Below are 40792 nucleotides of genomic sequence, written 5' to 3' on the forward strand. Positions count from 1 at the left end.
GTTCGCCTGACCGCGAGGTCGCGCCACCCGGTCCGAAGGCGAATTCCCCCGTACGGAGCAGGTGCCAACCTGACCCCAACCGCTCGTAAGGGTGACGTTCCCGGCCAAGGCACGTCACCCAACGTGACTAGACGGTAACGTCCGGGCGCGATACCCGCGACCCTTACCCCGCCATAGCGAGGAGCGAAACCGTGTCACGTTTGCTGGACGTCAGCCCCGAGGTCCGCGCCGAGATCGGCGACGACGAGGCCATCCGTCTCGTGTCCGGGGAGACCGGACCGCAGACCTACGCGTGCGCTTCCTGCCGGGGCGGCGGCGACACCACCGTCGAGGAGACCAGCGCGCTGCTCTACCTCGCCCAGGAGACCGCGGTCCTGGCGTTCGCCCACGCGCGCTGCATCCCGTCGCAGGTCATCCCGGTCTCGGACGCCGCCGTCGAACCGCTCATCGCGGCCCAGCAGGGCGACCCGACCAACGTCCCGACGCCGACCGTGGTGCCGGGCGGACCGGTGCCCATCTCGATCACCGGCAGCATGATGGTCTGCGACGGCATCACGTACGCGGCCCTGGTCGTCGAGCCGGGTGCCGCGGTCGCGCGCCCGGGCACCCAGGGCGCGCGCGACGAGTTCCTCTCGCTGCTGACCGAGCGCGGCTTCAGCTCGGTCGCCGCCCCCGACATGACCCTGCCGCCGCTGCTGAGCGGCTGGTCGGTGGTCCTGGACGGCGGGTTCCTCACCTCGGTGCTGTTCCCAGGCGCCGGCGGCCGTACCGAGGCGTGGTGGCAGGCGCAGGTCCCGGCCGAGGTTCCGGAGGCCTGGCTCAGCGCCGCCCGGTCCAACGGCGTCGTGCTGCTGTACGCGGCGCCCGTCGGCACCATCGGCATCCACACCGGCAACGACGAACTCGGCGCCGCGCTGCGCGAGGCGGGCCGCCGCGGCCTCCTGGTGGCCGGCTCGGTGCCGCTGACCGGCCGCTGATCTACCGATCCAGCGCTGATCGGACGCTGATCGCGCGTCGCGATTTCGGGGCCGTACGCCGGGGTGGGCACCGGCGTACGGCCCCGCCCGCGGTCACCAGAGTGTGACAGCGGTCGCACTGCCGGTCGCCGCCTGCTGCTAGCGTCCGTGCGATGAACGGCGATCACCCTCCCGCGTCCGCAGGCCTCTCCGACCCCGGTTCGGCGTCCCGTTGGGTCGACGCGGAGGAGCTGGTGGCGTACGACCGCCGGCACATCTGGCACCCGTACGCGAGCGCGCTGGGCGACGCCCCGCTCTTCCCCGTCGTGTCCGCCGAGGGCGTGCGCCTGCGGCTGGCCGACGGCCGCGAACTGGTCGACGGCATGGCCTCGTGGTGGTCCGCGATCCACGGCTACAACCACCCCGCTCTGAACGCCGCCGCCCGCCGCCAGTTGGACGCGATGGCACACGTCATGTTCGGCGGGCTCACCCACCCGCCCGCCGTCGAACTGGCCCGCCGCCTCGTCGAGCTGACGCCCGAGCCTCTGCAACGGGTCTTCCTCGCCGACTCCGGCTCGGTGTCCGTCGAGGTCGCGCTCAAGATGGCGTTGCAGTACCAGCGTGCCCGCGGCCAGAACGGCCGCACACGGATGGTGACCGTGCGCGGCGGCTACCACGGCGACACCTTCGGCGCGATGGCCGTGTGCGACCCCGAGGGCGGCATGCACAGCCTGTGGTCGGGCGCGTTGCCGGAGCACTTGTTCGCCCCGATCCCGCCCGCCGGGTTCGCCCGGCCGCTCGTCGACGCGGACACCGCCGAACTCGCGGACCTGCTCGCGAAGCACGGGGACGAGGTCGCGGCGGTGGTGCTGGAGCCGATCGTGCAGGGCGCGGGCGGCATGCGGTTCCACTCCCCGGCGTACCTCGCGCGTGTACGCGAACTGTGCGACGAGCACGGCGTGCTGCTGATCGCCGACGAGATCGCCACCGGATTCGGCCGCACGGGCGCGATGTTCGCCTGCGACCACGCCGGGATCTCCCCCGACATCATGTGCGTCGGCAAGGCGATGACGGGCGGCTATCTCACCATGGCGGCCACCCTGTGCACCGACGAGGTGGCCGAGACGATCAGCCGGGCCCACGGCGCGTTCATGCACGGCCCGACGTACATGGCCAACCCCCTCGCGGCGGCGGTCGCCGTCGCCAGCATCGACCTTCTCACTTCCGGACCGTGGCGCGACCGGGTCGCCGCGCTGGAGGCCGGTCTGCGCACCGGCCTCGAACCGGCCCGCGCGCTCCCGCAGGTGGCCGACGTCCGGGTCCTGGGCGGCATCGGCGTCATCGAACTGCGGACCCCCGTCGACATGGCCCGCGTGCAGCCGGCCTTCGTCGAACGCGGTGTCTGGGTACGCCCGTTCGGCAAGCTCGTCTACGTCATGCCGCCGTACGTGATGACCGCCGACGACCTGGCCCTGGTCACCGCGGCCATGGTCGACGTGGTGGAGAACGTGCACACCGGCTGAGCGCCGACGCCCGCCGACGGCCCGGATCCGACGCGCCCCAGGCAAACCTGACGGTTTCTCAGGTTTGTGGGGTGGTTTGCCCGCATCGCAACGGGCTCTGGGTCGTTGGAGTTTACGTGTTCACCTTCGACGACTCCCCGCTCTCCGGTGCCGCCGGCCAGAACGAGTTCGCGCCTCCGGGTTCGCCCACACCGATCTTCGACCGGCTGTTCGAGGAGTGGCAGCGGATGTTCCGGGCGGTGCCCGGGGACCGCTACGGCGAGGGGTTCGGCGCGGCCGGCGGGATGCACACCGGGATGTCGTCGGGGATCCAGGGCATGCAGTCGGGGATGCAATCGGGGATGCAGTCCACGGTGCACTCCGGCGTTCACTCCGGGATGCAGGCCGCGGTTCAGGTGTACTCGTCAGGGGGCTACTCGACGCCCTCGCCCATGTCGGTTCCGGCCTTCCGGACGGAGCAGGGGCACGGTGCCGGGCAGAACCAGAGCTACTCGCAGTCGTACGGCAGTTCGGGCGGCTACGGCCTCTCGCAGAACCTGCAGTACGGCGGGTCGGGCGGCCAGCCGGGTTCTCCGACGGGCGGTTCCCCGATGGGCAACTCGTCGATGGGAAACTCTCCGATGGGCAACTCACCCATGGGCAACGCCTCGATGGCCAACGCGCCGATGGGCAACTCGTCGATGGGCAACTCGTCGATGAACACGCCGCCGCCGATGCACGCCCAGGGCGCGTACGAGTCGTACGGGCAGCCGAGCCGCCCCTCCCCCATGCCGAACCGGCAGCCGTCCGGGCTCGCGCTGATGCCCGTCGCCGGATATCAGACGCAGCACATGCCGCTGTAGCGGCAAGCGTGACAGCACGAGGCCCGGAACCCCACCTGGGGTTCCGGGCCTCGTCACGTGCTCGGCGGCGCCCGGTCACCGGCGTACGGTCACCGGCGCGGGGCCACGCCTACTTGCCCGGCTTGCGCGAGCGCTTCTCGCGGACCTTCATGCGGATCTCGATCGGGGTGCCCGGGAAGCCGAACTCCTCGCGCAGGCGCCGCTCCACGAAGCGGCGGTAGCCGGCCTCCAGGAAGCCCGAGGTGAACAGCACGAACCGGGGCGGCTTGGTGCCGGCCTGGGTGCCGAACAGGATGCGGGGCTGCTTGCCGCCGCGTACCGGGTGCGGATGGGCCGCGACGATCTGGCCGAGGAAGGCGTTGAGGCGCCCGGTCGGGATGCGCTTCTCCCAGCTGTCCAGGGCGGTTTCGATCGCCGGGACCAGCTTCTCCATGTGCCGGCCGGTCTTCGCCGAGACGTTGACGCGCGGCGCCCACTGGACCTGGACGAGGTCCTTCTCGATCTCGCGTTCGAGGTAGTAGCGGCGCTCCTCGTCGAGAAGGTCCCACTTGTTGTACGCGATGACGATCGCGCGGCCCGACTCGATCGCCAGCGAGATGATGCGGGTGTCCTGCTCGGCCAGGCGCTCGCTCGCGTCGACCAGGATGACCGCGACCTCGGCCTTCTCCAGCGCGGCCGTGGTGCGCAGCGACGCGTAGAAATCCGCGCCCTGGGTGAGGTGCACGCGCCGCCGGATGCCGGCGGTGTCGACGAACTTCCAGGTCTTGCCACCCAGTTCGATCAGCTCGTCGACCGGGTCGCGGGTCGTCCCGGCCAGCGGGTCGACGACGACGCGCGTCTCCCCGGCGAGCTTGTTGAGCATCGACGACTTGCCGACGTTGGGGCGGCCGAGCAGCGCGACGCGGCGCGGACCGCCGGGACCGGTGCCGAAGCGCTGCGCGGGCGCCTCGGGCAGGGCCTCCAGGACGGCATCCAGCAGGTCGCCGCTGCCGCGGCCGTGCACCGCGGAGACGGGGTACGGCATGCCGAGACCGAGCGACCACAGCGCCGCGGCGTCGGCCTCCAGCGCCAGGTTGTCGACCTTGTTGGCGGCCAGCACGACCGGCTTGCCGGCCCGGCGCAACAGCTTGACGACGGCCTCGTCGGTGTCGGTCGCGCCGACCGTGGCGTCCACGACGAAGAGGATGGCGTCGGCGTTGTCGATGGCGTACTCGGCCTGGAGCGCGACCGACAGGTCGATACCCGCGACGTCCTTCTCCCAGCCGCCGGTGTCGACGACGGTGAAGCGGCGGCCGTTCCAGTCGGCGTCGTACTTGACGCGGTCGCGGGTGACCCCGGGGGTGTCCTCGACCACCGCCTGGCGGCGGCCGATGATGCGGTTGACGAGCGTGGACTTGCCGACGTTGGGGCGGCCCACGACGGCGAGGACGGGCATCGCGGCGTGTGCCTCGGCCTCCTCCTCGCCGCCGCCGAGGAGGTCTCCCCCGGCGTCGACCCACTCGTCGGGGTCGAAATCGGCCTCCCACGCCTCGGGGTCGATGCCCCCGGAGAACTCGTCGGCGGATGCGCCGGATCCGGCGTCGTGCTGCATGGGTGGCGTCCTCGTGATCGGTGGTGTTCTCAGGCGCGCGCGTCGGCGGCGGGAAGGTCGGCGGCGGGTGCCGCGGACCGTCCGGTCAGACGCTCGGCCTCGTGCAAGTGTGCGGTCAGTCGCTCGACGATGCGGCGCGACGCGTCGGTGACGGCGCTGCGGGTCCGCGTGCCGGTGTCGGCGGCGGGGAGGAAGGGCTTGCCGTACACGACGTCGATCTTCGCGCGGAAGGCCGGCAGTGCCCCGATGGACGCGCCGCGTTCGCCCGTCCCCAGGCACGCGACGGGCACGATCGGCGCGCCCGAGCGCATCGCGAGGTACGCGAGCCCGTTGTGGACCTCGGAGAAGTCGCCGGAGCCGCGCGTACCCTCCGGGAACACGCCCAGGCAGTTCCCGGCGCGGAGCACGGTGAGCGAGTCCATGATCATGCCGCGGTCGGCGCTGCCCCGGTTGACCGGGATGTGGCCGATGCCGCGCAGGACGGGGTCGAGCACGCCGGTGAACATCTCCTGCTTGACCCAGAAGTGCACCGGGCGCGGGCAGAAGGCGTACAGCAGCGGTCCGTCGGCGAAGTTGGTGTGGTTGCCGGCCAGGATCACCGGCCCGCCGAGCGGGACGTTGTGGGTGCCGAGCGAGCGTACGCGCCAGAACGAGCGCAGCAGCGGGATGCCGATGCGGTGCGCGGCGGCGGACAGCGGCGGCTTGGTGATGTCGGTGGGTACGGGCCAGCGGGTCCGGCTGCCCCCGTTGCCGCGCTGCCCGGGCAGATCGCTCACCGCAGGGCTTCTCCGGCGGGCTCGGGCGCACCCGCGGCCACCGCGGAACCCCCGTCGACGGCCCGCGCGACGAGCCCGAGCAGGTGCTCCACGACCTGGTCGCGGTCCATCTCGGTGGTGTCGACCAAGAGGCCGTCGGCCGCCAGTGTGAGCGGTGCCGTGGCCCGGCCCGAGTCGAGCGCGTCGCGGCGGGCGAGATCCGCCTGCGTGGCGTTGACGTCGGTCGCGGGGTCGTCGCTCTCGGCGTTGCGCCTCGCGGCCCGCGCCGCCTCGGACGCGGTCAGGTACACCTTCAGCGCCGCGTCGGGGGCCACCACCGTGCCGATGTCGCGGCCCTCGACCACGATGCCGCCGGAGCCGATCACGGCCCGCTGCATCGCGACCAGGCGCGTCCGCACCTCCGGGACCGCGCTGACGGCGCTCACCGAGCCGGTGACCTCGGGCCCCCGGATCGGCCCGGCGACGTCGATGCCGTCCACCGTGATGGTCGGCCCGGACGGGTCCGTCCCCGACACCAGCTCGGGCTTGTCCGCCGCGGCGGCCACCGCGACCGCGTCCGTCACCTCGACGCCGTTGTGCAGCATCCACCAGGTCATCGCCCGGTACATCGCGCCCGTGTCGAGGTAGCGCAGCCCGAGCCGCCGGGCGACCTCGCGCGACACGCTGGACTTGCCGGAGCCGGACGGACCGTCGACCGCGACCACGATCGTCGCGAGCGGCGTGCGTGTATCCACGGTCGATGACCCTTCGATTCCTGGGGATGTCACCCCCGAGGGTACCGGGAACCGCCGCACCCGATCATCCCCGAATCCCACCCCATCCCGTCGCCGGCCCCGCCACGCGCCGCGGCCGCGGCGACCGGGGCCTCGCGGTGTCTCCGCAGCCCGCTGTCAAGTCGCCCATGAACCCGTCCTCCGTGCTGCCCGGCCAGGCACCTTCCGCGGTGATCGACGCGATACTGCCCGGGCGGATCTGCCGCTCCTGGACCTCCTCCCGGCCGGACATGAGCATCCCGACCCCGCGGTCCTGGCACAGGCGGTCGGGCACGACTCGGTCGGCGTGCGCCGCGCCGCGGCCGGAAATCCCACGGTCTCGCCGGAGCTGCTCGTGCGGATGACGAACCGCACCGCCGAGTCGGCCAAGACGACGGGCCCGGCGGCGCGGGAGCTGGCGGGTGTGGTCCTGGAACACCGGCGGGCCACGCGCTCGGTGCTGCCGGCGGTCACCCGTTTCGTGGATCGCGCGGGGTCCCCGATGACGTGTTCGACTCCCCCGCGTCCCGCCTCTCGCCGCAGGAGCCGTACGCGACCGCCAAGCCGGCCGACCCCCGCCCGATCGCGTTCGCGGTCTCCGGACTGCGCGACATGGCCGTCGCCGCGTCCCCCGACGGTGCGCACTTCCTTGACGACGACGACGCTCCGCGCGCCCACCCGGTCGGCGTCGTCGCCACCGCATGGCCGGTACATCCGTTTGCGGTCCCGGCACCGAGCGGGAATCCGGTGATCATCCGGGCTGTTGCAGCGACGCGTCAGCAGCAGCCGTCGAAGGGCTCTCAGTGCGTGCCGTACAGATCGATCGCTTCGGTGCACCCGACGTGCTCCGCGTAGTCGACGCTCCCCAACCCGAACCGGGGCCCGGGGAAGTGCTGATCCGGAGCATCGCGACCGGCATCAACCCCGTCGACGACAAGACGCGCGCGGGGGCGATCGGCGAGGGGACACCGCCTTTGCCGATGACACTCGGCTGGGACTTGGCCGGCATCGTGGTGGACGGTGGCGACAGCGGGCTGCGTGTGGGGGAACGGGTCGTCGCGATGTCGCACCAGCTCGACTCCGGCCGGGGCACCTGGGCCGACCTGGTCGCTTTGCCGGCGCGGGCTGTCGCCGCCGCGCCGCAGTCGGTCAGTCTCGTCGAAGCAGCCATCTTGCCGCTCCCGGGACTCACTGCCTTGCAGACCCTGAACTGGCTGGCACTGTCCGCCGGGGAACGGCTGCTCATAGCGGGCGCCGCGGGAGCGGTCGGCGGGTTGGCCCTGCAGATCGCCCGGGCTCGGGGCGTCCGGGTGGACGCCCTCGTCTCTCGGAACGCGCATGCCGGATTCGCCCGCGACCACGGTGCCGACTTCGTCACCACCCACCCCGGCGCCCTCGAACAACGCGGCTACGACGCGGTCTTCGACACGGTCGGCGCCTTCGTGACCGAGGCCGTGGCCGACGGCGGCCGGTACGCGTCGATCGCCACCCAGGCCGGGCCCGTCCCCGACCAGTCCTCCCGCGGTGTGCGCACGGTCGTCAACCAGGTGCGCGAGGACGGCGCGGGACTCGCCGAGCTGGCCGATCTTGTCGACCGCGGTTCCTTGCGGCCGCGCGTGCACGCCGCGTTCGGACTGCACGAGATCCGGGCGGCACATGCACGTTTCCTGCAGGGCGGCTTGGCGGGGAAGGTCGCGATGACCTTCTGACCCTGTACGCCTTGTCCCGCGGCTTGTCCTTTGCGGCATGTCCTGTGCGACTTGCTTCTTGTGACCTGTCCTGTGCGACGACGTCCTGCACGACTCGTCGGCCGACGTGTCCGTGCTCAGGGCGGCGCGAAGCCAGGCGAGGTCAGGTGCTGCGACCTGCCTCGACGTCCATCTCTGCCTCTACCTCTGCCGATGCCTTGGACGATGTCCCTGCCGATGTCTCTGCTTCTGGGAGGTAGGGGCTGAAGTGCTCGGCGACGAGGTCGGTGATTGTGTCGGCGTCCCGCGAGCCGTCGATCTCGATGACGCGGATGCCGAGTCGGTGCGCGGAGCGGACGGCGTCCTCGGCGACGAGGCGGTCCCGGGCGAGCCGGTTGGCCTGCGCGCGGGCGGGGTCCGTGACGCGGTTCCCGAGCGAGGCCGCGCGGGGCAGTTCGCGTACCTGCTGCCGGCGGAACTCGGGTGTGGGCACCATCACGACCATCCGGCGCGGTGAATCGGCGAGGGGGGCGACGAGTTCGGGGCGGAGTCCCCAGCCTTCGGCGATGACCGGGCGGCCGGAGACGAGTGCGCGCAGGTCGTCGAGGGCCCATTGGAAGCGCTCGGGGAAGCCTTCCAGCGTCGTCGCGGCCATCTGTTCCGGGGTGGTGTCGACCCACACCGTGTCGGGGTCGGGCTCGGCGGCGGGCTCGCCTAGAGCGACGCGACGGGCGATCCGGCGGTCGTTGTGGCCGCGGGCGTCGTGGTAGTCGTACTGATAGACGGTGACGCCGTACCGAACGGCCAGCAGCCGGGCGACCGTCGACTTGCCGGCCCATTGACCGCCGCCGATCCACAGCGCGTTGCGCAGGGTGCCGAAGGGATCCGGGACTTCGCTGTCGTCACGAGGGCCAGGGCTGGTCATCTGCGGTCCTCCCGGTCCGGCGAGCGTCTCGACTGCGACAAGGCATCGTCCCGCATCTGCCCGGCTGCTGCCGTACGACGCCCGGGCGGCAGACGTCGGGCAGCACGCCGCGTCAGGTGCGGGCGGGGGCAGGAGCCTCCGTGGGTGCCACGTTGTGCGCCGCGACGGTTCGGGGCCGGTGGCGCGGGAGGCCGGCGAGGGCGACGAGGATCACCAGGCCGCCGGCCACCGCGCCGATGACGAAGGAGGCGGTGAAGGCGCTTTCGGTGGGGACGGCGACGGGGAGGCCGGCGATGAGGTGGCCGGTCAGGAGCGAGGTGACGACGGCGCTCGCCAGCGAGCTGCCGACGGAACGCGCGATGGCGTTGACGCTGTTGGCGATGCCGGTCTGTGCCAGGGGGACTTCGGCGATGATCAGTGCGGGCATGGCGGCGTACGCGATGGCGACGGACGACTGCACGGCGACCGCGACGACGATCAGGTGCCAGCTGCTGCTGTGCGCGAAGGCGACGAAGGCGTACGCGACGAGGCTGATGGCGCCGGCGACGGCGAGGGCGTGGCGGCCGCCGAAGCGGCGTACCAGCAGGCCGCCGACGGGTGCGGCGACGACGGCGCTGAGGGCACCGGGGAGCAGGTAGACGGTGGAGGCGGACAGGACCGACGCGGAGAAGCCGTAGCCGGCGACGCGCTCGGGCATTTGCACGAACTGCGACACGGCCAGGAAGCCGACGAACATGTTCACGCCGACCAGGACGCCCGCGATGTTGGTGAAGGCCACCGAGCGCTTCACGAAGACCTTCATGTCGATCATCGGGTCGGCGATGCGCCGCTCGGCGAGCGCCCAGGCGGCGAAGAGGGCGGCGGCGGCGGCGAACAGGCCGAGGGTGCGCGGCGACGTCCAGCCCCACGTGTTGCCCTGCGAGACGGGGAGCAGCAGCGCCACGAGGGCGAGGCCGAGCAGGCCCGCGCCGATCCAGTCGATGCGCCCGGTGGCGGTGGGCTTGCGTGCCGGTACGACGGCGGCGACCGCGAGCGCGGCCAGTGCGGTGAGGATGGTCGCGGCCCAGAAGACGCGGTGGTAGTCGCCGTGGTGGTTCGTGAGGAGGCCGGTGAGGACCAGGCCGATGCCGCCGCCGATGCCGATCATGCCGCTGACCATGGCCATCGCGCCGGTCAGCTTCTGGGGCGGCAGCTCGTCGCGCAGTGCGCCGAGGGCGACGGGGAACAGGCCGCCCCACGCGCCCTGGAGCACGCGGGCGACGATCAGCAGCGGCAGTGACGTAGTCAGGGCGGCGAGCAGCGACCCGGCCAGGATCATCCCGAGCGCGACCAGCAGCATGCGCTTCTTGCCGAACAGGTCGCCGGTCTTCCCGAACAGCGGCGTCATGACGGCGGCCGCCAGCAGGTTCGCGGTGAGTACCCAGCTGACCGAGCCGGCGTCGGCGTCGAGGCGGGCGCCGATGGTGCCGAGGACCGGGACGACCAGGGTCTGCAGCATCGCGCCGACCATGGCGGCGAACGACAGGGCGGCGATCAGCGCGCCGGGGCGCGGCGTACGGGTTGCGCTCGCTGGCGCGACGGCTGCGGTGGCGGACACGGGCCGGGTCCTCGTTTCCTCGGGGATGCGGGTGGTGCGTACGGGAGACTTAAACTCAACAGTGTGTCGAGTATTCCCGATGATGCGTCGATTGCACGACTCGGGACGCGGCGGGCGCCCCGCATCGGATGCCGTCGCGGAGGCGTGGGGCCCCGGTTGTGGGTAGGAGGACGGCCATGGGCTTCGAATCCGATGGGGTGCGGCCGTGAGTGCGGGTTCGGACTATGCCGAGGTGGCCGGGGCGGCGGGTGCCTGGACGTGCCCGATCGTGCTGCCGTCGGCGTCGTTCGCGCGGGTGCGGGCGGAGGTGACGGCGTTCGTGCTCGCGACGCGGAGACCGCTGGACGCGTTCGCATTCGCGGGCGGCGAAGGCGGCGGAGGCAGCGGGGGCGGAGACGCGGGCGTCGCGGAGTTGCTGGCGTACCGTGATCCGAGCCGGGTGTTCGGTGCGCCTCCGACTGCCGCGTGTGCCACGGCGGTTCGTGCGCTGGCGGCGGCGACGGGTTGGCGGCCGACGCCACAACGGGCCCCGGTGGGCGGTGTGTTGGTCGGTCTCGGGATGCGGGAAGGGTACGTGCGCGGCGCGCCGGGGCAGGATCCGCGCGAGGTGGCCCGGGCCCTCGGGGCGCACCGAGGGTGCTGGAGTGCCCGCGTGGCGCGGATCGTGTCGGCGCGGCGGATCGGGGACTCGGTGCGGTGGTACGACGAGGCCGGTGTCGTCGTGCACGCCCGCACCGGGATGCTGCCGCTCGTCGCCGCGGCGGCGCGCGCGTGCGGGCAGCACCGCTTCGTCGTCACCGACCTGGGCCTCGGCCGTACGTACGCGCTCGCCCGCGGCCCCGCTCGGGGGTAACCCTGAATCGGCGGTGACGGGCGTACCGCAGGTCGGCCGTCCTCCTACATTCGACGTGGAGGGTCGATATCGGGGGGGAAACCTATGTCCGGCAATCACCGCATCCCGCAATCAGGTGGCGGGCCGTATCCACCACCGCCGCCGGGGCCACCGCCGACGGGTCTGCCGCCAACTGGGCCGCCCCCGACGACGACGCCGACCGGGCCGCCGCCGTCCGTTCCGCGTCGGCCGCTGCTGCCGCCACGTGTCCCACCGCCCGTATCCCCCGGGCAGATGAAGGCGCTGAGGGCAGGGATGGTGGTCCTGACCGCGGTCTTCGCGGCGGTCATGCTCGGGAGTGTGCTGATGTTCCTGGTCGACGGAAACGACGACGACAAGCCACCCGCCCGCGCGACACCTGCGCCTACCACGTCGAAGCCGCCGATCACCGACGCGGCGTTCGCCCAGGGCGTGCGCACCTCGTACAAGGCGCTGGCCGGAAAGGAGCCCGTCGTGCTTGGCGCCATGTCGGACGCGGTGCTCGGCGGCGAGGCGCGGACTTCCTGCGGGCGGCTGTTCGACGGGACCGCCGAGCGGATGATCGTCGACGATCTGGTGGCCCGGCACGGCGGCGGCGCTCCGAGCGCGGGGGACGAGTTGTTCTGGCTCGTCCGGCAGTCCGCGTACCTGCTCTGTCCCGATGCGGCGCTCGTCCGCGGGAACTGAGCGGACGCGGCGGCCGGTTGGCGGTCGACCCGGCTCCGCCGGCCAGGGTCGACCCGGCTCGGCGCGTCGGGGGTGTTCAATCTCGACTCAGTGCGGCGCGTCCGGGCCGTCGGCTTCGCCGGGGGCGCCGCCCCGGGGATGGGCGCGGTCGATGCCCGCCAGGAGCAGGTCGATGCCGCGCAGTTCGGCCTCGTACTGGAGTTCGCCCCACTGCGAGACGAGTTCGGGGTACGCCCAGGTGGAGTGGACGGCGGCCAGTTCGCCGAGCTTGCGGACCTCGGGGATCAGCGCCTGGAGCCGGGCGCGGTGCTCCTCCAGGAGTTCGCGCAGGCGTTCGGGGTCGGCCATGTGGCCGAGCCAGATCCGCAGGACGACGGAGTCGCGGATGAGCGTCGGCTCGACCGGGGCCTCCTCGATCCAGCGGGTCAGCTCGGTACGGCCCTCCGCGGTGATCCGGTAGACGCGCTTGCTGCGCGCGGTCTGCCCGGGGACGACGCGCGAGCTGACCAGCCCGGCGTCCGCCAGGCGCTCGAGTTCCCGGTAGACCTGGCTGGTGGCCGGGCTCCAGTAGAAGAACCGCAGGCTGGTGTCGGCCCAGCGCTTGACCTCGAAACCGGACAGTTCGCGCTCGTACGAGAGCAGTCCGAGGATCGTGTAGGTGGTGGTCGGCAACCATTCGGCGGGAGGCACGGGCCCAGCGTACGGGCCCGGGGTACGCGCCCCCGCCGACGACCGGTCGCGCCGAACGGCACGGGCCCGCGCCCGGCAGTGACGTTCGCGACACACCGTTTACTTCGGCGGGCCGCGCCGCCACGATGGCCGAACTTCCCAGAGGGAAGTTATCGGGTCCTCCGAGACAAGCCGTCGCAGAAAGGCGTCACCCATGACGACCGTCGCCCACCTGGTCCGCGGGCAGTGGGGCGACGACCGCCCCGGGTTGTTCTTCGAGGACCGCGTGCTGACCCACCACGAACTGGCCGCGGGCGCGGCGGAACGCGCCGCGTTGTGGAAGGGCCTGCACCGCGAGGGCGAGCCGCACATCGGACTGCTGCTCGACAACGAACCCGAGTTCGTGCTGTGGATGCAGGCCGCGGCCCTTGCCGGTGCAACGGTGGTGGGCATCAACTCCACCCGTCGCGGCGCCGACCTCGCCCGCGACATCCGGCACTCCGAGTGCGCGGTCGTCGTCACCAACCGGACGCACGCCAAACTGCTCGACGGGCAGGCCGAACTCGCCGACACCCCCGTACTCGTCGTGGAGACCGCCGAGTACGCGGCCCTCCTGGCCGGCCAGCGCGGCGCTCCGCTGCCGCCCGACGACGGCACGGTCACCGAGGAAACCCGGTTCATGATCACCTTCACCTCGGGCTCGACCGGCGCGCCCAAGGCCGTGCCCAGCACCCAGGGCCGCATCGCGGCGTCGGCGGCCGGCATGGCCCGGCAGTTCGCGCTCTCCCCCGAATCGGTCTGCTACATCCCCATGCCGCTGTTCCACGGCAACGCGGTGATCGCGAACTGGGCGCCCGCGCTGCACGCGCGCGCGGCCACCGCCCTGCGCCGCAAGTTCTCCGCCTCCGGGTTCCTGCCCGACGTACGCCGTTACGGCGCCACCTATTTCACGTACGTCGGCCGCGCGATCTCCTACATCCTGGCCACCCCGCCGCACCCCGCCGACGCCGCGAACCCGCTCGTCGCCGCCTACGGCACCGAGGCGGGCGCCGTCGACCGCGCCCGCTTCGAGGCGCGCTTCGGCTGCCCGCTGCGCGAGGGGTACGGGAGTTCCGAAGGCGGGGTGTCGTTCCAGTGGGCACCCGGTACGCCCGACCGGGCCATCGGCCCCGCCGTCCCCGGCCTTGTCGTGCTCGACCCGGAGACCGAACGCGAGTGCGCACGCGCGGAGTTCGACGAGGCCGGACGCCTGCTGAACGGCGCCGAGGCGATCGGCGAGCTGGTCAGCACCGCGCCCAGCCGCAACTTCCAGGGCTACTGGCGCAACCCCGAGGCCAGCGAAGCGCGGCTCAGGCAGGGCAAGTTCTGGACCGGCGACCTCTTCTACCGCGACGCGGACGACTACCTCTACTTCGCCGGACGCGGCAACGACTGGCTGCGCGTGGACAGCGAGAACCTGGCCGTGCACACCATCGAGAACATCCTCGCCCGCCACGACGCCTTCGCCGCGGTCGCCGTGTACGCCACCCCCGACCCGGCGGTCGGCGACCTGGTCATGGCCGCGGCGGTACCGGCCCCGGAGACGGACTTCGACCCGGACCGCTTCGCGGAGTTCCTCACCGCACAGGCCGACCTCGGCACCAAGATGCCGCCGCGGTTCGTCCGCATGCTCGACGCGATGCCGGTGACCGCGACCAGCAAGACGGACAAGAACGGGCTGCGCCGCGAGGGCTGGCGGACGAGCGACACGGTGTGGTGGCGGCCGGAGCGCGACGCGGCGTACCGGATCATGACGGAGGACGACCGCGACGCGCTGGCAAAGGCGTTCGCCGAACACGACCGCTCACACCTGCTGGAGGACTGAGCCGGCGCGGCCGGGCGACTCGCCCGATTCGGGGCGGCCACGGCCCGCCCGCGACCACGTCCCGGACCGCGTCGCGGGCCGCCTCCCAGACCCGCGTCGCGGACCGCGACCCGGAACACCGACCTCCACGTCCCGACGCGCGACAGGCGTGGCCGGCACCCGACGTACGCTGCGGGTATGCGCATCGTGTCCCTGCTCCCCGCCGCCACCGACATCGTCGCCGAACTCGGTCTGGCCGACGCCCTGGTCGGCCGCACCCACGAATGCGACTGGCCGCGGGACGCCGTCGCGCACGTGCCCGTGGTGACCGCCGCCGAGTTCGACGCGGACCGGCTCACCAGCCGGGAGATCTCCGCCGCGGTCGGGGGCGCGGCGCACGGCGGTTCCTCGCTCTACACGCTGGACGTCGAGGCGATGGGCGCATCGGCCGCCGATTTCGTGCTGACGCAGGACCTGTGCGACGTGTGCGCCGTGTCGTACACCGCGGTGTCCGACGCCGTACGCGTGATGCCGAACGAGGCAACGGTGCTCAGCCTGGAGCCGAAGACCCTGCCGGACGTGCTGGACTGCATCGTGCAGGTCGGCTCGGTCCTCGGCGTCCCGGACGTGGCCGCCGAGCGCGTCGCGGCGCTGCGCGCCCGCCTTGCGGCCGTCGGCGAGGCGGTCGCGGCCGCTGCCGGGGGACGCCCGCGTCCCCGGGTCGCGGCGATCGAGTGGCTGGACCCGCTGTGGCCGGCCGGGCACTGGGTGCCCGAGCAGATCGACGCTGCGGGCGGCGAAGCGCTGCTGGCCGCGCGCGGCGAGCACACCGCGGCCATGGACTGGGCGACGCTGCGTGCGGCGGAACCCGACGTGATCCTGGTCCTGCCCTGCGGATTCCCGCCCGAACGCACGCTGGCGGAGGCGGAGGTGCTGACCGGGCTGCCGGGATGGCCGGAGCTTCGGGCGGTGCGCGACAACGCGGTGTGGGTACTCGACGGGCCTGCGTACTTCAACCGGCCCGGGCCGCGCGTGGTCCGCGGCGCGGAGGTGATCGCGAACGTGCTGCACGGCGTGCGGGTGGGCGAGCCGGTCACGCCCGAGGAGGCCCGCCGCCTGCCGCCCGGACGAGGCCCGGCTCCGCGTCCAGGACGCGGACGCCGCACGCCTTGAGGCGTACTGCGACCAGTTCGACGAACGCTTCGGTCCGCCGCGGTCGTTCGTCCTACCCGGTGGCATCCGGGCCCGGCGCGCGCCGGGGCGGTGTCAGCTGCCTCGGCCGAACTCCGCGCGGAACGGCCGGAAGAACGAACGCAGTTCCTTGGCGTAGATCTCCGGCTCCTCGAAGGCCGCGAAGTGTCCGCCGCGGGCGGGCTCGGTCACGCGTACGACGTTTGCCGTACGTTCGAGCCAGGCCCGCGGCGGGCGCAGGATGTCACCGGAGAACAGCGAGAAACCGGACGGCACTTCGACCCGACGGGCGAGCTGCGCGGGCGGGATCGCGGAGTTCGCCCGGTACATGCGCATCGACGAGCCGATCGTGCCGGTGAACCAGTAGATCGAGAGCAGCGTCAGGATCTCGTCCTTGGTGTACGCCCGTTCGATGTCACCCCCGCAGTCGCTCCACGCCCGCAGCTTCTCGACGATCCACGCGGCGAGACCCGTCGGCGAGTCGGTGAGCCCGAACGCGGCGGTTTGCGGCTTCGTGCGGTGCACGGCGGCGTACGCGCCCTCCGTCCCGCCCCAGGCCGCCACGTCCTGGATCCAGGCGCGCTCCTCGGGTGTCAGCTCCGCCGGGTCCCCGGTGAACAGCGGCACGCCCGCGTCCGTTCGGTGCACCGCCACGACCCGCTCGGGCCGGTCCAGCCCCAGGTAGCGGCTCACATGGCTGCCGATGTCGCCGCCCGCCGCCCCGAACCGCGGGTAGCCGAGCAGGTCCATGAGATGGGCCCACAGGCCGGCGACGGCGATGGAGTCGAGCGGCGCGCCGGTCGGGCGGTCCGAGTACCCGTACCCCGGCATGTCGGGTACGACCACGTCGAACGCGTCGGCGGGGTCCGCGCCGTGCGCGCCCGGGTCGGTGAGGAGCGAGACGACCTTCGTGTACCGCCAGAACGAGTCCGGCCAGCCGTGGCAGAGAACGAGCGGCAGCACGGGTCCGCGCGGCGCGACTGCCCGGGCGTGCACGAAGTGGATCCCGAGGCCGCCGACCCGGGTGCGGAAACGTGGCAGCCGGGCAAGCGCCGCCTCGTGCGCCGACCAGTCGAACTCGTCGGCCCAGTAGGCGACCAGCTCGCGCAGGTAGTCCAGGTCGGTCCCGATGGACCAGCCCGCGTCCTCAGGCGCGTCCGGCCACCGCGTCGCGCGCAACCGGGCCCGAAGGTCCTCGATCGCCGCGGCATCGGTCTTCGGAGTGAACGATTCAGGGCGGGGCTGTACGTCCGACATGTCCGGGATGCTAATCGCTCCTCTTCGGATCGGGCCAGGTCAGCGGCGGCGCCGGGCGAGTGCCATGACGGAAGCGCCCACGACGAGCAGCGCCGCGCCGGTGACCGCAAGGACCCTCGTGAGATCGGACGCGCCACTGTGGGCCAAGTGCCCCGATCCCCCGGTGGGCGTGGAATGCGTCGCCGCGGGCCACACGGGCGCGGGAACCGTGGTCGCGGGCTGCCGGGAGGGCTTGGCAGTACGCGAACTCGACCAGGTGGGTCGCGGCTTGGCCGTCGTCGGGCGTACCGAAGTGGTCGGCGGCGTGGTGGACGGCGCGGCGGTGGTTGGTGGGGCAGTGGTCGTGGGTGCGGCGGTCGTGGGCGCGGCGCTGGTCGGAGCGGCACTTGTCGGCGCGGTGGTGGTCGGTGTCGCGGTGGGGGTGACCGGCGTATCCATACAGCTGACCTTGGCCTCGAAGGGGAAGTAGTGCACCTCTCCGGCGCTGTGGGAGGTCTCGGCTCCAGCAATTCCCGCGGCCGTGCCCTCTTCGAGGGATCGGACGATGATGTCGCCCTCGGTGTTGGACGGATCGAGGTCGCGCAGATGGGCCCGAGGGGCGTAGATGGTTCCTTCCAAGGTGTCCCCGGACGCGATGGTGATGTCCGTGGCGTCGGGGAAGTCCCATAGAACCGATCCGATCGACGTCTTGTCGAGGGCCGGCATGTTCGGGGTGTTCCAGGTGAACACCCCGCGCGTAGCGGTGGTGTCGACCACGATCAGCAGCGGTGCGGTGGGCGTCGGCTGGGCAAGCACCTGCAGCTCCGCGATGTTGTTCAGCTGCGCGCCCGTCAGATGGAGGACGTTGGTCACCCCGGACCGCAGCGCGAGTTTCACGGCACTGCCCGGCGGCAGGTTCTGCTGGTCGGGATAGGCCGTACCGTTGCCGTCGAGCATCGTGACGTTGGTCGGGCACGTCGCCATGGCCTCGGCCCTCGTGCGGTAGGTCGCGAACAGCGAGGTGAAGTCGATCAGCCCGGGCGCGGGTCCGACCGAGTCGGCGGGCTGGTGCCTGGCGAGTTCGATCCTCGGCACGGCGTCGTAAGCGGCGCCAGCGGGCACGACGTGGGTGTTCACCCGGGCCCCGTTGCCGTCGACGGCCAAAGGCCGGCTGCCGGCGAGGTCGCCGATCTTCACATAGCCGTGGGACAGGACCTTGAGCACGCCGTTCGGAGAACTGCCGCCGAGGTCGATCTTGCCGCCCACCAGAAGCGCCGTCGGCTGTGCGTCGTCGGCCACCGTGAAGGAGCCGGCGTCGGAGAGGGAGACGTTGTAGCCGGGGCCGAACCGGAGGTCGCCGCCGATCGCCACCGGTCCCTCCGACTCGGTGCCGACGAGCACGGCGTCCTCTTCGACGACGACACCGAATCCGCGTGAACCCTCGACGGGGTTCCCGGTGAACGCGCGCGCCGACGCCGCCTGCGCGTCGAGGGCTCGCTGCACTCCGGTGGCGGTTCGCGAGTCGACGGTCGCCGCAACCATCAGACCTGCGGCGGCGGCCAGGGTCAGAGGGACCAACAATCTGGATGTGCTCGGCATGACGAAGACAGTTGCCGGGCCCGCCTGCGGTCGAAACGGGTTTCCGGGGGGTACGGCCGGACCCGCCCCGTAAATCACACGATCGGCTTAGCCGAACGCGTCGATCCGAGCTCCGGGACGATTCACGCGGCGGCGAGTACGTCCTCGATGAGGTCGGCGGCGCGCCGGGTGCCGCCTTCCTCGCGGGCGGCGGCCCGCAACTGCGCGGACCGGCGTACCCGTTCCGGATCCGCGACCAGGTCGCGCAGCGCCGTGCGAAGGGTCTCGGCGGTGGCATCGGCGGTGTCCACGCGACGGGCGACGCCGAGTTCCACGAGCCGGTCGGCGTTCATGAACTGCTCGGCCCCCTGCGGGACGGCGATCATGGGCACGCCGGCGAGGAGCCCTTCGGCGCAGCCGCCCATGCCGGCGTGGGTGACGAAGGCGTCGGCCTGTTCGAGGATCGCCCGCTGGGGGACCCAAGGGTGCACCTCGATGTTGGACGGCACGGGCCCCAGTTGCTCGCGGTCGGTGTACTTGCCGACCTGGAGCACGACGTGCCAGCCGGGCAGGCCGCCGAAGGCGGCGATGCACTGGCGGTAGAAGGCCGGTTGACGCGTGTACGCCGAACCGAGCGAGACCAGCAGCACATTGTCCGCCGCCTCGGGGCGGGCCCAGGCATCAGTGTCCGCCGGGCCGTCGAAGCAGGGACCGACGAAGGTCACAGTGCCGGTGTCGACTCGTTCGGCGTGTGGTTGCATCGCGCGCGGGATCAGGGCGAGCGCCCGGGCGGGCGGGCCCGAGAACGTGTCCACGTCAGTGGTGGTCGCGCCGCAGCCGGTGAGCCATTCCGCGAACCTGTCCCGGTACGCGTCCGCGCCCGGCAGCTTCCGCAGATGTGCACCGACCTCCTCCTGGAAGCCGTCCCAGGCGACGAACGTCGGGGACAGTTGCACGAGGGGGCGGTTCTGCGCTTCGGCGAGGGCGCGCGCGGCATAGGCGCCGATGTCGTAGAGGTAGAGGTCGGCCGGATCGTCGTCGTAGGCGGCACGCAGTTGCGGGAGCGCCTGGACGGCGTCGTCGAGGAACAGGCTTGCCGCGGCGATGGGATCGTCCGGCCAGGCGTTGTCCGCGACGGGCAACGTGGAGGTGCACGGCACCAGTTCCGCACCGACGGCCTCGATACGTTCGGCCATCAGCGGGTCGTTGGCATAGGTCACCCGGTGCCCTCGGGTCACCAGTTCGCGAACGAGCGCAAGGCTGGGCAGGACGTGGCTGACGATGGGGATTCCGACCATCGCAATATGGGCGCGGCGCGGGGCCATGGGCGATCACTCGTTTCAGGCACGGGTCGGGGGCGAGCCGGGTGACGGGACGCGGACGCGACGTGGGGCCGGCGGTCCTCCTGGTCTGCCGTCGGGGGAACGTGGTGTCAGGACGGGTTGAGCTGCGCGGCGGCCTCCTCCAGCTCGGCGACGGTGCCGGACATGATCGTCCGCACGTGTTCGGTGATGTGCCGCACGGGCCAGTCCCACCACGCCACGGCGAGGAGCCGGGCGACGTCCGCGGCGTCGTAGCGGGTACGGATGAGCCGGGCCGGGTTGCCGCCGACAATGCCGTAGTCGGGGACGTCGCCGGTGACCACGGCCCCGGCGGCGATGATCGCGCCGTGGCCGATGCGTACACCGGGCATCACGGTGGCACCGTGGCCGAACCACACGTCGTTGCCGACTACCGTGTCGCCCCGGCTCGGCAGACCGGTGATCAGGTCGAAGTGGTCGGCCCAGGAGCCGCCCATGGTCGGGAACGGGAAGGTGGACGGGCCGTCCATGCGGTGGTTGGCGCCGTTCATGACAAACCGCGTGCCGGTGGCCAGCGCGCAGTACTTGCCGATGACGAGCCGCTCGGGCCCGTAGTGGTAGAGGACGTTGCGCGTCTCGAACGCGGTCGGGTCGTCCGGGTCGTCGTAGTACGAGAAGTCACCGACCTCGATCAGCGGCGACTTCACCAGGGGCTTGAGCAGGACCACGCGCGGCTGCCCGGGCATCGGGTGGAGCACCGTGGGGTCAGCGGGAACGGGCGGCATGGTGGGCGAGTCCTCTCCGGTGGGCCTGGGTCGTGCCTTCGGGAACTCCCGCGGGCCAACCGCCGGGATCCTGAAGATCGCCCTATAGCGACAACCGTCGCGTTAAGATGGTCGCACAGCCCACCCGCCTCGATCAACCGGATAGTGGTTCGCCGATGACAAACCCGCCGCCCAACACGACGGACCGCCGCCCGGGCGGACGCACCGCCCGCGTCCGCACCCAGGTGCTCGACGCGGTCCGCGCCGAACTCGCCGAAAGCGGTCACGAGGGACTCACGATGGAAGGCGTCGCGACCCGGGCCGGGGTGCACCGCGCCACCGTCTACCGGCGCTGGCGCGACGTCGGCGGCCTGCTCGTCGACCTCATCGGCGCCGCCGGCGAGATTGCGTGGGAGCCGCCGGACACCGGCTCGCTGCGCGGCGACCTGACGGCGCTCAACCGGGAGATCCAGGCGTCCCTGACCGAACAGCCCTCGTTCGCCGTCGCCCTGATGGCCGCCTCGTTCCACTCCGAACAAGCCGCGCGGGCGCAGACGCAACTGTGGGACGACCGCTACGCCCAGTGCGAGGTCCTGGTCGAACGCGCCGTCCGGCGCGGCGAACTCCCCACCGCACAGCGTACGGACGCCCGAAACCTGCTGATCGCCGCAACTGCGCCCGTCTACCACCAACTGGTGCTCCTGCGCGCCGTTCCGGACCCGGACCTCCCGGAACGGGCGGCAGCAGCAGCGGTATTGGCAGCCAAGGCGGGCGCCTTCTCGGTCCCCGAGGACGGGGGAACATGACGAGCCCGCATCCGGCAGGCCGATTCGGGTCGTTCGTCACGGCCGGGAGGACCGAACGGTCAGGCCCGCACCCGGCACTCGGCGCAGTCGCAGTCCGGCCACACCGCGGGCATCGGCCGCAGGACCACGAAAAGGAGATCGACCCGGACGCGTCCCTGTGGCATCTGCTCGCCGCTGAAGTGCGGAAACGCCGCAAGGCGAAAGGCTGGTCGCAAAGCCGGCTCGCCTCGGAGGCGCACTCCTCCGAGACGACCGGGCCCTGGCCGCGGACGGATCACTGGTCAGTATCTACCTGGCCGCCCGCCGGGCGTCGGCGGGCAAACCGCTGTGGTGGGAGGGATACATCCACGCGGAGGAACGGGCTGCGCGCATGCGAATTTTCGAGCCGCAGACCATCCCAGGCGTCTTCCAAACCGAGGGATACATCCGCGAACTGTTTCGTCAGGTAGGCAAGTTGCCGCACGAGATCGACGCGCAGGTCACGGCGCGCCTGGCTCGCCGGGCAACTCTGGCGAAACTTAACCCGCCGAGCACTTGGACGGTCCTGGAAGAAGGCGCGTTGAGTCGCCTCTGCCAACTACCGAGCGAGATCGCCGCAGAGCAGGTGGAGCACCTGCTCGCGATGGCCGAATTGCCCAACGTCACAATCGAAGTTGTGCCGATCAGTTGCGGTCTTCACGCTTGCATGAACGGCCCTATCGTGCTGATCTCGATCCCAGGACGCGGAGAGGTTGCGTACTGCGAAGGCATGGGATCGGGACGCCTCGTCACTGACGACCAAGCCGTCTTGGACGTGGAGTGCCGCTACGATCTGATGCGCGCCGAGGCGCACTCTCCACGTCACTCGGTACAAGTTCTCAGTGACCTCTTGGAGATGCTGTGAGCAATGAGGACGCCGCTTGGCGCAAGTCCAGTTACAGCGGCAACAACGATGTCGGCAATTGCGTGGAGGTAGCCGCCTTGGCTGCGTCCTTCGGCGTGCGCGACAGCAAGGACGTTGGGCGGGGCCACCTCAGCGTCTCGGCGACCGCCTGGACGGAGCTTCTGGCGTCGCTCCGCGACCGGTAGGTCGGCTCGTGGCGCCGGGTCCGGTCGACCGGGGGCAGGCCGGATAATGGCGGCATGGACGAGCGCGGGTCGGGCGACCGCAGGAGCAGCCGCAGGCGCGGCCCGAGCAAGGGCGACCTGCGCGAGGAGGCGATCCTGCGTACCGCGAGCGCGCTGCTGGCGGACAAGCCGCCGGCCCGGATCACCATCGACGACCTCGTCGCCGGGGCCGGGATCTCCCGGCCCACCTTCTACTTCTACTTCGCCGGCAAGCAGGCCGTCTTCGAAGCGCTGCTCGCCCCCGTGGGCGACGCGATCCTGGCGGTGGCCGACAGCTGGCTGACCAGCCCCGGCGGCAGCCGCAAGGAGCTGCGGGACTCGCTCGCGGGCCTGGTCTCGCTGTGGGAGCGGCACGGCCCGCTGCTGAAGGTGGTCCTGCGGGACGACGCGACCGGCGCTCTGCTGGAGTGCCGGGACCGCATGCTCGGCCGCCTGACCGCCAACGCCACCGCCCGCATCGAGCGCGACCGGGAGAGCGGCCTCGCCCCCGACGGGCCCCCGGCCGCGACGCTCGCCGGACTGCTCGTGCAACTGCTGACGCACGCCCTCACCGAAGCCATCGGCCCGTCCGGCACCGACCCGGTGCCCGACGACCTGCTCGACGCACTCAGCGCGGTCGTGGCCCGCTCCATCTACGGCCGTACTTCCACCGAGACCGCCTGACATCCGCCTCCGCGCAGCGCATAGCCCGCTGACGCGGTGGTTTTGCCCCGGGACGCGGGCCACCGGCCGATTCGCGCGGTGCCGACCGCCGTGTGGGCCGCGCTTGCGATCATCGGCCTTCGTGACAGCACGGGGGACGGGGTTCGGTGTGGAGGCGCGTTCACCGCGTGAGCTGTTGGACGTGGTGCTGGGCACACAGCCGGCGCCGCCCCGGGAAGTGGTCGTCCTGGTCGCGTGTGCGGCCACGCTCGGGGTCGTGAAGCGGGAGTCCTGGGGCCTGCTGCGCATCTACGTCACGATGCTGCACGAGGGCGGGCACGCTCTGGTGGCGGTGCTCTCCCGCCGCAGGGTCACCAAGATCCTCCTCAACGCCAACACCTCGGGCGCGGTGCATTCGCTCGGCGAGCGCAAGGGAGCCAAGGCGGTGCTCGGGTCCCTGGCCGGCTACCCGGCCCCCGGCCTGGTCGCGCTGGGCGCGGCCGTGCTCATCGGCCGAGGGCGGGCGTCCCTCACACTGTGCGTCGTCGCGTGTCTGGCTCTGCTGATGCTCGTCAAGATCCGGACCGTCTACGGCGTCTTCGTGACCATCTTCTTCGTGGCCGGGCTCGTCGCGGTCATGGCGCTGGCCGATCCGCGCGCGCAGACGGGTGTCGCGCACCTGATGGCCTGGTTCCTGGCGGCCGGGGCCGTCCGCTCGGTGTTCGAAATGCTCAGGCGGCGCAGGCTCGGCCGGCACAAAACGGACGACGTCGACAACCTCGTCGCGGAGACCGGCCTGCCGGCCGCGTTCTGGATGGCGACCTTCGTCTGGATGGTGCTGGCAACGTACGCGGCATCCGCACTCCTGCTCGCGCCTTGGCCCACCGGATGACGGGTAGTGACGCCCACTAGGCAGGCATTCGTGATCAAAGAGGCAATTCGGGTATTGCCTCCGGGTGTCTCGGTCTACGGTGGAGAGAGCGGCGCGTTCGTGCGGCCCTTCCGGCTTGGCCGTTGTGGCCTGCCCGTCCTGCCAGGACGTCCTGCCCTCGGCGCGCCAGGGACTCCAGAGGCTCGGGGAGACCACGCGAAAGCGGGCACACCATGACCACCCTCGGCCCAGACGCCGCAAAACTCGGCAGCAGCCTGCGCGGCACATTCGGCGGCGACGTCCTGCTCCCCGGCTCCCCCGGGTACGACGAGGCCCGCGTCGTCTTCAACGGCGCCATCGACCGGCATCCCGGCGCCATCGCGCAGTGCACGAGTCCCGACGACGTCGCCCTCGCCCTCGAAGCGGCCCGCGACGCCGAGTTGGAGGTCTCCGTACGCTGCGGCGGGCACGGCGTCAGCGGCAAGGCGCTCACCGACGGCGGACTCACCATCGACCTTCGCCGCATGAACGACGTCACCGTCAACGCCGACGCGCGCACCGTCCGTGTGGGCGGCGGCGCGACGATCGGGGACATGGACAACGCCACCGCGCCGTACGGCCTGGCGACGACCGGCGGGCGGGCGTCCACCACCGGTATCGGCGGCTTCACTCTCGGCGGCGGATCCGGTTGGCTGGAGCGCCGGTTCGGGCTCGCGTGCGACAACTTGCTCGCCGTCGACATGGTCACCGCCGACGGCACCGCCCTGCGGGCGAGCGCCGATTCGCACCCGGACCTGTTCTGGGCCCTGCACGGCGGCGGCGGCAACTTCGGCGTCGCCACCTCCTTCACCTTCCGTCTGCACGAACTGCCCGCCTTCAGCGTCGCGTTGCTCATGTGGCCCGCCGCGTACGGACCCGACGTGCTGCGCACCTACCGCGACTTCTGCGACACCGCACCGGACGCCGTCGGCGGAGGCTTCCTCTACCTGGTCGGTCCGCCCGAGGAGTTCGTACCGGAGCACCTGGTGGGGCGGCTCGTGGCCGCGGCGCTGGTGACCTACACCGGCCCCGAAGCCGAGTGCCGCGACGTCGCCGGCCCCTTCCTCGGCCTCGCGCCGGAAGGCGCGATGATCGCCGAAGTCCCGTACCCCGCCTTCCAGTGCATGCTCGACGACCCGCCCGGAATGCGGAACTACTGGTCGGCCGAGTATCTGACGTCCTTCCCGGACGAAGCCGTCGACATCTTCTGTGCGCGGTCGCCGGAGATGATCATCCCGTCGGCGTCGCTGCACGTGTTCTTCCCGCAGGGCGGCGCACTGGCCCAGGACAACGGGCGGTTCCCGTTGCCGTGGCGCGAAGCTCCTTACGCCGTCCACCCGTTCGGCATGTGGGAGGACCCGGCCGACGACACGCGCGGTGTGCAGTGGGCGCACGACGTATGCGCCGACATGCGGCCGTGGGCAACCGGATCCGTCTACCTCAACTTCATCGGCGACGAAGGCCACACCCGCGTGGTGGACGGCTTCGGCCCCGACAACTACCGCAGGCTGGCCGAGATCAAGGCCGAGTACGACCCCGGCAACGTCTTCCACCTGAACCAGAACATCCGCCCCGCCTGACAGCACGACCCGACGTCCCCGCAGCATCGGTACCGCGGCATCAACGCGACATCAGCACCGCGGCATGGGTCGTCACCGCGGGACCGCTTGTCACCGCGGCATCAGTCGTCCGCGGGCAGGACCAGCCACAGGGTTTCCAGGCGGAACGGGAGCAGGGCCGGGCGGCCGTTGGGCGGCCGCATGTAGAGGCTGTCGCCGGCCATCGCCAGGTGCGCGACCGTGCTGGTCATCGGCTCGCCGTTGTACGCCGTCGCGGCCACCCGTACCGCGCTCCCCCGGTCCAGTGCCTGCGCCAGCACGAGGCAGTCCTCCGGGCCGAGCAGCGGTGCCGCCTCGTGCAGTCGGGCCGCCTTCGCGGTGAGCGGCGGGGGCGGGCGCAGCGCGCTTTCGAGCAGGTCCGCGGCCCAGGAGCGCCAGGCCTCCGACGTGTCCTCGGACATGGGCAGCGCCACGGTGCGGCCTCCGGTACGGCCCGGATCGGCGTTGTCGGGGCTCTCCGCCCGGAACTCGGCGGGGCGTTCGACGAGCGCGCTGCCGGTCTCGGTCTCGGCGGCGGGCGCGTACCCCGCTCGACGCAAGTGGTAGACCGCCTCGTCCAGCGGCTCCGCGCAGAGCAGGACGGTCGGCGCGATCCGCCGCAGGCGTAGCTCGGACAGGCCGCGGTGGTGCAGGAGTTCGGTGACCAGCGCCTCGTCGTCGGAGTAGACGACGCTGGCCGCCGAGGCGACTCGGACCCGGCCGTACCGGCGTCCGACCTCGTGGATCAAGTCCGCGACTTCTTTGGGAAGTTCGCCTATCGCGACTTCGGCCAGGTCGGCGAGCAGGCCCGCGGCGGTGCCCCCCGCGTCCAGGTGGCGGCGGACCGACGCCTCGGAGAACCGCCAGACACGGCCCGGCCCTTCGGGGTCCGCGCAGCCGCTCAGCAGGCGTACCAGCTCCACGGCGGGCGTGCCCACGACCGCGGCGGTCAGGTCGGGGCGGAACCGCGCGCGACGGGTCGCGGGCGGCACCAACTCCTCGGCCACCGCCAGGAGTGCGGCGGCGCTGTGCTGGACCGCCAGTCCGCCGCCGAGGGCGGTGAGCGCGCCGTGCGCCACGAGGCCGAGCGCCGCGGCTTCATGAAGTGCGGTGACGGTGAATGCGACCGCGTCGAAGCGTCCGCGGTACGCCGACTCGATCTCGTCCGCCACGTCCCGGCAGTCCGCACACCCGCAGGGTGCGACCAACGGGAACTCGGCCGGTCGTACGGGCCCCGGATCGGTCGCCACAAGGCAGTTCGCGTCGCCGAGGTCGCCCCCGACCCCGATTTCGGTGTCGGCCTCGGCGTCGACCTCGGTCCCGGCGTCGGTCCCGGCGTCGGTCTCGGGGTCGAGTGCCGAGTCGAAGACGGTGTCCAAGGCCGTCTCGACCGCGGACTCGCCCGCCGCGTCGACCACCGACCCGGCGGCGTACGCGTCCGCCGCCTGGCCGTGGCCGTGTCCCGGCGCGTACGCGGCCCCTTCCGCCGGCTCGAACCCCGCCACCATCTCGTCGATGCCCTGCCGGAACGGCGTCGGGCACACCCACGCCACGCAGCGGGCCAGCGATGCCGGATCGGCCACGGCCCGGTCCGGGCCCAGCGCCCCCAGCGTGCGCAGAAGCGTGCCACGCGCCACCAGGGCCAGCCCACCGCGCGCCGACGTGCCGGACAGCGGTGCCGGAGGCCGGGTGCCCGGGCGGGACGCGGCGTCGACCACGTCGAGCGTCGGTACGTCGGGCATCGTGACCCAGCCCCGGACGAGCACCAGCAGGCGCGCCGCGGGCTCGCCGTCGAGCCACGCGTCGTACGCCGCCGTCGGCAGCACCCGCCCCCGCTCCGCATCCGCGACCAGCAGCCCGGCCGACTCCGCGACATGCAGCCACAAGCGCACGGTGCCCTCGTCGCACACGAGTTCGCGCGCCAGGCGACGCATCTCGCGTACGCCGACACCGCCGCTCTTGAGCAGCCCCGGCGGCGCGACCGCGCAGGCGTGCAGCAGCCGCGCGGCGACGTCGAGGGCCGCGGACGCGGACGCCGCCGAGGTCCGCAGCACCGCCGCCCGATCCGCCGCCACGGTCGCCACCTGCGGCGGGCGCGACTCGAACGGCACCCGGTAGTCGTCCCCGCGCAGCGCGAGTGCCACCTCGCGCGGCATCATCTCCCAGCCGTCGCCGGTCGGCAGCAGCAGGCCGCGGCGGCGAAGCCGGGCGAACCCGTCGCTCCGCCCTCCGTTGGTACGCGGCCCGTAGTAGCCCCACGCGGCGGCCGGGTCACGGCGTATGCCCACCTCGGTGAGCTCGTCGAGGGCGGCCCGCGCGGAGGGGTCGAGGCGGGCGGCGATGCGGCGTACCACCTCGGGGTCGCCGAGCAGGCGCGCCGCGAGCACCGCGTTGTCGTCCTTGCGGCCCGCGGGCAGGCCGCCCAACTCCCGGACGATCGCGTGGAGATCCTCGGGCCGCTGCCCGAGCAGCAGGCCGTACGCGGGCGCGCCGAGGCCCAGCGGCAGCGGGAACACCGAGGCGGCGCCCGGGTGCAGGCGTATCCGCCCGTCTTCCGGCCACGCCAGCACGCGGCCGGTGAGGGCGTCGAGTGTGGGCCCGAGATCGCGCACCTCGCGGCGGTCGGGCCCGCACACCAGCCCGAGCAGCGCCTCGGGGTCCACGACCACGACCGGGTCGTCGTCGAGCCGCGGCCCGGCCTCCCGGCCCAGGCGCGCGGCGCCCCCCGGCGGCCGCTCCTCGGCGACCGCCCAGAGCACTTCGAGCAGTTGGAGTTCGCCCCGGCTGAGGAACGAGCAGCCCAGCAACGCCGTTTCCGGATCCGCGAGGCAAACCGCCACATGGCGCAGCGTCGTGGGCCTGGGCTCTTCGGGCACAGTCGGGGTCATGGTGACGATGCGCGCGAGGTCCGATGCGGAAAGCGAGGCGAGGTACACCGCGAGCGAGTCTGTGGTGGACAGCGTCACGCTTCCAGACTGCCAGATGGCCCGGACGGGAGGACAACTCCCCTGGGGTGGCGCGGGGGTGGCGATGCCCGGTCGGGACGCAACCCGCCCCTCGCGCGACCGTACGGCGACTACCTCTGTACGTTCCACCCCTTGCGGCGCAGTTCCACCACCAGTCCCTCGGCCGCCGCCGGATCCACCATGAGTTCGACGAGACCGGCCGGACGACCGGGCGAGTGGTCGATGGACATGTCCTCGATGTTGACGCCGGCGATCCCGACGTCCCCGAACAGCCGTGCCAGCTCACCGGGTTGGTCCCCGACCACGACGGGGACGGACTCGTACCGCGCGGCGGGCGCGCCGTGCTTGCCCGGAATGCGCGCGTGCCCGACGTTGCCGCGGCGCAGAATGCCGCCAATGCCTTCCTCGCCGCTGCGGCGTTTGGCGTCGTCCTCGGCGGCGAGTTCGCGCAGGGCGGTGACGGTCTCGTTGAGGTCGTCCGCGAACCCGGCCAACACGTCGGCGACCGCGGTGGCGTTCGCGCCGAGGATCTCGATCCACAGGCGCGGGTCGGATCCGGCGATGCGGGTGACGTCGCGTACGCCCTGCCCCGCGAGCCGCGTCGCGGTGTCGGCCGCGTCCTCGAAGCGGGCCGCCATCAGCGCGGACACCAGGTGCGGCGCATGCGACACGAGGGCCACCGCATGGTCGTGCGCCCGTGGCTCCATGACCACCGGAACGGCCCGGCACAGCGCGACCATCTCCAGGGCGCGGTTCAGCGTCTCGGTGTCGGTCTCCTTCGACGGCGTCAGCACCCACGGGCGCCCGTCGAACAGGTCCGCGCGCGCCGCGAACGGCCCGGAGCGCTCGCGCCCGGCCAGCGGATGCCCGCCGATGTAGCGGGACACGTCGCAGCGGAGGGCCTCGATGTCGAGCAGCGGCTGCTCCTTGACGCTCCCCACGTCGGTGTAGCTGTGCGCGAGGCCCTGGTCCTGGCAGTCCTTGAGCGCGGCCGCGATCCGCCCGGGCGGGACCGCGAGCACGGCCAGGTCCACCTCGGCGGGCGGCGCCTCGTCGAGCCCCGCACCGAGCGCGGCGGCGGTACGCACCGCGGTAGAGTCCGCGTCGTGCAGGTAGACGGTGATCCCGCGCGCGGTGAGCGCAAGTGCCACGGAGGTCCCGATAAGGCCGGTGCCGACCACGGCGGCGGTACGCATCAGGGACGCTCCGTTGCTGGTGGGGGTGCCCTGCGGAAACGGCAGGGCTGCCCCCAAGGTTATCCGTGTCCGTCGGTGCCCTCTCGCCGTGCCCACTCTGCGATCACCCGGCCGTCAGGCCGCACTCACCGGGCACTCACCAGGTGCTCACCGGACCCTCGCCAGGTGCTCAGGCACGAACCGGGGCCGTGCCGGCCTTGCCGGTGCCCTCGCGTCGCTACTCCGTCGGCGGCTCCGGCTCCGCGGGCGGGTTGAGCTCGGCCCAGCGGCGGCCCAGCTCCTGGTAGTACGCGGGCTCCCACGACGAACGCCGCAGCACGTCGTCCAGCACCGGGTAGGGCGCGAGGCGGCGGCGGTCGCTCATCAGGTCGAGGGCCAGCGCCCGCAGCGGCCTGGCCGGGTCCTTCTCCAGCGTGAGGACCACCCGGACCAGCCGTTCGAACATGCGCCGCACGACCTTCGCCTCGACACCCGCCTCCACAAGGCGGTCGCCGTACCGCGCCGGGTGCAGCAGCACGTCGCGTACCGCCTGGCGCTCGCGCTGCGTCCACTTGGGCGCGTCGTCCAGGCGGCGCGGGAAGTGCTCGGCGACGTACGGCAGCAGGCGCAGGTCGGCGAGCTCCAGCGCGACGGCCAGGGCGACGACGTCCTCGACGAACGCGACCGCGCGGTCCGCGCCGCCGTCGGCCACCTGGTCGGCGGCGAACTCCAGGGCGTCGATGTCCTCGTCGTAGACGCCACGCCGCTTCCAGCGCTCGCGCTCGGCGTTGCCCGCGCTGGGCGGCGGGTCCTCGGGGCGCAGCGGAACGGCCGCGGGCGGGCGTAGCGGGAACGCCTCGGGTTCCGCCAGGACGGGATCGAGACCGTGATCGGCACCGACCTCGGGGGCCAAACCGGGTTCGAGATCGGGATCGGGATGGAGATGGGGATCGCGGTCCGCTTCCGCCGCTCGCTTGCGCCCCTGGTCGGGCGCCTGAACCGGCACATGGTCGTCTGGCGCCGGTTCGGGTGCCGCTGCGGGCGCTTGGTGGATCGCCTGGCCGGGGGCCGGTTCCGGACCGCCGAGACCAGGCGCGGCGTCACGGTCGGGGTAGGCCTCGGCCCGTCCGGCGGCCGGGTGCGCCTCGGCCCGCTCCGCGGGTACGTCCGGCTCCGGCGCGGCACCGGGGCGCTTCGGCCGCGCGGACCGTACGCCGCGCAGCGGGCGCCGGGGCAGCACGGACCGAGCCGCGGGCGAGGCCGCCGAGGCGGTGTCCCCGGGCGGTGCCTCGGCCTGCGGGACCTCCTCGGCCCGGATGTCCTCGGGGCGGACGTCGTCGCGCCGGTCGTCGTCGGGTGTGGACCCGTCGGGCGGGACCGCCGCGTCGCCCGGGTGCGGCGGCGGCACCAAGGACGCGGTCTGCCGCCCGTCCCTGGTCGTGGGGATCGCCGGGTGGCCCGCGTTCGGGGTACGCCGGGGCAGCGGCGCCCCGGTGATGCGGGGTGCGGCTTCGGCGGCGGCGACCTCCGAACCGGCCGGCTCGGTGAACATCACCGCCGACGTGTCCGAGCGGGCGGGCGCCGCCGAACGTGCGGTCTCCGGAGGGTCGCCGCCGAGCAGTTGGTCCAGCGTCGCGTCGGGCTCGTCGGGCGGCACGTCGCGCACCGGCCGGACGGAGGGCTCGGCGACGCGTACCTCGGCCGCGCCTGCCGTTCCCGGGTCCGCCGCCGTCGGCGGTGCCGCTGTCGTTGTCGATGCGGCATGGGTTCCGTTGTCCGCTCGGGGGCCTGACCCCACGTCGGACCATGCCTCCCGTCCCGCCTCGGCCGTGGGACCGGTGCCTCCGGTGTCCGCGTCGTGACCGGCCTCGGCTGCCGCGGCCTCCTCCGCGAGCCGCGCCTCCTGCCAGGCGGCCGCTCTCGACAGCGCCTGCGTCGACTCGCCCGGGACGACCTCCTCGTTGGACAGCCGGAGCGGCGTGCCCCCGCCCGCGCCGAGGTCCGTGCCGGCCGCGAAGCGGTCACGGATCTCCACGGCCCGGTCGTACGGCTGGTGCCGCCGCAGTCCCTGGAGCCCGCGCAGCAGCGGGTACATCGTGTCCCAGTCGTCCTCGACGTAGCGCCGCACCATGAGTTCGGCCGCCTCGCGGAACACGTCGGTGCGTGCCTCCGAGTCCGGGTCGATGCGGTGGCGCCCGCTCCACGACTGCGAGGGCCAGCGCGGCACCACGACGAAGCGGGGCCTGGTGGTGCCGTCCGTCGTCTCGTACGTCGAGAACGTGAGCGGCCCCGGCAGCGGCACGGTGATGAGGTCGAACAGCCCCCACAGCAGCGCGACCGGATCGCCGACGTCGGCGAGCCGGACCGAGAAGCCCATCGTCGGGCGGCGGAGCACGGCGGCGAGCACCACGGTCAGCTCCTCCGCCCGGGTCCGCGCCGCGTCGCGGAGCGCGAACGCCCGTTCGGCCAGCGCGTCGTCCAGCACGGTGTCGGGTACGCGGGCCAGCCGCCGCCCGACGGGTATCTCGGCCAGTTGCGGCTGCCCGGTGCGCCAGGACCAGCCGTCCAGCGCCAGGACCGCGTGCGGGGTCAGCGCGGCCCGGGTGCCGAGCAGCACGTGTGCGTGGTTGCCGAGCCGCCCCTGTTCGAACTCCGAGGCGACGCGGTGCACAACGGCCGCGAACGAGTCGACGTGGATCAGCGACGTACTGTTCTGCGGTGCGCCGTCGCCGCCGAACTCGGCGGCCACCGCCTCCGACAGATCGGGCACGAGCCGCGCGAGATCGGCGACCGGCAGCGAAGTGGCCGCCGGGCCGAGGCCCTTGCGTCCGAACAGGTCCTGGCGCTGCCACCGGTACACGATCTGGTGCAGTGGCTGGCGACTTGTCGTCGGTTGGGTGGAGCCCTCCATGACTACCCCTCCAAGGGGTCCGCCGGGTCGGGGAGGAGGGACCGGCTGGCTGCCCACAGCCGGCCGATCTCCTCGAAGAAGCGCGCACCGAGGCCGTGCGCGACGGCGGCCCCGATGAGTTCCTGCTGATAGGGACGATAGGTGCCGGGGACGGTGTCGAGGTTGCGGACGACCACAGCAAGATTGTCCGCGGTGCTGTCAGTCTGGCAGCCGTCGAGGACATATGCCGCGAACTGTCCGATGATTGACGCTATCTGATGGCGTGGCACTCCGCAGCGGTCGAGTGCCCGCATCGGACCGTCGAGGCCCGCGAGCACACGTTCGAGGGCCGCCTGCTCGCGTGCCGACGGCAACCGCGGGGACGGCACGACCAGTTCGGCGAGCCGCTCGACGAGTGCGGGCAACAGCGCCTCGTCGGCGCGTTCCAGGCCGACCGCGACCGGTACGAGCCCGGCCCGCCCGACCAGTTCGCGGAACTCGCGGTCGCCGGTGGCGCCGCCGCCGTCGAGCCACCGCGACGCGTCCAGCAGCGGCTGGAGCGCCCATTCGGCGACGCCGTCCTCGGCCCAGCCGGCGAGGTCCCAGCCGCGCGCGGTGCGCTCGGACGGTGGGGCGGGGGCGACGACCGGAGGCGCGGGCGCAGCCGTCGGACCCGCCGGGACCGCGGACAGTGCGGCGGCGGCCCGGGCGGCCGCGGCGGCGGAACCGAGCGGTGGGCCGGGAGGCGTGGCCTCGGGCGGCGCGCTTCCCGGCGCGACCCCGGGCGGCGGGCCGGGCGGGTACGCCGCCACGCGTCCGGCCCCCGGGCCCCCGACCGGACGCCCGGGGCCCCGCGGCTGCTCGGGACGTTCCGGGCGCTCGGGCACCGGCAGTGCCACGGGCAGGTAGCGGGTCTCGGGCTGCGTGGGTGCCGGGCCGGAGGGACGCTCTATGTGCGGCGGCAGCACCGGCGTTCGCTCGGGCCGCGCGGCAGCCGACGGGGCGGGCGGCGCGGCGTGCTGCGCAGGCCGCGCAGCCACAGGCACCTCAGGCACGTCCGGCACGCCCGGCACCTCCGGCAAGTCCTCCTCCAGAGGGCCGGGATCCGCCGCGACGGGGACATCGGCGTACGGATCGTCGACATCACCCGCACGCGCCGACCGGGCGCGGGGCCCGCCGCCGCGCCCGCCGGACCAGGAGTCGTGGGACCGCTGCGGGGGCATGCCCGAGGCCGCGTCCACATCCGTGTTCGGTCTCGCGTGGCGCCCGCTGTGCGGTCCCTCCGGCAGGTACTCGCCCGGATACGTCCCCGTCACGTCCAACTCCGCGGGGACGCCAAGGTAATCGGCGAGACCGTGCCCGAACACAGCCGCCGCGGAAGCCGCCTCGGCGCCGGGGCCCGCCGCCCGCGCGATGGTGTCCCAGCCCCTCGGCGGTGCGGCCTGCCGTGCCTCGACCGCCGGCCGCGCCGGACCGCGTGCCTTCACCAGGGACACCCTTGACGGGAACAGCGTGTCGATGGCGTCCAGGATCGCGATCGCCTTGGGCTCGGGCTCCAGTTCGGCCACCGGCCGCAACTGGCGCAGCAGCGCCCGGGTCTGCTCCCACGGACGCTCCGCGTAGCACTCCACGAGCCTGCGCGCCGCTTCCGCGTACAACCCGGTGCCCGGGGGCGCCGTGACGTCCAGCCGCAGGCGCCCGGGAAAGTCCGCGCCGGGCCAGTCCGGCACGACGACGAAGCGGGGACGGCTCGCGTCGTCGCTCGACTCGTACGTCGAGAAGCTCCAACTCCCCCGCACGAGATGGCTCACCAGATCGAACACGCCCCACAGCAGCGGCGCCGGATCGGGTCCAGCGTCACGTTGCAGCAGCGACAACGCCGCGCGCGGACGGGCGAACAACGTCTCGGCAACGCGTTCGAGCGCGTCCCGCCGACCCCGCGCGGCGGCCCGCAGCCCGGCGGCCCGCTCGTGGGCGAGCGCCACAAGCCCCTCGGAGGCGATGCCCTCCAGGTGGTACCCCTGCGGCATGTCGTCCAGCGGCGGACCGCCCGCTGCCCAGTCGAACACCCCCAGCGCCAGCACCACATGCGGCCCGAGCACACGTCCGGGATCCACGACGACATGCGCCACATTGCCGGGGATGGCCTCGTGTCCGTGCAGCGCGAACTCCCGGTGCACAAGCGCCGGGCCGGCGGTCGTACGTGCCCAACAGACACTCGTGTACGGGCCCGTCTCGACGTCGACCTTCATACCGACGTACGCCTGCAACTCCCGCGCCCACCCGGGCAACCGGTCCGGCGCCAGCGACGTGGCGACCGGCCCCAGCCCGCGGGCGCCCAGCAAGTCCCTCTCCTGCCAGCGGTAGACGATCCTGTCGAGGACCGCACCGCCCGTCTTCGCCCCCACGCCACCCCCACACCCCGGTCGGCCTGCCGCGCCTCGTCGCGGGGCAACGCCCTGGGCAACGTTCTAGCAGCCCCCGCCCGGTGCCGCAGCCACGCAAGCCCCTCCCCGCACGAACCGACCCCCCGACATCAGCGCTCCGCTTCGCCCGGCAAACCCTTCGACGCCCCGCTCGAACCCCGGTTCGAAGCCGACTTCGACGCGGACTCCGCGGCCGAGTGCGCGCCCGGCCCCGGCGAGACGCCCTCCTCGCGGGTGCGGAAATCCCGGGGGTGGCCTTCGGCGTGTCGCGGGTTGGGGGCGGGGCGCAGTGTGCGGTCGCCGTAGCGGAAGGCGAATCCGAGGGCGACGACCAGTACGCCGACGAGCACGATGTTGCGGACGACGACGGCATATCCGTGGTCCACCACGTCGGTGAACGGGTAGGGGTACCAGTCGGTGATCGCGCCATGGACGAGGGTGTAGATCGCCCAAAGGAGCGGAAGGGCCAGGATCTGCACGGGAGTCGCCCGGCCGATGCGGGGGCGGGGGCCGAACAGGAGCCAGCCGAGCAGCGCGAGTACCGGCATCGCGTAGTGCAGCAGGTAGTCGGCGACCAGCCCGGCGCCATGGAGGTCCAGCAGGCCCGCGAGGACGGTCGCGTACACGATGCCGGTGGTGGTGATGCAGACCAGGGCGGTGAGCCGCAGCATCCGCCACAGCGGTCCGTCGCGGTCGGGGCGCAGGGCGAGTTGGGCGGCGGTCACAGTGACCAGGATGTTGCTCTGAATGGTGAAGTAGCTCAGATAGCGCAGGATCCGCACCCCGGCGTTGTCCGAGGTGAACTCCGGTCCCCCGCGCGCGCTCACCACGAACTGGATGACGAGCCCGGCCACTCCGACGAGCGCCGTGAGCCCGTGCCACCCCCGCGCCGACGTACGCCGGTCCCACGAGCCAAGCCTCTGGCGAATACCGCCCAAACCAGCCGAATTCATACCCATATCGTAGAAAGACGCCGCCGCGCATCCGCGCCGCGGCGCCTCCGACACCTTGCTTCGCTTGCGGCCTCACACAGCCGCGCAGATCAAGGGAGGACCAGCATGGCGGGGTCCAGGTCGACCGGGAACGGGCGCTCGACCCGCACCAACTCGCCCTTCTGGATCACCCTCCTGGTCATATAGCGGCCCTTCTCAAACTCGTCGATCGTGACGCAAGCGGTGGGCTGCAAGTCCACACGCCAATACGACGGGATGGCGGCTTCCGCATAGAGCTTGGGCTTGAGCACGAGATCCGAACGCCGGTTGAACGGCGAGATCACTTCGACCACCAGCAGGATGGCATCGGCATCGACGGTCAGCTCAGCCTGTGCCGCGGCCTCCGCATCCAAGACGACCACGTCCGGAATGAGCAGGCCGCAGGGCAACAAGATGTTGACGTCCGAGAACACCTCAACGTCGGCACCCGCGTCCTCGGCAGCGCGATCGAGCAGGTTGCGAAGCTTGTAGACAGCTCGCTGATGGGGGATTCCAGGACTCGGAGACACAGTCAGCGCACCGTCCACCAGTTCGATGCGCTGATGCTTGTCCTCCGGCAGCGCGAGAACCTGCTCCACCGTCCACGGGCCCTCATGCCCGACAACGTCGTGACCCTGGCCAACGCTCATGACCCCCTCCATCCGGTCGTCCTCGGCGCGCTCAGTCTCATCGCGTCGGTCCACCATGTCAGGGAGTCACCGCCCAATCACCCATTCGGCCTATCGGGCCATGGCCTTACAGCCCTACCTCGCGGAACAGCAGGCCGATCTCCTCGTTGGACAGCCGCCGGGTACGCCCCGGGCGCTGGTCGCCCAGCTGGATCGGCCCGAACTTCGTACGCACCAGCCGCTCCACCGGGAAGCCCAGCTCCGCCAGCATGCGCCGCACGATGTGCTTGCGGCCCTCGTGCAGCACGACCTCGACCATGTACGTCTTGCCGAGCTGGTCGATGATCCGGAAGCTGTCCGCGCGCGCGAGGCCGTCCTCCAGCTCGACGCCCTCCTTGAGCCGCTTGCCCAGGTCGCGCGGGATCGGCCCCTGAATCTGCGCGAGGTACGTCTTGGTCACCTCGTAGCTCGGGTGCGTCAACCGGTTCGACAGCTCGCCGTGGTTGGTGAGCAGGATCAGGCCCTCGGTCTCGGTGTCCAGCCGACCGACGTGGAACAGGCGCTGCTCGTGGTCCGTGATGTACTCGGCGAGCGTGGGACGGCCCTCGGGGTCGTACATCGTCGACACGACGCCCGCGGGCTTGTTCAGCGCTATGTAGACCTCGCCGCTGGAGGTCGGAATCCGCAGGCCGTCGACCTTGATCTCGACCTTGGTCGGGTCCACCCGCAGGCCCTGCTCGCGCACGACCTGTCCGTCGACCTCGACGCGGCCCATGTCGATCAGCTCTTCGCAGGCCCGGCGGCTGCCGATGCCCGCCTGCGCCATGACCTTCTGGAGGCGTACGCCTTCCTGGGTCTCGCGCGTGTTCCGCTCACCCTCGCGGACGGTGGTCGGACGACGGTCGGGACGGCTCGTCCCACCGCCGCTGCCGCGGCGCGGGCCCTGCGCACCGGAGCCGCCGGAACCCGAGCGGGAACCCGCACCGGAACCGCCGCGGCCGCCGCCGTAGCCACCGCCCTGGCTGCCGCCTTGGCCGCCGCCGTAGCCCTGGCCGCCGCCGGATCCGCCGCGACCGGCGCCGGAGCGGCCCGCGTCACCGCGGCCCGTACCGCCTCCGCCACCTCGGCCGGCGTCGCCCCGTCCCGAGCCGCCGCGCCCGGCGGCGCCGCCCCGCGGTGCGCCGGACCGCTCGTCGCGGTTGTTGCCCGCGCCGCGGAAGTTGCCGCGGCCGGAGCCCTGCCTGCCTGTGCCAGCCATCAATCGTCCGTAGTCGTCTGACCGGTCTCGTCGGCCGCGTCCGGCTGTGTGGCGGACGCGGACCCGCTCCCGGTGTCGGTGGGGTCGTCGGCCGCGGGGGCGGGGTCTGCGGGAGCGCTGTCCGCGCTGTCCTCGGCATCCGCCGCCGCGGAGTCTTCGCCACCAGTATCCCCGGTTTCCCCGCCCTCGGCTGCCACCGGCCCGGGCACCTTCGCGGACGGGCCCCCGGACACGTCTTCAGGCACGTCTTCAGGCACGTCCTCGGCCAGGTCGTCAGGTGCGCCTACAGGTGCGTCGTCGGACGGGCCTTCGGCCCCACTCTCGAAGTCGCTCCCAGCCCGACCGTCGGACAAATCAGCCCCGACTGCGTCGTCCGAGTCCTCGGCCTCGTCCGTGGTCCCGGTCTGCTCCACGCCTCCCCGCGAGCCGCTCGGGGAGCCGCCCAGCGGGAAGCCCTCCAAGCCGCCCTCGGTCTCCGCCTCCAGGGCCTCCACCTCGGGCAGGAAGGGCGCAAGCTCCGGCAGCTCGTCCAGGCTCACGAGGCCCATGCGCTCCATGAAGAAGTCCGTCGTGCGGTACAGGAACGCCCCGGTCTCGGGCTCGACGCCGTACTCCTCGACGAGGCCGCGGGCGAGCAGCGTACGCATGACGCCGTCGCAGTTGACGCCCCGCACCGCGGAGATGCGGCTGCGGCTGACCGGCTGGCGGTAGGCCACCACGGCCAGCGTCTCCAGCGCGGCCTGCGTGAGCTTCGACTGCTGGCCGTCGAGCACGAACTTCTCGACCGCCTCGGCGTGCTCCGGCCGCGTGTAGAACCGCCAGCCCCCGGCCACCTGGCGCAGGTCGAAGCCGCGGTTCTGGGCCGTGTACTCCGCGGACAGCTCGCGCAGCGCCGTCACCACCGCCTCGGTCGGCTGTTCGAGGACCTGGGCGAGCACGATGTCCGGGACGGGACTGTCGACGACCATCAGCACGGCTTCGAGCTGCGGCTTGAGGAGTGCGGGGTCCAGCCCTGACACGATCTCGGCCGGTGGCCCCGCCTCGGGCGCGCGGCCGTGCTCGGGCTCCGGCTCCGTCCGGTCGCCCGGCGTGGTCTCGTGGCCCTCGTCCGCGTGCGCGTGCTCGCGCTGCATCGGCAGAGCGGCGGTCTCCGTCGCGGCGGCGTCGGGCGTACCGCCAGGCTCGTCCGGCGGCTCGATCCAGAACCCCTCGTCACTCATGCCGGTTCCTCCACGTCGACCGCTTCCGGTTCCACCGCGTCCGCGTCCTGGACCTGCTCGCCCTGGTCCCGGTCCGGCTCGTCGTCTTCGTCGTCTTCGTCGAACTGCGCACCCACCTGCGGTGCGTCCTCGTCGCCTCCGGTCCACCGCACATGCAGCTCGCCGAGCGCCTCGACCTGGTCGAACCCGACGGCCGCCTCGCGGAACAGCTCCAGCAGACACAGGAAGCGCGCGATGACGTGCAGGTTGTCCGGGCAGTCGGCGGTCAGCGCGCGGAAGGTCAGCGCGCCGTGCCTGCGCAGGCGTTCGACGACGATGGCGGACTGCTCGCGTACGCTCACCCGCTGCACGTGGATGTGCTCGATCGAGACGACCTTGGGGCCCTTGGGCGTCATGGCCCGCGCCGCCAACCGCGCGAACTTCTCCAGGTCCATCTTGATGACCAGTTCGGGCAGCATGCCCGTGTACCGCTCCTCGAGCGGCACGTCGCGCGGGTACCTGCGCGCCTCGACCGCCCAGCGCTCGTCGAAGATCGCGGCGATCTGCTTGTACGCCCGGTACTGCAAGAGCCGCGCGAACAGCAGGTCGCGCGCCTCCAGCAGCGCGAGGTCTTCCTCGTCCTCGATCTCCGCGGCGGGCAGCAGCCTCGCCGCCTTCAGATCGAGCAAGGTGGCCGCCACGACGAGGAACTCGGTGGCGACGCCGAGGTCCCACTCCGAACCCTGCGCCCGGATGTACGCGATGAACTCGTCGGTGACCTTCGAGAGCGACACTTCGGTCACGTCGAGCTTGTGCTTCGCGATCAGGCCGAGGAGCAGGTCGAACGGACCCTCGAAGTTGTCCAGGTGGACCGCGAAGCCCTTGTGCTCCTCCGCCGGAACGTCGGCGGGAGCCTCGTGCTCGGGGGCCTCGTGCTCAGGAGCCTCGTCCTCAGGGGCCCCGTCCGCGGGAGCCTCGTCCCCTGGGGCCCCGTCCGCGGGAGCCTCGTCCGATGCAGCCGCGGCGTCGGCGTCGGCGTGCGCCGCATCCTCGGCAGCGCGGTCCTCCGGAACGGAGGCGGCATCAGCACCCGAATCGTCCAACGGCACCCCGGCCGGGTCGCCCGTCCCGCCCCCCGGCCCGCCTTGCGCGGGCAGCGCGCCGACGCCGCCCCGGCCGAGCGGGCGGCGGGCGGGTGGGACCGGGTTGGCAGTGGACATCGGGTTCCATGGTGCTGGGCGGGGACGACGGCGACGGGTTGCCCCGCCGGTAGATGCCGGATTTTCACGGTTTGACCGAGCATTGCGCAAGGGGCTGCGTCCGATCGGCCGCCCGCCAGGATCTCCGCCGTACTCGCGGTACACCCCCCGACACGCCGAACGGGGGCGGATCCACGGCCAAGTCCCGGGACTTGGCCGTGGATCC

General features: G+C 72.6%; 34 protein-coding genes and 1 pseudogene (1 of these 35 running past the window's edge). 16 read left to right on the plus strand and 19 right to left on the minus strand.

The window, feature by feature from the left end:
* The 4 genes from AB0C36_RS02235 to AB0C36_RS02250 all read left to right on the plus strand — a co-directional run.
* On the plus strand, positions 1–10 hold the final stretch of the coding sequence (locus AB0C36_RS02235) for a hypothetical protein (RefSeq protein WP_358347909.1). The gene continues 1163 nt to the left of window position 1, outside the view; the window shows 10 of its 1173 coding nt (coding positions 1164–1173); the start codon falls outside the window, past its left edge; the stop codon is at positions 8–10.
* Between the two features lie 181 nt (positions 11–191).
* Complete coding sequence (locus AB0C36_RS02240; RefSeq protein ID WP_358347912.1) at positions 192–977, plus strand: DUF8842 C-terminal domain-containing protein; 786 nt, start codon at positions 192–194, stop codon at positions 975–977.
* 152 nt (positions 978–1129) lie between these two features.
* Positions 1130–2479 (plus strand): adenosylmethionine--8-amino-7-oxononanoate transaminase, encoded by a 1350-nt coding sequence (gene bioA / locus AB0C36_RS02245; RefSeq protein WP_435838961.1) that lies wholly within the window; start codon positions 1130–1132, stop codon positions 2477–2479.
* A gap of 116 nt (positions 2480–2595) precedes the next feature.
* Positions 2596–3321: a hypothetical protein gene (locus AB0C36_RS02250; RefSeq protein ID WP_358347915.1), complete on the plus strand. Its 726-nt coding sequence runs from the start codon at positions 2596–2598 to the stop codon at positions 3319–3321.
* A gap of 109 nt (positions 3322–3430) precedes the next feature.
* On the opposite strand, the gene der is transcribed toward AB0C36_RS02250, so the two are convergent.
* From der to cmk, 3 genes are read right to left on the minus strand one after another with little or no spacing between them, the layout of a single operon-like run.
* On the minus strand, positions 3431–4912 hold the full coding sequence (gene der / locus AB0C36_RS02255; protein ID WP_358347918.1) for a ribosome biogenesis GTPase Der: 1482 nt from the start codon (positions 4910–4912) through the stop codon (positions 3431–3433).
* Positions 4913–4941: 29 nt separating this feature from the next.
* Positions 4942–5679, minus strand: a complete 738-nt coding sequence (locus AB0C36_RS02260) for a lysophospholipid acyltransferase family protein (protein WP_435838962.1) — start codon at positions 5677–5679, stop codon at positions 4942–4944.
* Between the two features lie 5 nt (positions 5680–5684).
* Positions 5685–6422, minus strand: a complete 738-nt coding sequence (gene cmk, locus AB0C36_RS02265; protein ID WP_358347921.1) for a (d)CMP kinase — start codon at positions 6420–6422, stop codon at positions 5685–5687.
* Between the two features lie 525 nt (positions 6423–6947).
* On the opposite strand from cmk, the gene AB0C36_RS02270 reads away from it, so the two are divergent.
* Both AB0C36_RS02270 and AB0C36_RS02275 read left to right on the plus strand, forming a co-directional pair.
* Positions 6948–7295: a hypothetical protein gene (locus AB0C36_RS02270; protein WP_358347924.1), complete on the plus strand. Its 348-nt coding sequence runs from the start codon at positions 6948–6950 to the stop codon at positions 7293–7295.
* Positions 7283–8149 carry an NADP-dependent oxidoreductase gene (locus tag AB0C36_RS02275; protein ID WP_358347927.1) on the plus strand — a complete coding sequence of 289 codons (867 nt, stop codon included), beginning with the start codon at positions 7283–7285 and terminating at the stop codon, positions 8147–8149. The genes AB0C36_RS02270 and AB0C36_RS02275 overlap by 13 nt, the downstream gene beginning before the upstream one ends.
* A 142-nt stretch (positions 8150–8291) precedes the next feature.
* Here the strand turns inward: AB0C36_RS02275 and AB0C36_RS02280 are convergent, their stop codons facing one another.
* On the minus strand, positions 8292–9053 hold the full coding sequence (locus tag AB0C36_RS02280; protein WP_358347930.1) for a hypothetical protein: 762 nt from the start codon (positions 9051–9053) through the stop codon (positions 8292–8294).
* 112 nt (positions 9054–9165) lie between these two features.
* The gene (locus AB0C36_RS02285) at positions 9166–10650 is read right to left on the minus strand and encodes an MFS transporter (RefSeq protein ID WP_358347932.1); all 1485 of its coding nucleotides are present in this window, start codon (positions 10648–10650) and stop codon (positions 9166–9168) included.
* Positions 10651–10855: 205 nt separating this feature from the next.
* Between AB0C36_RS02285 and AB0C36_RS02290 the strand changes: the two genes are divergently transcribed.
* Complete coding sequence (locus tag AB0C36_RS02290) at positions 10856–11503, plus strand: hypothetical protein (protein ID WP_358347933.1); 648 nt, start codon at positions 10856–10858, stop codon at positions 11501–11503.
* Positions 11504–11776: 273 nt separating this feature from the next.
* The gene (locus tag AB0C36_RS02295) at positions 11777–12208 is read left to right on the plus strand and encodes a hypothetical protein (protein WP_358347935.1); all 432 of its coding nucleotides are present in this window, start codon (positions 11777–11779) and stop codon (positions 12206–12208) included.
* An 87-nt stretch (positions 12209–12295) separates the two neighbouring features.
* Here the strand turns inward: AB0C36_RS02295 and AB0C36_RS02300 are convergent, their stop codons facing one another.
* The gene (locus AB0C36_RS02300; protein ID WP_358347936.1) at positions 12296–12898 is read right to left on the minus strand and encodes a PadR family transcriptional regulator; all 603 of its coding nucleotides are present in this window, start codon (positions 12896–12898) and stop codon (positions 12296–12298) included.
* A gap of 193 nt (positions 12899–13091) precedes the next feature.
* On the opposite strand from AB0C36_RS02300, the gene AB0C36_RS02305 reads away from it, so the two are divergent.
* Together AB0C36_RS02305 and AB0C36_RS02310 are read left to right on the plus strand one after the other, a co-directional pair.
* Positions 13092–14741, plus strand: a complete 1650-nt coding sequence (locus tag AB0C36_RS02305; RefSeq protein WP_358347939.1) for an AMP-binding protein — start codon at positions 13092–13094, stop codon at positions 14739–14741.
* Between the two features lie 177 nt (positions 14742–14918).
* The gene (locus AB0C36_RS02310) at positions 14919–15893 is read left to right on the plus strand and encodes an ABC transporter substrate-binding protein (protein ID WP_358347941.1); all 975 of its coding nucleotides are present in this window, start codon (positions 14919–14921) and stop codon (positions 15891–15893) included.
* Positions 15894–15986: 93 nt separating this feature from the next.
* Here AB0C36_RS02310 and AB0C36_RS02315 read toward each other — a convergent pair whose 3' ends face one another.
* The 4 genes from AB0C36_RS02315 to AB0C36_RS02330 all read right to left on the minus strand — a co-directional run bounded on the left by AB0C36_RS02315 (position 15987) and on the right by AB0C36_RS02330 (position 20811).
* A complete protein-coding gene (locus tag AB0C36_RS02315) occupies positions 15987–17168 on the minus strand; it encodes an epoxide hydrolase family protein (protein WP_358347943.1) in 1182 nt (393 codons plus the stop codon).
* A 39-nt stretch (positions 17169–17207) separates the two neighbouring features.
* Positions 17208–18746, minus strand: a complete 1539-nt coding sequence (locus AB0C36_RS02320; RefSeq protein WP_358347945.1) for a collagen-binding domain-containing protein — start codon at positions 18744–18746, stop codon at positions 17208–17210.
* A 122-nt stretch (positions 18747–18868) separates the two neighbouring features.
* Complete coding sequence (locus AB0C36_RS02325) at positions 18869–20050, minus strand: macrolide family glycosyltransferase (RefSeq protein ID WP_358347947.1); 1182 nt, start codon at positions 20048–20050, stop codon at positions 18869–18871.
* A 107-nt stretch (positions 20051–20157) separates the two neighbouring features.
* On the minus strand, positions 20158–20811 hold the full coding sequence (locus AB0C36_RS02330; RefSeq protein ID WP_358347949.1) for a CatB-related O-acetyltransferase: 654 nt from the start codon (positions 20809–20811) through the stop codon (positions 20158–20160).
* Positions 20812–20966: 155 nt separating this feature from the next.
* Between AB0C36_RS02330 and AB0C36_RS02335 the strand changes: the two genes are divergently transcribed.
* The 6 genes from AB0C36_RS02335 (at position 20967) to AB0C36_RS02360 (ending at position 25835) form a co-directional block, all read left to right on the plus strand.
* Entirely contained in the window at positions 20967–21596 is a 630-nt protein-coding gene (locus AB0C36_RS02335; protein WP_358347952.1) for a TetR/AcrR family transcriptional regulator, read from the plus strand.
* A gap of 343 nt (positions 21597–21939) precedes the next feature.
* Entirely contained in the window at positions 21940–22479 is a 540-nt protein-coding gene (locus AB0C36_RS02340; protein WP_358347996.1) for a DUF5753 domain-containing protein, read from the plus strand.
* Positions 22476–22664 (plus strand): DUF397 domain-containing protein, encoded by a 189-nt coding sequence (locus AB0C36_RS02345; RefSeq protein WP_358347953.1) that lies wholly within the window; start codon positions 22476–22478, stop codon positions 22662–22664. Before AB0C36_RS02340 ends, AB0C36_RS02345 begins: the two co-directional genes overlap by 4 nt.
* Positions 22665–22718: 54 nt before the next feature.
* Entirely contained in the window at positions 22719–23366 is a 648-nt protein-coding gene (locus AB0C36_RS02350) for a TetR/AcrR family transcriptional regulator (RefSeq protein WP_358347955.1), read from the plus strand.
* A 121-nt stretch (positions 23367–23487) separates the two neighbouring features.
* Positions 23488–24237: a M50 family metallopeptidase gene (locus AB0C36_RS02355; protein ID WP_358347957.1), complete on the plus strand. Its 750-nt coding sequence runs from the start codon at positions 23488–23490 to the stop codon at positions 24235–24237.
* Between the two features lie 212 nt (positions 24238–24449).
* Positions 24450–25835 (plus strand): FAD-binding oxidoreductase, encoded by a 1386-nt coding sequence (locus AB0C36_RS02360; RefSeq protein ID WP_358347958.1) that lies wholly within the window; start codon positions 24450–24452, stop codon positions 25833–25835.
* A gap of 101 nt (positions 25836–25936) precedes the next feature.
* On the opposite strand, the gene AB0C36_RS02365 is transcribed toward AB0C36_RS02360, so the two are convergent.
* The 9 genes and pseudogenes from AB0C36_RS02365 to AB0C36_RS02405 all read right to left on the minus strand — a co-directional run bounded on the left by AB0C36_RS02365 (position 25937) and on the right by AB0C36_RS02405 (position 40587).
* Positions 25937–28819: a helicase-associated domain-containing protein gene (locus tag AB0C36_RS02365; RefSeq protein WP_358347961.1), complete on the minus strand. Its 2883-nt coding sequence runs from the start codon at positions 28817–28819 to the stop codon at positions 25937–25939.
* Positions 28820–28929: 110 nt separating this feature from the next.
* Complete coding sequence (locus AB0C36_RS02370; RefSeq protein WP_358347964.1) at positions 28930–30015, minus strand: prephenate dehydrogenase; 1086 nt, start codon at positions 30013–30015, stop codon at positions 28930–28932.
* Positions 30016–30232: 217 nt separating this feature from the next.
* Positions 30233–32905 carry a hypothetical protein gene (locus tag AB0C36_RS02375; RefSeq protein WP_358347966.1) on the minus strand — a complete coding sequence of 891 codons (2673 nt, stop codon included), beginning with the start codon at positions 32903–32905 and terminating at the stop codon, positions 30233–30235.
* Positions 32906–32907: 2 nt separating this feature from the next.
* Positions 32908–35292 carry a hypothetical protein gene (locus AB0C36_RS02380; protein ID WP_358347969.1) on the minus strand — a complete coding sequence of 795 codons (2385 nt, stop codon included), beginning with the start codon at positions 35290–35292 and terminating at the stop codon, positions 32908–32910.
* 128 nt (positions 35293–35420) lie between these two features.
* A complete protein-coding gene (locus tag AB0C36_RS02385; RefSeq protein WP_358347972.1) occupies positions 35421–36263 on the minus strand; it encodes a Pr6Pr family membrane protein in 843 nt (280 codons plus the stop codon).
* Positions 36264–36352: 89 nt separating this feature from the next.
* Complete coding sequence (locus AB0C36_RS02390; RefSeq protein ID WP_358347975.1) at positions 36353–36931, minus strand: Uma2 family endonuclease; 579 nt, start codon at positions 36929–36931, stop codon at positions 36353–36355.
* A 106-nt stretch (positions 36932–37037) separates the two neighbouring features.
* The gene (locus AB0C36_RS02395; protein WP_358347977.1) at positions 37038–38168 is read right to left on the minus strand and encodes a pseudouridine synthase; all 1131 of its coding nucleotides are present in this window, start codon (positions 38166–38168) and stop codon (positions 37038–37040) included.
* 449 nt (positions 38169–38617) lie between these two features.
* Positions 38618–39136, minus strand: a pseudogene (gene scpB, locus AB0C36_RS02400) (SMC-Scp complex subunit ScpB); the annotation flags it as partial.
* 248 nt (positions 39137–39384) lie between these two features.
* Positions 39385–40587, minus strand: coding sequence for a segregation and condensation protein A (locus tag AB0C36_RS02405; RefSeq protein ID WP_358347980.1), 1203 nt, complete (start codon positions 40585–40587; stop codon positions 39385–39387).
* Positions 40588–40792: the final 205 nt, after the last annotated feature.

The sequence above is a fragment of the Streptodolium elevatio genome (assembly GCF_040649515.1).
GTDB lineage: Bacteria > Actinomycetota > Actinomycetes > Streptomycetales > Streptomycetaceae > Yinghuangia > Yinghuangia elevatio.

Excerpts from the sequence above, each read along its gene's own strand:
- AB0C36_RS02375 (WP_358347966.1), bottom strand. The coding sequence starts at position 32,905 with ATGGAGGGCTCCACCCAACCGACGACAAGTCGCCAGCCACTGCACCAG.
- AB0C36_RS02335 (WP_358347952.1), top strand. The coding sequence starts at position 20,967 with ATGACAAACCCGCCGCCCAACACGACGGACCGCCGCCCGGGCGGACGC.
- AB0C36_RS02395 (WP_358347977.1), bottom strand. The coding sequence starts at position 38,168 with ATGGCTGGCACAGGCAGGCAGGGCTCCGGCCGCGGCAACTTCCGCGGC.
- AB0C36_RS02310 (WP_358347941.1), top strand. The coding sequence starts at position 14,919 with ATGCGCATCGTGTCCCTGCTCCCCGCCGCCACCGACATCGTCGCCGAA.
- AB0C36_RS02320 (WP_358347945.1), bottom strand. The coding sequence starts at position 18,746 with ATGCCGAGCACATCCAGATTGTTGGTCCCTCTGACCCTGGCCGCCGCC.
- AB0C36_RS02370 (WP_358347964.1), bottom strand. The coding sequence starts at position 30,015 with ATGCGTACCGCCGCCGTGGTCGGCACCGGCCTTATCGGGACCTCCGTG.
- AB0C36_RS02305 (WP_358347939.1), top strand. The coding sequence starts at position 13,092 with ATGACGACCGTCGCCCACCTGGTCCGCGGGCAGTGGGGCGACGACCGC.
- AB0C36_RS02385 (WP_358347972.1), bottom strand. The coding sequence starts at position 36,263 with ATGAATTCGGCTGGTTTGGGCGGTATTCGCCAGAGGCTTGGCTCGTGG.
- AB0C36_RS02330 (WP_358347949.1), bottom strand. The coding sequence starts at position 20,811 with ATGCCGCCCGTTCCCGCTGACCCCACGGTGCTCCACCCGATGCCCGGG.
- AB0C36_RS02405 (WP_358347980.1), bottom strand. The coding sequence starts at position 40,587 with ATGTCCACTGCCAACCCGGTCCCACCCGCCCGCCGCCCGCTCGGCCGG.
- AB0C36_RS02350 (WP_358347955.1), top strand. The coding sequence starts at position 22,719 with ATGGACGAGCGCGGGTCGGGCGACCGCAGGAGCAGCCGCAGGCGCGGC.
- AB0C36_RS02315 (WP_358347943.1), bottom strand. The coding sequence starts at position 17,168 with ATGTCGGACGTACAGCCCCGCCCTGAATCGTTCACTCCGAAGACCGAT.
- AB0C36_RS02390 (WP_358347975.1), bottom strand. The coding sequence starts at position 36,931 with ATGAGCGTTGGCCAGGGTCACGACGTTGTCGGGCATGAGGGCCCGTGG.
- AB0C36_RS02280 (WP_358347930.1), bottom strand. The coding sequence starts at position 9,053 with ATGACCAGCCCTGGCCCTCGTGACGACAGCGAAGTCCCGGATCCCTTC.
- AB0C36_RS02360 (WP_358347958.1), top strand. The coding sequence starts at position 24,450 with ATGACCACCCTCGGCCCAGACGCCGCAAAACTCGGCAGCAGCCTGCGC.
- AB0C36_RS02325 (WP_358347947.1), bottom strand. The coding sequence starts at position 20,050 with ATGGCCCCGCGCCGCGCCCATATTGCGATGGTCGGAATCCCCATCGTC.
- der (WP_358347918.1), bottom strand. The coding sequence starts at position 4,912 with ATGCAGCACGACGCCGGATCCGGCGCATCCGCCGACGAGTTCTCCGGG.
- bioA (WP_435838961.1), top strand. The coding sequence starts at position 1,130 with ATGAACGGCGATCACCCTCCCGCGTCCGCAGGCCTCTCCGACCCCGGT.
- AB0C36_RS02295 (WP_358347935.1), top strand. The coding sequence starts at position 11,777 with ATGAAGGCGCTGAGGGCAGGGATGGTGGTCCTGACCGCGGTCTTCGCG.